Consider the following 55,169-nt stretch of genomic DNA (forward strand, 5'->3'; position numbering starts at 1 on the left):
TCGACGCGGTGCTGGAAGAAAACGGCAAGCAAAATCTGATCTCGAAGCAATCAGAATCGGATATATGGGATCGGCACATTGCCGATAGTATACAGTTGATCGAGCATGCCCCGGCTGGGGCCCAAACGTGGGTCGATATTGGAGCAGGCCCGGGTCTTCCGGGCATCGTTTTGACTATCGTTCGACCGGAACACCACTTCACTTTGGTGGAGCCACGTCCTCTCCGAACAGCGTTTCTCCACGACATGGTCAAACGCCTTCGTCTCGCTAATATTCGGATCGTCGAGTCGAAGGCAGAGGCGCTGTCCGGATCGTACGACATCATCACGGGGCGCGCGGTGGCTCCGCTCTCCAAGTTTCTCGCGCTTTCCCACCATCTATCCACAGAAAAGACACGGTGGGTGCTTCCGAAGGGACGAAAGGCCATGCGCGAACTGGAAGAAGCACGGCGTCTCTGGCACCTTGATGTGACGGTAGCGCCCAGCGTCACCGACGAGGAAGCGCGGATCCTCCTGATCGACCGGGCGAAACGAAAGGGCAGGGCATGATCACGATCGCGGTTGCCAACCAGAAAGGCGGAGTGGGGAAAACCACCACGGCCATCAACCTCGCCACCGCTTTGGCGGCGATCGGCTGGAAGGTTCTTCTGATCGACCTCGATCCGCAAGGGAATGCGAGCACCGGGCTCGGCGTGCCCGCTGGCGACCGTCGTTCGTCGAGCTACGAGTTGCTCGTCGACGGGGTGGATCTTCCCGATGCCGCCACCCAAACGAAGGTTCCGAGGCTCGATCTCGTGCCATCGACAGTCGACCTTTCCGGTGCGGAGATCGAACTCGTCGGCTCTTCCGATCGCGCGACCCGGCTTCAGGAGGCGCTCGATCGCCACGCGGATCGGTGGGATATCTGCCTGATCGACTGCCCGCCCTCGCTCGGCCTTTTGACCGTCAACGCCCTCGTCGCGGCGCGGCACCTGATCGTGCCGCTGCAGTGCGAGTTCTTCGCGCTCGAGGGCCTCTCTCAGCTGCTGAAGACCGTCGAGCGGGTAAAGGGAGGGTTCAACCCGCATCTTGAGATCCTCGGCATCGCGCTCACCATGTACGATCGCCGAAACAAGCTGTCGCTGCACGTTGCCGACGACGTACGCGCCTGTCTCGGCGACAAGGTGCTTTCGACCATCATCCCGAGGAATGTCCGGGTTTCCGAAGCGCCCAGCCACGGTCTGCCGGCCTTGGTCTATGATCTCAAATGTCCGGGCAGTGCCGCCTATCTTTCGCTGGCACGCGAGGTGATCGATCGTCTGCCAATGCCGGCGGAGGCCGCCTGATGGCACGTCCTTCGGGTCTCGGCCGCGGCCTGTCCGCATTGCTGGAAGACGGAGAGGACCGACGCTCCGACGGCGGGATCCGGGCCCTGCCGATCGATCGGATCGAACCCCATCCCGACCAGCCGCGGCGCCATTTCGACGCGGACGCCCTGGGCGAACTGGCTCAGTCAATCGCCGAACGGGGGGTCATCCAACCGATCCTGGTTCGCGCGAAGGGCGATCGGTTCGAAATCATCGCCGGCGAACGGCGCTGGCGCGCAGCGCAACAGGCGCAGCTTCATGAAATCCCGGCCATCATTCGCGAGAGCGACGACGGCAACACCGCCGAACTCGCGCTGATCGAAAATATCCAGCGGGAAGATCTCAACGCGCTTGAGGAAGCGCGCGCCTATCAGGCGCTCGCGGAAAAATACGAGCATAGTCAATCGGATATCGCCCGGATCGTCGGCAAATCCCGAAGCCATGTGGCCAATCTGATCCGACTGCTCGACCTGCCGGAAGACGTCCAGCGGATGCTGGCCGACGGCGACCTCTCGATGGGCCATGCGCGTTCGCTTCTGGGCGCCGATGATCCCAGTGCGCTCGCGAAGGAAGTCGTGGCGCAACAGCTGTCGGTGCGGGAAGTGGAAGCCCGCGTCCGGGACAAGGCTCCTGCAGGCGCAGGCGGGACTCGCACTGCCAAGTCCCGCGGTCCGTCCGATCCCGACATCGCCGCGCTCGAACGTCAACTCGGCGATATGCTGGGGCTCAACGTGAAGGTCCGCAACGGAAATTCCGGCGGAACGGTCACGCTGTCATATCGAACGCTCGACCAGCTCGATCTCATCTGTCAGCGCCTGAGCGGTGAACAAATCTGAACAGCGAACAGGGTTAACGGCGCCGGTTCGCGACGCGGGCGATGGCCAGCAATTCCTCGCCCAGCATGGCCCGACGCGCTCCCGGCTCGAGCATCGCGGCCCGTTCGGCGCGAGCGACGCGGTCGGCGAGGCGCGCCAGTTTGTCGGCAGGCCACAGCGACAGCAGCCGTGCCACGACGGGTTTATCCTTCCAGAACAGGACTCTACCCATCGACGCAAGCACCGCTTGCGCGCTCTCGCCTGCCGCGACGCGCGCGCTCAGCGGCGCGAGCATCTGGATACGCCGTTGAAGCGCCCGCAGCAGTGTGGTGGCCTCTGCAGCTTGGGGCGACAGGGCAGAAAGCGCCGCCTCGACGGCGTCGATGTCGCCCTGCATCGCCGCGTCACCGACCGCGAGCCATTCCGTATCGCCGTAATCGGCCCCGACAGCGTCGATCGCCTCATGCGTAAGCTGACGTTCCGAACCCAGGAAAACCGTCAGTTTTTCAATTTCCCGTTGGGCGATGTCGCGATTGAGATCGCTTGCCATCGCCAGCCGACCCGCCACGCCTTCCTCGGCGTGCAGGTCCGCGGCCTCGATCATCGCGTTGATCTCGCGAACCATGTCCCGCTGGTCGGGAGCATAGCTGACGACAGCAATCGCCCGCTCGTCGGCCTCGACCCGCTTCAGAAGTTTGCTTCCCCGCGTCAACGCCCCCGCAATGGCAACGACGGGAAATTCGATCGTCGGTGCGCCCAGCAAGGCGTCGGCGGCCCCCTCGAATTCATTCCCTACCGGCTCGACCCAGAGCAGCTTGGTGTCCGCAAACAATCCAGCGCCCGCAGCCTCGTCGACGAGCCTACCGGGGTCTGTCCTGAGCGCGGAAGGGTCGAGGCGGACGCGTTCGCCTCCCAAGGCGTTCGCCAGCCGCTCGCCGAGGCCGCGCGATCCCGCGTCGTCGACGCCATGAAAGAGATAGAGGCGCAGCGGGTCGCGCCGCGAGATGATCTTCGCGAACTCGGAAGACTTCGCCTTCATTCCTGCGGCCGGTTGCGAAAATAAAGTGCCAGCCGCGCGACGATGTCGTCCGCGACTTCCGAGGACAGCCGTTCGAGCGCGGTCTGCTCCGCCGCGACGGTGGCATAAGGGCTCGACGTGATGTCGATCCCCGCGTCGAACCCGGCGCTCGCATCGACGAGCGTCAGGCCGGTGGCGATCTCGACCAGCTGGTACCGGGCGCGCAAGGTTCGCCGCTCGCGCGTGGTGGCGGCATCCCTGCGCAGACCGAACCGGGTGATATCGTCGTCGATCACCACGTCGAGCCGATACAGCGGGTCGGGCGTTCCCGAAGGCCCCGCCAGCCGATCGACCAGTGCATTGCGAAGCAACCATCCCGACTGTTCGTCGATCGGCGCGACCGCGACGGCGCCCAGCGCCGTCTTCGTCGGATGCGAACCGCCCGTTCCATAAAGCGGCCGCAATCCGCATCCCGCGAGCAGCATCGCGGTGCCGACGAGGAAGAGCAGCCGCATCATCACGCGACGATGTTCACCAGCCGGTCCGGAACCACGATGACCTTTTTCGGCGCGGCGCCGTCCAGTTGGGCGGTGACCTTGTCGAGCGCCAAGGCGGCGCGTTCGACCCGATCCTTCTCCATTCCCCGCTCGACGACCATCTTGTCGCGCAGCTTCCCGTTGACCTGAACGACGATCGTTACCTCGTCCTCGACCAGCTTAGCCGGGTCAAACGCGGGCCAGGCGCTCGTCGCTACCAGACCCGAACCGCCGCGGGCGGCGTGCGATTCCTCGGCGAGGTGCGGGGCCATCGGCGCTACGAGCCTGATCAGGGTGTCGATGACGTAATCGCGCGTGGCGGATTTCGGCGCTTTCTCGACAGCCGCCACTAATTCGTAGAGCGCCGCGACGGCCTTGTTGAACTGCAACGCCTCGATCGCGTCGGTCACGGCCTTCGTGGCGACGTGCCGTTTGCGATCAAGATCCTTGTCCTCCCCCGAACCGTCGATCGGTTGTTTCGCAAGTTTCCAGACGCGCTGCACGAAACGATTGGCCCCCTCGATTCCGCCTTCGGACCATTCGAGATCGCGTTCGGGCGGACTGTCGGACAGCATGAACCAGCGCACCGCGTCGACACCATAGCGTTCGATCATCGGATCGGGATCGACGGTATTGCGCTTGGACTTGGACATCTTTTCCACGCGGCCGCGTTCGATGCCGCTGCCGGTCGCGCGTTCGATCATCGCGCCGTCTTCCCCGACCGCGATCTCGGTCGGGGCCAGCCAGCGCCCGTCGAGGCTCCGGTAGGTTTCGTGGGTCACCATGCCTTGCGTGAAGAGGCCCGCGAACGGCTCCTTCACCTTGACCTTGCCCACATGGCTCAGCGCGCGGCTGATGAACCGCGCGTAGAGCAGATGCAAGATCGCATGCTCCACCCCCCCGATATACTGATCGACCGGCAACCAGGCATCGACCTCGGCCGCGTCGAACAGCGCGCCGTCGGGCTGGCTGGCGAAGCGCATGTAATACCACGACGAATCGACGAAGGTGTCGAGCGTATCGGTCTCGCGTCGCGCCGCGCCGCCACAGCTCGGGCAATCGGCGCGCTGCCATTCGGCATGGCGATCGAGCGGGTTGCCCGGCGTGTCGAAGGATACGTCTTCGGGGAGAACGATCGGGAGCTGGTTCTTGGGAACGCCGACCGGACCGCACTTCTCGCAATGCACGATCGGGATGGGCGTGCCCCAATAGCGCTGCCGACTGACGCCCCAGTCGCGCAGGCGGAAGACGGTCTTCGCCTCGCCCCATCCATCCGCCTCGGCCCGCTCGATGATCGCGGCCTTGGCGGCGTCGGTCGTCATGCCGTCGAGAAACCGCGAATTGACCGCGACCCCGGGATCGGTGTCGGCCTCGTCGTCCACGGTCTTGTCCGCTTCGTCGACCGAGGGAGCCACGACGCGCTCGATCGGAAGATCGTATTTGGTGGCGAATTCGAAGTCGCGCTGGTCGTGGGCGGGCACCCCGAACACCGCGCCGGTGCCATAATCCATCAACACGAAGTTGGCGATGTAGACGGGCAGTTGCCATTCCGGATCGAGCGGATGAATCGCCTTCAGACCGGTATCGTATCCCCGCTTTTCCGCGGTTTCCACGTCGGCAGCGCTCGTCCCGCCCTTCTTGAGATCGGCAATGAAGGCGGCCGCGTCAGAATCGCGCTCTCCGACGGCTTGTGCCAGCGGATGATCCGCCGCGATCGCGACAAAGCTGGCGCCGAAGATCGTGTCGGGACGTGTGGTGAAGACGGTGACGTCATGCTGATCGCCCGCGCCCTCGGCCAGCCGGAACGCAAACTCCAGACCGACGCTCTTGCCGATCCAGTTTTCCTGCATCAGCCGCACCTTGTCGGGCCAGCGGTCGAGCGTCTCCAGCCCCTCCAGCAGTTCGTCCGCGAACGCCGTGATCTTCAGGAACCATTGCGACAGCTTCTTGCGCTCGACTTCCGCGCCGGAGCGCCATCCCTTGCCATCGATCACCTGCTCGTTGGCGAGCACCGTCATGTCGACCGGGTCCCAGTTGACTTCGCTCTCCTTGCGATAGACGAGGCCGGCATCGAGCAGATCGAGGAAAAGCGCCTGTTCGTGCCCGTAATATTCGGGCTCGCAGGTCGCCAGTTCGCGGCTCCAGTCGAGAGCGAAGCCAAGCCGCTTGAGCTGTGCCTTCATCGCCTCGATATTGTCGCGGGTCCAGGCGCCGGGATGGACCTTGCGCTCCATCGCGGCATTTTCCGCGGGCATTCCGAAGGCGTCCCAGCCCATCGGATGCAGCACCTCGAACCCGCGCATCGTCTTGTAGCGGGCCAGGACGTCACCCATCGCGTAATTGCGGACGTGTCCCATGTGGATGCGCCCCGACGGATAGGGGAACATCTCGAGAATGTAGGCCTTGGGCTTGTCCGAGCCCGAATCGGCGCGGAACGTCTCTTCGTCCTCCCAGCGCGCCTGCCAGCGGCGCTCGGCGGCGCCCGTGTCGAAGCGCTCGGTCATGAAGCCTTATCCCGAAGGAGCGATGGTCGTGCGGCGGATGTCGCGAGCGCGAGTGAGGATGATGTCCTCGAGCTTCTGCACCGTCGCGGCTTCGACGGGCGCAGAAACCCAGGCGCCATTCTCGTTGACCTGGCGAATGGCGGTGACGCGCACCGCGTCGGCGCGCAGGCCTGCATCGAGGATCGCGGCGGTGATCTTCATCCGTTCGCCAGGCGCCTGGGGTGCCGCAAACCAGTCGGTTAGAACCACACCGTTGGTGGCATCCGCCTGCAACAGCGGCGCGAAGCTCAGCGTGTCGACCGCGGCCTGATAGAGATAGCTGTTCACCCCGATCTGGGTCAGCTGTGACGGGGCGGTGCGAACCGGAGCGACGGTCGAACCGCCGCCGCACGCGCCGAGGGTCAGCGCAGCGAGCGCGGTGCCGAGGCCAAGCGAAATCTTCATCGAAACACCTTTTGCAAATAGATGAGGTCACCGGCGGGCCGGTGGTTCGTTCCCCCGATTAACCGCCGCCGCGCCGGAAGGGAAGGCGCATCGGCCTGTCCCGATCCTGAACATCGTTCGCCCGGGTTGTGGGCGCAAAGCCACAGACTCCCTGTAAACGTCCCAGTCAGCATGGAACCTTCATGCTCGTCGCGCTATATCCCATGGCGTGGCAGGAGACTCCGACGTGACAGGGGCAGAGACGCAAGTGACGGAAAAGCGAGGCGCTTTCGGGCGCCTTCTCGCCGTGCTTCCGCTCGGCGCCGCCGTGGTGCTTGCCGCCTTGCCGGCCTCGGCTCGCGATGACGTCGCTGCCTTCATGGTCGCTCCGCCCTCCACCGTATCGGGCAAGCCCGCGGGCTTCACTCCGGCCAAGGCCGACCCCCGCCTGTCTGCCAGTGTCGGGACGCCGCGATCGACCGAACGGCTGAGCTTTACGCGCACCGGGGTGGTGAAGAGCAAGGAAGACGATGTTCGCGTCGCGACTCGTGCCTCCGTCCCCACGCGCGAAGCGGGCGATCGGCGCGTCGCCTCGGTCGCACCGTCGCCGCGCCGCGTCGACGTAACACCCAGTGATTACAACCTCGGCGTCGATGTCGGCTGGAAACGGCTCGGCGTCAGCGGCGATGTAAGCGAACGGCGCGGAGCCACCAGTACCGGCCAGACGCTCGTCGACCGCGAAGGCGCTCGTGTCGGGGTCAGCTACGACCTTGGCGGCGTCACGCCGCGCGTGACGGTTTCGGCCGATCGCGAAACGAGCCGGATCGCTCCCGCGATCGCTCCCAAGGAGAATGTCGCGCTCGACGTCGGCACCGCGGTCAAGGTCACGCGCAACATCGCGATCACGGGTGGGGTCCGCTATCGCATCGATCGCGACCGGCTGACCGATCCTGAAAGCGAGAATTCCCGGGTCGACAGCCAGTCGGTCTACGTCGGGACCAAACTGCGCTTCTGATCCGCGCTGCTCAGCGTAGGAAGGCGTCGATCCCGGCCCATCCCGCGAACAGGTCTCTGTCCAGCATCTCGAACCGTTCGGCATTCATTCCGCCCAATGCGATTGCCGGCGCGTCGCACAGACGTGCCAGCGCGCCGGCCGCCTCTGCCCCCAGTCCCTTCGCATCGGCATGGGAACGGGTGGCGAAGATCGGCGAGACCAACACCATCACCGCCCCACGGGAATTCGCCCGCTCCGCTTCGGCTGCATTGTGGACGGGAAGGCTCACCGGGCGCCGCGTCTCTCCTTGCGGGCGGTGGACCATGTCGGCGTCGAGCGAATCGGCCAGCGCTACGTCACCCGCGACGGCCAGCGCTAGGCCGCATTCCCGCGCCTTCGTTGCCACGCGTTGCCCCAGTGCTGCGCGGTCGGGCGCTCCATCATGGCGGAACAGGACGCCGCCCCCCGCCGGCACCCGTTCGATCGCCGCAAACAATTCGTCGCCGAGTCGCTCGTCGGTCATTAGCCAGGGGGTATGGGGACGGGCCATAAGCCCCTATAGCGACGCGCATGACACGGCTCCAAGAGGTTCAAGAGCGCATCACCGCCGCGGCACGGCGGGCGGAACGGGCGGATCGCCCGGTCCTGATTGCCGTTTCGAAGCGGCACGATGCGGCGGCGATCCGGCCCTTGCTCGAGGCAGGGCATCGCGATTTCGGGGAAAACCGAGTCGAGGAAGCGGCCGAAAAATGGCCCGCACTAAAGGCGGATTTTCCCGACGTCCGGCTGCACATGGTCGGCCAGCTTCAGTCGAAAAAGACGTCCGATGCGATGGCCCTGTTCGACACGATCCACTCGCTCGATCGCGCCTCGCTCCTGAAAGCGCTCGTAAAGCAACGCGACAAGGGTGAGCGATGCCCCGACCTGTTCGTCCAGGTCGATCTGGGCGCGGAAGAACAGAAGGGCGGCCTCGGGCCTGCGGCGCTCGACGGCTTTCTTCGCGCGGTGCGCGGCCACTCGCTTCCCCTGGTCGGTCTCATGTGCCTTCCGCCGCAGGACAAGGAAGCCTCGCCCTATTTTGCGCTCCTCGCCGAACTTGCGCGACGTCATGGCGTCGACGGTCTGTCGATGGGCATGTCCGCCGATCTGGAGGAGGCCGTGATGCTGGGCGCCACCCATGTCCGTGTCGGCTCCGCACTGTTCGGCGAGCGGTCCTAGTCGAGGTGTCCTGACCGGTCCTTCTTGGTCGCGATATAGTCGGCATTGTGGGGATTGGTCGGCAGTTGGTGCGCGATCCGCTCGACCGAAATGCCCTCGCCCCGCAGTCCTTCGACCTTGCGCGGATTGTTCGTCAGCAACCGCACCGAGCGCACCCCCAGCGCCTCCAGCATCGCGGCGGCGATCCCGAAATCGCGCTCGTCGTCGGCGAAACCCAGGCGACGGTTCGCATCGACGGTGTCGAGACCGCGGTCCTGCAGCGCATAGGCACGCAGCTTGTTGGCGATCCCGATCCCCCGCCCCTCCTGCCGCAGATAGAGAAGGATGCCCGCTCCGGTGGCGTCGATCCGGTGCAGCGCTTCCTTCAATTGCGGTCCGCAATCGCACTTGAGGCTGCCGAACACATCGCCGGTCAGGCACTCGTCGTGGATCCGGACCAACGGCGGCTCCCCGCCGAAACCGTCGCCGATCAACAGGGCGACATGCACGTCCCCCGTCATCGCATCGCGAAACGCCACCATCTGGCTTCTTGCCACCCCGTCGACCGGGAGCTTCGCCCGCGCAACCTCGCGAAGGCTGTTCCGAGCGCTTGCCAGATCGTCGCGCGTCAGTTGGGCCGCCTCGACATCCAGAACCCACGCCGCCGGAAGCAGTCCTGCCAGGCGAAGCAACCGGATGGCGTCCGCATCCCCCGGTTGCGCTGTCACGGTTTCCAGCGGCCCCGTGGGACCGCGCGAAAAATCGTTGGCGGGATCCACCAGCCGCACCGCTTCGCGCGGTGTCAGCCATGCGGTCCGCGCAACCCGGACGGGCTGCATCTCGTCCGCCGCCTCCCGTCGGTTGCCGAGCCCCAGTGAGGCGGCACGTTGACCGCTCATCAGGATGGGGGCCCGGGCCTCCGGATCGAGTAGCGCCAGCATCGGCTCGGTCGCCGTTTCCAGCGACAGGAACGTCGGCCCCCCCTCGATCCCCAGAGGGCGTCCGGCGCGCAGGGCTGCTATGCCCCTCGCAACCGCCGCCTCGCCGGGCGCCTCTCTCACGAGCAGTCGACCTCGACCATCAACGGAACATGGTCCGACGGTTTCTCCCACCCCCGGATGGGTTCCAGGACCTCGTGCCGGGTCACGCGCTGCTCGAGCGCGGGGCTGCACCACATATGGTCGAGCCGACGACCGCGGTCGTTCTTGGTGTGATCGGGCGATCGGTAGCTCCACCAGGTGTAACAGCGGTTGGGCGCGGGGATGAACTTCCGTCCCAGGTCCACCCAGTCGTGACTGTCCTTGAACCGCTGCAACGTCTCGATCTCGATCGGCGTGTGGCTGACGACGTTGATCAGCGCCTTGTGGCTCCAGACGTCACATTCCAGCGGTGCCACATTGAAGTCGCCGACGATCAAAGTCGGCTCAGCCAACTTTTGACCCCACGCCGTCATGCGATCGAGAAAGTCGAGTTTCTGGCCGAACTTGGGATTGACGTCGCGATCCGGGACATCGCCCCCGGCGGGGACGTAGACATTCTCGAGCCGGAACAGCCCGGCAACCCGGACGCCGATATGGCGCGCCTCGCCATTGTCCTGCCAGTCGTGGCGCAAATCTTCTTCCAACGGCACCTTGGAGATCGTGGCGACACCGTGGTGCATCTTCTGCCCATTGAGCGCGATGTGCGGATAGCCGCGTTCCTCGAAGAACTTGCGCGGAAAGACATCGTTGTGCGCCTTGGTCTCCTGCAGGCAGAGGACGTCGGGATCCTGTTCGTCGAGGAACCGTCCGACGAGGTCGGGCCGCGCGCGCACCGAATTGATGTTCCAGCTGGCGATGGTCAGGCAGGTCAAAACGCATTGTCCGTCGTTTGAGAAGATCGTTGCGCGAGACTTAGCGCGAGCCTCGCCCCTGCGCCAACCCGATGCCATAAAAAAGGCCCCCGCTCCGGGGGCGTGGAGCGAGGGCCGACCTAGCGTTCGTCACGCAAGGCGACGGTGTCCTGCCCGGGTAACAGGGGGAAACCCCGGCGGTCACCTGTCTATGATTCGGTATAGTAAAGAGAGGCTTGCGCCAGCATGAACAGTTTCGTTTACGAACGAGTCCCTACTTGGGCTCGCGATACGCGAAACGACTGTCGGGTACCGAAACATTGTATTTCTGACCGGTCAGCTTGACCGCGGTGCGCTTGTTCTGCGCGTCGATCGCGGTCCAGCCTTCCAGACGCAGTCCGCCCGGCGAGCCGCTGCTCTTGGTGAAGGCCATGATCAGTGTGCCGAATTCGGGGCGCCGCGAATCGCGTGCCCGCACGATGACGACGCGATCGTCTTTCGACGGCACGATCCGTGCGATCCGATCAAGATCGGGATTGCGCTCGAGCAGCACGGACAGCGGCGAGTCCTTGATCTTCCAGCTCGACTTCTGCCCCACTTCGTAATCGATGAAATGCAGGTTCGAGCCGTCCGACACCATCAGCATGTTGGCATTCTTGCCATAATCGAATCGAACCTTGCCCGGACGCTTGAGGCTCAGGACGCCGTTGACGGACCGATTCTTGCCGTCGGTCTGCGTGAATTGCGCGGTCAGTGAACTGGTGCCGCGCAGGTGCGTCTCGACCTGGTCGATCGAAGGCTTCTTCTGCGCCGTCGCGGGCGCTGCGATCATCGCGCTGGCGGCGATCGCGGCAGGAACGGCAAGGGCAAACAGGGGCTTGGACATAAGATACTCCATCGAAATCTTGTCGCCGTGATAGGCTCTGAGGGTTGAATAGCCCTTGAACGTCGATGTTCCCCCGCGTTCAGGCCCTCGCGTCAGATCGGTTGCCCGTCGCGGTCGATCAGGACTTCGCGGCGGCCGACATGGTCGGGAGCGCCGACCAGCCCTTCTTCCTCCATTCGCTCGATCAGGCGTGCGGCCGTGTTGTAGCCGACGCGCAACTGGCGCTGGAGATAGCTGGTCGAAGCCTTCTGACTGGTGGCGACGATCTGGATCGCCTGGCGCAGCTGCGCGGTTTCGGGATCGTCGTCGGCAGGCGAACCGTCGAGCGCGAATCCGCCGTCTTCGGGCTCCTCGGTCACGGCCTGAACATAATCGGGCTGACCCTGTTCGCGCCAATGGTCGGCGACCTTTCGCACTTCCTCGTCGGACACGAAAGGCCCGTGAACGCGGATGATCTTTTTGCCGCCCGGCATGTAGAGCATGTCGCCCCTGCCCAGCAGCTGCTCGGCCCCCTGTTCGCCGAGGATCGTGCGCGAATCGATCTTGCTGGTCACCGCGAAGCTGATGCGGGTCGGAAGATTGGCCTTGATCACGCCGGTGATGACATCGACGCTCGGCCGCTGCGTCGCCATGATCAGGTGGATCCCCGCCGCGCGCGCCTTCTGCGCCAGCCGCTGGATCAGGAATTCCACCTCTTTGCCCGCGGTCATCATCAGGTCGGCCAGCTCGTCGACCACCACCACGATCTGCGGCAAGGGCGCATAGTCGAGTTCCTCGGTCTCGTAGGTCGGCTGCCCCGTCTCGGCATCGTATCCGGTCTGCACGCGCCGTCCCAGCGGCTTGCCCTTGGCTTTCGCTTCGACGACCTTCTTGTTGAACCCCGACAGCTGGCGCACGCCCACACTCGCCATCATGCGATAGCGTTCCTCCATCTGTTCGACCGTCCATTTGAGCGCGCGGATCGCCTTGGGCGGCTCGGTCACGACCGGACTGAGAAGGTGGGGGATGTCGTCGTAGATGCTGAGTTCGAGCATCTTGGGATCGATCATGATCAAGCGGCATTCGTTGGGCGACAGTTTGTAGAGCAGGCTCATGATCATCGCGTTCAGCCCGACCGACTTGCCCGACCCGGTGGTCCCCGCGACAAGCAGGTGCGGCATCGGCGCGAGATCGGCGATCACCGCCCCGCCCGAAATGTCCTTCCCCAGAATGATCGGAAGGCTCATGCCGCTGTCGTCGAACTCCTCCGAGCCCAGAAGCTCGCGCATGTTGACGAAATCGCGCTCGGCATTTGGAAGCTCGATCCCGATCACGCTCCGCCCCGGAATCGTTGCGACGCGCGCCGACAATGCGCTCATGTTGCGCGCGATATCGTCGGCCAGCTGGATGATCCGGCTCGCCTTGATCCCGGACGCGGGTTCCAGCTCGTACATCGTCACCACCGGACCCGGCTTCACCTCGACGATGTCGCCGCGCACCGAAAAGTCCTCGAGCACGCCCTCGAGCACGCGCGCATTCCGCTCGAGAGCGGCCTTGTCGACTTGCGCGTTCACCTCTTCGCCCGGCGGCGCGAGAAGTTCGAGGCTCGGAAGCTCGTAATCGTCTCCCAGCGCGAGGCTTTTCTGCTGCGCCTGCGCGCCGCGCCTCGGTTTCTTGGGATCGGCGGCGGCGATGCGCGGCCCCGGTTCGGCGACCGCGACGTCCCGGGGCGGTTTGGCCGTGTTCTTTTCGCGCTTGGAAGGTTTCTCGGCCCGCGGAGCACGCTCGCGCGGTTCGCGCTTGGGCAGTTTCACCGACGCGGGCGCGGTGACGATCTTGCCGAGACCCGCGCGCTCTTCCTCGCGCAGCGCCAGTGCCATCACGAACAGCGCCAGTCCGGCGATCAGCGCGATGGCGACGACCGAGAGGCGCACGGGTCCTTCGATTCCCGAATCGCCGATGAGGGCGATGCCGGCGTTGACCGCGCCGCTCCCCGCCAGACCCAGCAATCCGCCATAGCCCGCCGGAAGCCCCGCCGCTTCGGTCTCCGAAAACAACGCCGCCGCCGTCGCGACCAGCAGAACCGCCGCGAAGCCCAGTGCCAGCGTCCGCCGCGCGCTTCCCGGCTCGGCGAGGCGCAGGTGCCGCCATCCCGCGACCGCCAGCAACGGCAGGAACAGCAAACTGGCCAGACCGAACAGCTGGTAGAGAAAATCGCTGGTATAGGCGCCGGCGGACCCGAGCCAGTTGGACGCCGCGTCCCCGGCCGCCGTCGACAGGCTCGCGTCGGTCATGTCGTGCGTCGCGAGTGCCACCGCCAGCGCACCGGCCAGCACGAGCAATGCCACGCCGCCCAACCGTCGCAAGGTGCGCGCCAGCAGCGCCGACGCGCCCGCCGCCCAGCTCCCGACCGTTCCCGATGATGCCCGTGTCGCCATGTCCATACCCCTATCCCGTTCCCCTTTTGGCCCTTGGTGGACTCGCGGGTCAACGCTCTATCGACCGACGGGCAGATGGCTTAAGAGGGGCAGCATGAGCGATATCGTGATCATGGGCGGCGGCCTGGTCGGCCTCGCCTTCGCCGCAGCACTGGACCAGGCGGGTCTTGCCGCCACCGTCATCGACCCCGCCGATCCCGAGGTACGGCTCACCGGCGCCTATGACGGGCGGGCGAGCGCCTTGTCCTCCTCGTCGAAGCGCATGTTCGACACGATCGGCATCGGCGATCATTTTCCTGAACCGGGAAGCCCGATCGCGCAGATCAAGGTTTCGGACGGTCTCGATCCGGGTGGGCTGGTGTTCGATTCCGAGGACGAGGGCGAGCCGCTCGGCTGGATGTACGAGAATCGCCACCTGCGGCGCGCACTGCTCGATCGCGCGCGGGCAGGCACGAACCTCGATCTGCAGTTCGGACGCAAGGCGACGCAAATCGTCCGTGATGAAACGGGTGTGCGGGTCACGCTCGACGATGGCGAGGAGATCCGCGCACGACTGCTCGTCGGAGCGGAAGGACGCAATTCGCCCTCGCGCGAGGCGGCGGGCATCCGTGTCGCACGCTGGACCTATGATCACGCCGCGATCGTCTCGACGCTTCGGCACGAAAGACCGCATCGGAACATCGCCTACGAAATCTTCTATCCCGCCGGCCCCTTCGCGCTGCTGCCGATGACCGACGATGAGGGCGGCCATCGCTCGGCGATCGTCTGGTCGGTCGCTGCCAAGGATGCGCCGGGGATGCTCGCGCTGTCGGACGACGATTTCGCTGCCGAGGCGCAAGCGGCGATGGGCGGTTTTCTGGGCGAGATCTCGATGCTGGCGCCGCGGTCGTCCTACCCGCTGGGGTTCCATCATACGGTCCGCATCACCGACACCCGCCTCGCGCTGATCGGCGATGCGGCGCATGGCATCCATCCGATCGCGGGCCAGGGCGTCAACCTCGGCTATCGCGACGCGGCCGCCCTTGCGCAGGTGCTCGTCGAAGGTCGGCGCAAGGGCCTCGACCTTGGCGACGCGCAGCTGCTTGACCGCTACCAGCAATGGCGTAGCGTCGACACGCTCATGGTCGCGATGGCGACCGACGGATTGACGCGCCTCTACGGCCTCCCCGGCAAGCCGGCGTCCGCGGTGCGGCGGTTCGGCATGGCGATGATCGACCGCTTGGGGCCGGTGAAACAGAGGTTGATGGACGAAGCGCGCGGCACGGCGGGCGAGCTACCCTTGCTGCTCCGCGGGCTGCCCATCTGACGAGCGCCCGCGTCGAGCCTTCGACCTATTGCAAGGTCTGGTCCGCGTCGGGACCACCGGGGGCGATGCGCTGGAACTGCATCAGCTGGACGAGCAGATCCGCGCGCGGGGCAAGGTCGCGTTCCTCGAGCAGGGCCTGCTTTGACGAGATGTCGAACGGTGCGATCTGCGCGATCGCGTTGACGAGCGTCTCGTCGTCCAGTCGCTGCACCGCCTCCCAGTCGATTTCGAGTTGAAGCGCGGAACCGAACTTGCGGGCCTCGTCCTCAACCGACGACCGGCGCGCGGGGCCGAGCGGATCGGGGGTGCGCGCATCGTCGAAATCGGCGAGATCGACGTCGGCCTGCCGGTAGAGCGTATCGACTTCGGCCTCGCGGATCATCCGGAACCGGTCGGATCCTTCCAGCACGATGTTAAAACGCCCGTCGTCCAGTTCGTCGAGTGCCACGATCTCGCCGATACATCCGACCTTGTGCAGCGGCGCTCCTTCGCCGTCGCGCAGCGGTTGGATCATCGCGATCCGGCCTTCGCCTGCGACGACGTCGCGGATCATGTCGCGATAGCGCGCCTCGAAGATATGCAAGGGAAGCTGCGCTCGCGGAAACAGGATCGCGCCGGGCAGCGGAAAGATGGGAATGCGGATGGGCTCGGCTCCCATCATGTGAACAGCACCGCCGATAGACGCCGCCGCTGCTGGCGCGACCAGTCGTCCTCTAGGCCCGCGGCCTCGATCAGTTCGAGGAAGGTAGCCCGGGCCTTGCCGTCCTCCCAGTCCCGGTCGCGGGAGACGATCTCGAGCAGTTGATCGGCCGCGGCATCCCGTTCGCCCGCCGCCATGGCCCCTTCGGCCAGCCGGTATCGAGCCTCATGATCGTCGGCATCGGCCTCAAGCCGGGCGATGTAGGGCGACGTGTCGATCGCCTCGGTGCCCATCCCCGCCATCTTGAGCTGGGCACGGGCCTGCGCGATCGCGGGATCGGCGGCGGTCCTCTCGTCCAGTCCGTCGAGAAGGGCGGCGGCTTCGTCAATCTTGCCGGTGAGGATCATTGCTCGGGCCATGTCGGCGACAATTCGCGGATTGTCGGGATCCATCTCGCGCAGCTGGGAGAACAGAATCATCGCCCGTTCGCCGTCGCCGCTGTCCAGAACCTGCTCGCCCATCTCGACGAGCGGGCCGATTTCCTGCTCGGCCTCCTGCGCCTCGCCCTCGAGCGGAAGCTGACGGACGAGCTGGTCGAGCGCCTGGCTCAACTGACCCGGCGTTCGGTAGGGGGTGAGATCGGCGGCGGGCTGGCCCTGGAAGATCGCATAGACCGTCGGTACCGACTGGATGCGGAACTGCGCGGCGATGAACTTGTCCTCGTCGACGTCGAGCTTCTCGAGGACCACGCCCTTGTCGGCATAGTCCGCGGCGACCTTCTCGAGGATCGGGGACAATTGCTTGCACGGCCCGCACCAGCTCGCGGTGAACTGCAGGATCACCAGCTTGCTCATCGACGGCTGGATCACGCGCTGCTCGAAAGCCTGGAGCGCCGTGCGTTCGTCTTCGGTCATGCTGAGACTGGCCATGCTGTCGTCATTCTCCCGGTTCATCGACAGCACCTCATATGGGTGCCGCACGCGTGCCCCGCAACCGAGCCTTCCGAAAGGGGTTGCAGGCGATAGCCTTGCCCGCTATCTGCCCCTTCACCCGATCGGGGAGGCGGCGAGCCCGCGATTCCCGATCCGCCAGTGAGCGGGCGTAGCTCAGGGGTAGAGCATCACCTTGCCAAGGTGAGGGTCGGGCGTTCGAATCGCCTCGCCCGCTCCATTTCTCTCTTCATCGACGAAGCGCGCCTTACCCGCGGGCAAGAGCGCGCGGGTCGCCGAACTCGCCGCGCTGGTAGGCGCGCACGGCTTCCGCGATTTCCTCCTGACTGTTCATCACGAACGGGCCATGCGCCACGACGGGTTCGTCCAATGGCTCGGCATGGCCGAACAGGATCAGGCATCCGTCGGCGCTATGCACCGCGATCGTATCGCCATCGTCGGCGAAGCGGACCAGCTGATAGGGTTCGATGCGGCTGCCGTTCGCCTCGACCGATCCACGAACGGTATAGAACAACGGGTTGCGCCCGGCGGGAACGGACAGTTCGGCCGTGCTTCCGGCCGCCATGTCGATCAGCCCGACCGTCACTCCGGTCAGCGAGCGAACCGGCGCCGATTCCGTCCCCGACACCGCCCGGAAGGTCACGCCCTCCGCCAGCTCAAAGACCGATATTTCGCGCGCGGGGACCTCGTGATAGTCGGGATCGGTCATCTTGAGACGCGCGGGCAGGTTCACCCACAATTGCAGGATCTCGAGCGGCCCGCCGTCCTTCTTGAAGGCGTCGGGCGATAGTTCGGCATGGATCAGCCCGCGCCCGGCGGTCATCCATTGCACCCCGCCCGGTCCGACCACGCTCGTCCCTCCGCCCGTGTCGTGATGGGCAAGACTTCCCTCGATGACGAAGGTCACCGTTTCGAACCCTCGATGCGGATGCGGCCCGAACGGCAGCCCGCCGTTTCCGGGCGGATAGGTCTGGGGACCGTGGTGATTGAGGAAGAGGAACGGATCGATCTGCGGCAGGCCGGGTCCCGGAACGGGCCGGCGCGTGACGAGGTCGCCGATATCGTCGCGATGGGCGGAATGGACGGACTGGATCGATCGGCGGGTCATTGTGGTCATCGACCCTTCGCCGCTCCGATGGTTCCCGCTTTCAACTCCGCGACCAGATCGCGCACCGCGTCGACCGGCGTATCGGACGAGGCTGCCGCATCGACGATCGCGCTGCCGGAGATCACGCCCGCCGCGCCGGCTTTCAGACCCGCGCGAACCTGGTTCGCCGTGGAGATCCCGAATCCCAGTACCGGTGGCGGCGCGCCGTGGGCGCGCAGTGCCGCGAACAGGTCGCCATGATCGAGCGCCATGCCGCTGCTTTGCCCCGTGACCCCCATGCGCGCCACGCAATAGGTGTAGCCCGAGCCCAGCGCGCTGATCGTCTCGATGGTTGTCGCGCTCGCGTTGGGTGCCGCGATGAAGACGGGATCGATCCCCGCGGCCCGGCACGCCTCGGCATAGGGCGGCGCCTCCAATGAAGGCACATCGGCGACGAGCAGACTGTCCGCCCCCGCCTCCGCCGCCGCCTGCGCAAATCGCTCGCGTCCGCGCGCCGCGACCAGATTGGCATAGGTGAGGATCCCGATCGGAACGTCGCCGGCCGCCGCACGGACGCGGGCGATCAACTCGAAGCAGTCGTCGGTGCGCACCCCCGCTGCCAGAGCCCGTTGCGAGGCGGCCTGGATGACCGGCCCGTCGGCGACCGGATCGGAGAAGGGAATTCCCACTTCCAGCATGTCCGCGCCGCCCTCGACGCACGCCATCAGCAAGGCATAGCTCGTCTCGGGATCGGGGTCGCCGAGCGTCAGAAACGCACCGAAGGCTCCCTCGCCCTCGCGCTCGCACCGCGCGAACATGGCGCCGTATCGCTGCGTGCTCATGCCAGCAATTCCCGCGCCTGGCCCAGATCCTTGTCGCCGCGTCCGGACAGGTTGACCAGAATGACGCGCTCCTCGCCCGCGGCCTGCGCCGCTGCGACGCGCTTGAACGCTTCGGCCAGCGCATGCGCGGTCTCCAACGCGGGGATGATGCCCTCCTCGCGCGACAACCGCTGGAAGGCGGCCAGCGCCTCCGCGTCCGTCACGCCGACATAGGCGGCGCGCCCGCTTTCCATCAGAAACGCATGTTCGGGTCCCACCGCGGGATAGTCGAGCCCCGCCGAAACCGACCAGCTTTCGCCCACCTGTCCGTCGTCGTCCTGCATCAGGAAGGTCTCCGCCCCGTGCAGGATTCCGCGCCGTCCCTTCTGCAGCGTCGCTCCATGCTCGCCGCTGTCGAGTCCCTTGCCCGCCGCCTCGACCCCGACCAGTTCGACGTCCTGATCGCCGATGAAATCGTAGAAGATGCCGATCGCGTTCGATCCGCCGCCGACGCAGGCGATCACGCTGTCGGGCAATCTATTCTCGACCTCCAACAGCTGCTCGCGCGCTTCGCGACCGATCACGCGCTGGAAATCGCGGACCATCTGCGGGAACGGGTGCGGCCCCGCGACGGTCCCGAGCAAATAATGCGTGTCGACGAAGCTCGCCGTCCAGTCGCGCAGAGCCTCGTTGACCGCGTCCTTGAGCGTCCGGCTACCGATCTCCACCGGGATCACCTCGGCGCCCATCAATTCCATGCGGAACACGTTGGGCTTCTGCCGCTCGGCATCGAGCGCGCCCATGTAGATCTTGGTTTCCATCCCGAACAGAGCGCCCGCGATGGCGGTGGCCACGCCATGCTGCCCCGCGCCCGTCTCGGCGATCAGCCGCGTCTTGCCCATGCGCTTGGCGAGCAGCGCCTGCGCGATGACCTGGTTGGTCTTGTGCGCACCACCGTGCAGCAGATCCTCGCGCTTGAGATAGAGTCGTACTTTCTCGTCGCCGATATTGCGGCACCGCGTCAGGCTGGTGGGGCGGCCGGCATAGGTCTTGAGCAGATGATCGAGTTCGGAAAGGAATGCTTCGTCCTCGATCGCGTCGAGATAGGCGGCCTCCAGCTGTTCGATCGCGGGGACGAGGATCTCGGGAACATAGGCCCCGCCGAATTCACCGAATCGGCCTTTCTGTCTCATCGTGCCGTTCTCCGATCCGTATGCCGCAATTGCGCGAACAGGTCCGCGACTTTGTCGGAATCCTTCGTGCCGGGCTCCGCCTCGACGCCCGAACACAGATCCAGGCCGTAAGCGCCCACCTGCGCCGCCGCCGCGACATTGTCGGGTCCGATCCCGCCGGCCAGCATGGCATCGCCCAGGTCCGCTCGCTCGGCCAGCGCCGACCAGTCGAACGACACGCCCGTGCCTCCCGACGCGCCCGCGCGGCTGGTGTCGAAGATCGTCCGGTCCACGCCCTCGGGCGACGCGCCGATCGTGCCGTCCTCGACCGGGGCGAGACCCCACAGTTCGGTTCCTTCGCGCAACGCCTCGCGCAACGATCCCACCCGGTCGCGCGGTGCCGCTTCATGAATCTGCACCGCATCGAGCCGGAGGGTGCGCGCCGTCTCGGCAATGGTCTCGTCCGCAACGCCGCGGAACACCCCGACCGTCCGAAGCCCCGCATCCTTCGCCATCATCGTCAGGGTCCGAGCCCGTTCCACGCCGAGAAAGCGTGGCGTGCCCGGCGCGAAGATGAAGCCCACATGGGTCGCGCCCGCCCGCGCCGCCATCGCGACGTCGGCTACCCGCGTCATGCCGCACAACTTCGTCACGCCATGCACGAGCTCGCGTGCGGCGAAGGCGATGTCCGGCGCCGCCATCAGATGCGATCCGACGAGAAAGCCGTCCACGCAGCCCGCCAGCCGCGCGGCGTCGCGATGGCCCGCGATGCCGCTCTCGCTGATCAGCGTGACCGTGTCGGGTACCTTCGGCGCCCGTCGTTCGGTTACCGCCAGATCGGTCGTCAGCGTCTTGAGGTCGCGGTTGTTGATCCCGATTAACGCGGCGTCGAGCGCCAACGCCCGCTCCAGTTCGTTTTCGTCATGTACTTCGACCAGCGCATCCATCGCGAACCTCCGGGCCCGCTCCACCGTGGCCTTCGCCGTCGCATCGTCCAGCACCGACAGCATGACCAGCACCGCGTCCGCGCCCAGCGATCGCGCCTCGTCGACCTGCACCGGATCGACGATGAAATCCTTGGCCAGGATCGGGCCGCCGTAATTCCCGCGGATGTGCTGCAGCAATTCGGGCGATCCGCCGAAGTCGGGACCGTCGGTCAATACGCTCAGCGCATCGGCAACGTGCCGATAGGCGCTGACGGCTTCGTCGGGCGTATGACGCGCGACATGGCCCGACGGGCTCTTGGGTTTGACCTCCATGATGAAACGCGCGCCCGGGCGACGCAGCGCACCGATCAGGCTGCGGCGTGTCGGTTCCGCGCGTGGCACCTTGGATAGCCGCTCGGCGACCTCGCCGCGTTTGCGCGCCACGATCCGCGCCAGAACGTCAGCCATTGCTCGCCTCCACATAGGCGTCGAGCGTCTTTGCGGTGTCGCCGCCGTCGATGGCCGCGCCTGCCCGCGTCACGCCGTCCGCCAGACTGTCCGCCCGCCCCGCGACATACAGCAGCGCGCCGGCATTCAGCGCCACCATGTCCCGCTCGGCCCGTGCGCCGCTGCCCTCGAAAATCGCCCGCAGCCGCTTCGCATTCTCGGCGGCATCGCCCCCGCTCAGGACCTTGAGCGGTGCGGGATCGAGACCCGCGTCCTCGGGCGCGATCGTGATCTCCTCGAGCGTATCGTCGATCAGCCGGATCGCGCGGCTGTCGCCGTGCAACGCCAGTTCGTCCAGCCCCGCCCCGTGCACGACCAATGCCCGCTTCACTCCCGTCGCCTGCAACGTCTTCGCGATCCGGCGAAGCAGCTTGGGGTCCGCGACCCCCAGCAACTGCACCGGAGGCCGTGCCGGGTTCACGCACGGCCCAAGGAGGTTCATCACCGTCCGAACCCCCAGTTGCCGCCGGACCGGTCCCGCGTGTCGCATGCCGGGGTGATAGGCGGGAGCGTAGAGGAAACAGAATCCCGTCGCGTCCATCAGCGCGCGCGCTTCGGCAGGTGGCATGTCGATCCGCGCGCCCAATGCCTCCAGGACGTCCGCCGAGCCGCATTTCGAGCTGACCGACCGGTTGCCGTGCTTGGCGACCGGAAGCCCGCAGGCGGCGGCGACGAATGCAGCGGCGGTCGAGATGTTGATGATTCCAGAACTGTCGCCCCCCGTACCGCAGCAATCCGCGAACAACCCGTCGGGCGAAGGAAAGGCCTCGGCCGCATCGAACAATGCACGCGCCGCCCCGATCATTTCCTCGGGCGTTTCCCCCTTCATCCGCAGCGCGACGAGGACGCTGGCGATCTCGGCCTCCGACAAGCGTCCCAGAACCAGCCGTTCGAACAGGTGCTGCGCGTCCTCGGACGGCAGATCCTCGCCCGACAATAGCTTTGGCAGCGGGTTGGGAACGGGGCCCAGATCGTCGGGCAGGCTGGCGGGAGGGGTCATGGCAAAACAGATCCTGTCAGGCGGCGCGGCGGGGGGCGGACGCGGTGCGCGCCCAGCCAAGGAGGTTGGCGATAAGGAGATCGCCGCGCGGAGTGAGAATGGATTCGGGGTGGAATTGCAACCCGAGCTGAAGTCCGTGATCGTCGCGCACCGCCATCGCCAGCCCTTCATGGGCCGCATCGACGATGAAACGATCGGGAAGGTGCGACACCGGCGTAGAAAGCGAATGGTAGCGCCCGATCGACAACGGATCGGGCAGTCCCGCCAGCGCGCCGGCGCCGCCGTGGACAAGGGGCGTGACCTTGGCGTGGTGGGGTTGCGGGGCGCGGACGACCGCTCCTCCCGCCGCTTCGACCAGCGCCTGGTGGCCGAGGCAGATACCGATCAGCGGCACCCGCTCCCGCGCGCGTTCGCACAGTTCGAGACAACAGCCCGCCTCCGACGGACGTCCCGGCCCGGGGGAAAGCAGGATCGCGCCGCCGTCTGCCTGCGCCATCGCTTCGGCGGCGGAGATCGTGTTCCTGACGACGCGAACGGTCGCCCCCGCCTGCGCGAACGCATCGACGAGGTTGAAGGTGAAACTGTCCTTGTTGTCGATGATCAGCAGTCTCATGCCGCGGCGCCCAGTGCTTCGAGGACCGCACTTGCCTTGGCGCGCGTTTCGGCGGCCTCGGCGGCGGGGTCGCTGTCCGCAACGACCCCCGCTCCCGCCCGAACCTGTGCCACGCCATCGCGGACCCACGCCGACCGGATCACGACCGCGCTGTCGAACGCCCCCTCGCCCGTCAGCACGCCGATGGCCCCACCGTACGGACCGCGCGGCTCTCCCTCGACATGACGGATCAGCTCGATCGCCCGCAGCTTGGGTGCGCCCGATAGCGTCCCGACGTTGAGGCAGGACCGGATCGCGTGGATGGCGTCGAGCCCCTCGGCCAGATCGCCCTCGACGGTCGAGACCAGATGCATGACCCGTGCGAACCGTTCGACCCGCATCAGGCTCGTCACTCGACGTGTGCCCGGCACCGCGACCCGCGCGACGTCGTTGCGCGCCAGATCGACCAGCATCAGATGCTCCGACGTTTCCTTGGCATCGAGCCGCAGGTCCGCTTCCAGCCGGTCGTCCGCATCGTGCGTCGTCCCGCGCGGCCGCGTCCCCGCGATCGGGCTGACCGACACGCGGCACGCATCGCGTCCCGGCCGCACCTCTACCGCCGGTTCGGGGGAGGCGCCGAAGAGCGTGCCGAACCCGGTTTCGATGAAGAAATGATAGGCGCTCGGATCGACGGCGACGAGTCGTCGGAACGCCCCCATCGGATGGGCACAATCGACGCGGAAGCTGTGGCTCGGCACGACCTGAAACACGTCGCCCGCCGCCACATTCTCCTTCAACCGATGGACGATCGTGGCAAAGGCCGCATCGTCCATCTCCGATGTGGCCGCCTGCGGCAGAACCACCGGGACATCCGGCGCCCGCATCGGGGCGATGCGATTGGCGAGAAGCGCGATCCGTTCGCTGGCGAGATGCGACAGTCGGTGCGCGGTCGCCTCGTCCTTCGCTCCCGCCACCAGCGCGACGATCCGCGCCGACCCCGACGGTTCGACCACCACCAATGTCTCCGCGAGCGCCGCGATCAGATCGGGAAAATCGCCCTCGGGACGCGGTGGCAGCGTCTCCGCCATATCGACATGATCGAACCCCAGCAGCGCGAAGACCGCACTGGCGAAGGGCTCGTCGTCCTCGCGCGGACCCGCCGACGCCATCGTGCGCAGCAGGTCGAGCGGCGACGCGGCGCGAAGCCGCTCCGCATCGTCCATCGCGTCGACGCGCTCGAACGCGAACGTCATCGCATCGCCTTCGCATCGACCCGGCGCCGATTCGTCGTCCGTCGCGAGCGTTTTCAACATGGCCCGGCCATTCTCGCTGAGCGCCCGAAGGCGCGCCGTTCGCGCCCGCGCCTCCAGCTCCAGCGCCGCATCGACGAGGATCAGCGCCGTGCAGCCGGTCCGGCGAAACAACGCCCGTCCGCGTCCTTCGGACTGCAAGGCCGCGAACAGCGCCACCGGATCGTGCGCGCCGGGCAAGCGGCGCACGAGCACTCGGGGTGTATCGCTTCTCACAATTCGCGACCCAGCGCGTGCAGCAATCGCGACAGTTGCCCGCCCAATGCCTCCATCTGTTCGGGATAGAGCGACTGCGGCCCGTCGGACAAAGCCTGCGCGGGATCGTGATGCACTTCGACCATCACCCCGTCCGCGCCCGCCGCCGCTGCCGCCAGCGCCATCGGTGCGACCAGGCTGCGCTTGCCCGTTCCGTGGCTGGGATCGACGATCACCGGCAGGTGCGTCTTCTCCTTCAGCAAGGGGATCGCCGCGAGATCGAGGGTGTTGCGCGTCGCCGTTTCGAACGTGCGGATGCCGCGCTCGCACAATACCACCTCCTCGTTCCCACCCGCGAGGATATATTCCGCCGCCATCAGGAGATCGTCGATCCGCGCTGCCATGCCCCGCTTGAGCACGACCGGCTTTTTCACCTTGCCGACCGCTTTCAGCAGTTCGAAATTCTGCATGTTGCGGGTGCCGATCTGGATCGCGTCGGCATGGTCGCAGATCAGGTCGAGGTCGGCCGGATCGACCAGTTCGGTGAGGATCGGCATGTCCAGCTCGCCCCCGATCTGCTTCAGAAGCGCCAGCCCCTCGGGTCCCTTGCCCTGAAAACTGTAGGGGCTGGTGCGCGGCTTGTAGGCTCCGCCGCGCAGGATCCGCGCTCCCGCCGCCTTGGCCGCGGTCGCACTCTTGCGAAGCTGCTCCTCGCCCTCGACCGCGCATGGCCCCGCGATCAGCGCGAACCGCCCGCCGCCGATCACGGTCTTGCCGATCGCGACGCGCGTATCGTGCGGATGCAAATCGCGTGCCGCCAGCTTGTAGGGAGCGAGAATGGGCTTCACGCTCTCGACCGACGGTTCGGCCTCGAGGTTCAGTTCGGCGAGCACACGCTCGTCACCCAGCGCACCCAGAACCACGCGTTCCGCCCCGGGCATGTGAAGCGGTTTCAGCCCCTTCTTCTCGATCTTGTCGAGCAATCGGTCGATCGTCGCCTGGTCGGCGTCGGGCTTCATCACGATAATCATGGATCGGGTCTCTTTTCTCGGAAAGTCGGTAGAAAAAAGAGCGGGCCGGACGGCTGACACAAAAAAGCCCGCTCGATGGCGGGCTGTCGGTCACGATGAAGTGAGCGCGGGCGCCGCCGTCAGGACGAACGCCACCACCACTGCATCGCAGCGGGGGCGGAACGGACGAGGCGGGTCGTTTTCGACATGCCCCTAAGGATGGGCGCGCGATCCAACTTGTCAAGCGCTTCTGCATCTCAACGTCGATCGTCTTCATCGAAATGTCCGAAAGTCCGGGGTTGTCATCTGGGTCTCGCGCTACTACCTCCGTCGCATCGTTTTAACACGCTGGAACAAAGAATGATGGATACCGCAGAAATCCGCGAACTCGATGCAAGAGAGTCGCTCGCCGAGTCGATCGGGCGGCTCGCGGTGGCGCTCGCCTCACTGGACCGGGCGGAGGAGATCGCGGCCCTGCTCGACGATCTCACCACCCCCGCGGAACTGACCGCGATGGCCGAACGGTGGCACGTCGCACGGCTGCTGGCGGACGGCTCGCTGACCTACCGTCAGATTCACGACGTCACCGGCGTTTCCACCACCACCATCACCCGCGTCGCCCGCTTCCTCAAGGGCGGCGATGCAGGCGGCTATCGCCTGACGCTCGAACGACTGAACAACGGGAAAACACCATCGTGACCACCACCATGACCCGCCTTCGCATGGCGATCCAGAAATCGGGTCGTCTTGCCGAGGCCTCCAATGCGCTGCTTAAGGCGGCGGGAATCAAGGTCCGTTCTTCCAAGGGACAGCTGACCGCCCGCGCCACCAATTTCCCGCTCGATCTCATGCTCGTCCGCGACGACGATATTCCGACACTGGTCGGGGACGGCGTCTGCGATCTCGGCATCGTCGGGTTGAACGTGCTCGAGGAATATCGACGCGATCCGGCCAACGAGGATGTCGAGGTGCTGGCCAGGCTGGGCTTCGGCGGCTGTTCGTTGCGCATCGCCGTGCCCGACGACGAACAGTTCGAGATTGCCGATATCGCCGGCAAGCGGATCGCCACCAGCTATCCCCTCCTGACCCGCAAGTTCCTCGACGATCAGGGCCTCGATGCCGAAGTCGTGATGATGCATGGTGCGGTCGAACTGGCCCCGCGGCTCGGCATTGCCGACTATGTCTGCGACCTCGTCTCGACCGGCCAGACGCTGGAAGCCAACGGGCTGCGCCCCGTCCACACGATCCTCGAATCGGAATCCGTCCTCGTCCGTACCGGCGCCGATCTGCTGGGCGAAAAGGCCGATCGCGCCGATGCATTGACGACGCGGATCGACGGCGTGATCGCGACCAACGAAAGCAAGTATATCGTTCTCAACGCTCCCGAAGAGGCGCTGGCGGAGATCACCCGAATCCTCCCCGGCTCGGACGCGCCGACGGTCATGCCCTTGCTCGGCAGGGATGGTCAGGTCGCGGTGCAGGCCGTCTGTCAGGAATCGGTCTTCTGGGAAACGCTCGAGGCGCTGAAGAAGGCGGGCGCGCGCGACATCCTCGTCATGCCGATCGAAAAGATGATGCTGTGAGCGAGATCTTCGACTGGACCCGCGCCGAAGACGCCGCTCGCCGCACCGCGCTCGCCCGTCCGGCTCGCCGCGACGATGCCGATCTGCGAGCGCAGGTGGCCTCGATCGTCGAACGGGTGCGCAGCGGCGGATGGCAGGATCTGACCGACATCGCGCTCGACATCGATGGTCGCCGGCCCGAGCGGGTCGCGGTCGCTCCGCAACTCGACTCGGCGCGCGAGACTCTCGGCCGCGAAGCGATCGCGGCGATGGAAATGGCGTGCGATCACATCCAGCGCTTCCACGAGGCCAGCCGCCCCGCCGACGTTCGGGTCGAAACCACCGCCGGTTTGACGGTAGAGAAGCGCTGGACCCCGCTCCGCACCGCGGGACTCTACGTCCCCGGCGGAAGGGCGCCCTTGTTCTCGACCCTGATGATGCTCGCCATCCCCGCTCGCGTCGCCGGGGTCGGACAGTTGACGGTCGTGACGCCGCCGCGGTTCGACGGCGAACTCGATCCCGCGCTCGCCATTGCCGCCGATCTGTGCGGGATCGAGCATGTGTGGGCCGTCGGCGGAGCGCAGGCGATCGCCGCGCTGGCCTTCGGGGCCGGAGACATCGCGCCGGTCGCGCGCATCTGCGGACCCGGCAACGCCTGGGTCGCCGCCGCCAAGGCGCTCGTGTCTAGCTTGCCCGGTGGCCCGGGGATCGACCTTCCCGCCGGTCCCAGCGAACTGCTGGTCATCGCGGACGATGCCGCCGATCCCGAACGTGTCGCCGCCGACCTGCTCAGCCAGGCCGAACACGATCTCGATGCACAGGCACTGCTGGTCTCGCCGTCACGAACCCTGATCGATGACGTCATGGCGGCAGTCGACCGGCAGAAGGCGGCGATCGGTGGGGATTTCGCGCCCGTTCGTGCGATCCAGTGCGCCGATCTCGACCAGGCGGTCGCGATCGCCAATTCCTACGCTCCCGAACATCTATCGATCGCGTGCGACAATGCCGTCCAGCTATCCGCTGCAGTCTCCGATGCTGGCGCGGTGTTCGTCGGCGGCGCGGTTGCCGAGACCTTCGGCGATTATCTCGCCGGATCGAGCCACGTCCTGCCCACCGACGGTGCCGCGCGCTATACCGGCGGCGTGACCGTTCACAGCTTCCTGAAGGCCGTCAGCTTCCAGACGATGGACGAGGCAACCGCGGCGCGCCTCGCCCCCGTCGCCGCCACCCTCGCGCGGCTCGAGGGTCTCGAAGCCCATGCGCGCGCCGCCGATCTTCGCGCCGCAAAGGTAAAGGAGCCCGCAGAATGAGTGCCGCGACCGACCTCGCCGCGCGGCTCGTGCGCCCCGATCTCACCGATCTGCCCTCCGTCGACCTGGCGGGCGCCCCGGTCCCGGGAACGGTGCGGCTCGACGCCAACGAGAATCCCTTCGAACCGCTGGCGGGGGGCAAGACGATCAACCGCTATCCCGAACCGCAGCCCGCGGCGCTGCGCCGGCGGATGGCTGATCTGTATGGCGTCTCCACCGACCATCTCTGGGTCAGTCGCGGCAGCGACGACGCCATCGATCTTCTCAGTCGCGCCTTCCTGCGGCCCGGAACGGACCGGATCGTGGTGGTCCAGCCGACCTTCTCCGCCTACGCTCAGTTCGCCCGAATCCAGGGCGCACGGGTGGATGCGGCGCACCTCGGCGAAGACTTTGCCTTCGATCCCGAGGCGGTTCTTCGAGTGTGTCGTGACGGCGATGCGCCCAAGATCCTCTACCTCTGCACCCCGAACAACCCGACCGGTACGCCCGTCGATCCGCAGCAGGTCCGCGATCTGTGCGACGCGCTTCCGGACACGCTGGTCGTGGCGGACGAGGCGTACGGCGAGTTCGCCGACGCCCCGAGCCTCGCCGCCGAGACGGGCACCATTCCCAACCTCGTCGTCCTGCGCACCCTGTCGAAGGCCTACGGGTTGGCGGGTGCGCGGATCGGATGCGCCATCGCCGATCCCGCCATCGTCGACTGGCTCGCCCGGGTTTCCCCTCCCTATCCGCTGCCCCAGCCGTCGATCGAGGCGGCGATGGCGGCGCTCGCGCCCGAACGCATGCCGCTCCACCGCGCGCGCGTCGAGCGGCTGCTGACCGATCGTGCGACGGTGGCCGAGAAGCTCCGCACCGTGGACGAGGTCGAGGCACTCTACGAAGGCGGCAACTATCTCTTCCTGGTCGTCGCCGACCCCGGCGATCTGGCGAAACGCCTCGCCGCCGCGGCCGTGAAGGTCCGCTTTCGCCCCAATGCTGCGCCCGGCGGGGTCCGGGTGACGATCGGCACCGACGCCGAGAATGCGGCGCTCCTCGCGGTCTTCGGCGTCGAGGATCGACCCGCGACCGCACGCCGTGCCGCGCTCACCCGCGACACAAAGGAAACGCGCATCGCCGTCGAAGTCGATCTCGACGCCGCCGAACCGACCCGCCACATCGACACCGGGATCGGCTTCTTCGATCACATGCTCGACCAGGTCGCCAGTCACGGCGGGTTCGGGCTCCAACTCGCCTGTACCGGCGACACCCACATCGATCCTCATCACACGATCGAGGATGTCGCCCTCGCGCTTGGCGCCGCGCTCGACCGGGCGCTGGGCGATCGTGCCGGGATCGGCCGGTTCGGCTTCGCTCTTCCGATGGACGAAACGAGCGCCGAAGTGCTCGTCGACCTGTCCGGCCGCCCCTTCGCGAAGTTCACCGGCCAGTTCGAGGCCAGCCACCTGGGGGACTATCCGACCGAAATGACCCCGCACGTGTTCCGCAGCCTCGCCGACAGTATGCGCGCGGCGATCCACGTCCGGGTGGATGGCGACAATGACCATCACAAGACCGAGGCGGCCTTCAAGGCGTTCGGCCGCGCGCTCCGTCAGGGCCTCCGGACGGGCGGCGGCGGCGGCATCCCCTCGACCAAGGGCAGCCTGTGACCGCGCTCGCGCTGATCGACCTCGACTATGGCAACGTCGAATCGGTCCGGCTGGGCTTCGCGCGGCTGGGCGTGGAGGCGGAGCGAACACGCGATCCTTCCGTGGTCGCCAGCGCCGAGCGCGTGATTCTCCCCGGCGTCGGCAATGCGGCCTATGCGATGGAGAAACTGGTCGATGCGGGGCTCGACGACGTCCTTCGCAACCGCACGGGTCCCACGCTCGGTGTCTGCGTCGGCATGCAATTGATGTTCGAAAGCTCCGAGGAAGCGCAGCGTCCCCTGCTCGGCATTCTCCCCGGACGCGTCCGCGCGCTCGACGCCGCACCCGGGCGCCCCGTCCCGCACATGGGATGGACGCGGCTCGAGGACGTCCGGCCGGCGCTCGGCCTCGAAGACGACGACCATGTCTATTTCGCCCACAGTTTCGCCTGTCCCTCCAGCGCAGCCGATGCCGCCTGCGCGAGCTATGGGCGCCCTCTTCCGGCGATCGTGCGAGAGGCAGCCTTCTGGGGCGCGCAATTCCATCCCGAACGTTCGTCCACTCCGGGCGCCAACTTCCTGAAGGCCTTTCTCGCGCTATGAAACTGCTGCCCGCCCTCGACCTCATGGACAACCGGCCGGTACGGCTGAGCCAAGGAGATTTCGATCGCCGCACCGATTACGACCCCACCCCTGCCGAGGCGCTCGCCGCCTTCCGCGAGGCGGGGGCGACGATGGCGCACGTCGTCGATCTCGACGGAACGCGCGAAAAACTGCCCCGCCAGCATGATTTCATCGCCACGCTAACCGACGTTCTGCCGCTGCAGGTGGCGGGCGGCGTGCGCGGCGGCGCGCATGTGAAGCAATTGCTCGATGGCGGTGCGGCTCGGGTGGTGATCGGCAGCCTCGCGGTAAACGAGCCGGACCAGTTCGCGCAGATCCTCGATACCTACGGTCCCGACCGGATCACCCTCGCACTGGACGTCAATCTGAAGGACGGCGTGCCGATGGTGGCGCGTCACGGCTGGGCGGAGGACAGCGGCCAGTCGCTCACCGACGTCTTGAGCCGCTTCCCGACCGTCCGCCATCTGCTCGTCACGGACATCGCCAAGGATGGCATGATGGAAGGTCCCAACGTCGCCCTCTACCGTGAGCTGGCCGGCAATTGGCCCGACAAGCAGGTCCAGGCATCCGGAGGGGTCTCCCGTCTCGACGATCTCGATGCACTGCGCGAAACGGGCGTCACTGCGGCGATCGTCGGCAAGGCGATCTGGGAAACCGCGTTCACCGTCGCGGAAGGCGTCGCCCGTGCCCGCGGCTAGGATCATCCCCTGCCTCGACGTCGCCGACGGCAAGGTCGTGAAGGGCGTCCGGTTCCGCGATCACCGCGTGATCGGCGATATCGTCGAAAATGCGGAACGCTACGCCGCCGAGGGCGCCGACGAACTTGTCTTCTACGACATCACTGCCTCCGCCGACGGTCGCAGCGTCGATATCGAGTGGGTCCACAAGGTTGCCGCGGTCATCGACATTCCGTTCAGCGTCGCGGGCGGGATCACGAGCGTGGAGAAAGCAACCGCCGTGCTGGGCGCGGGCGCCGACAAGGTCAGCGTCAATTCGCCTGCGCTGCGCGATCCCGAACTCATCGGCCGCCTCGCCGATGCCTTCGGTCGACAATGCGTCGTGCTGGGCATCGACAGCTTCACCGACGATGACGGCGCGCTACGGGTGAAGGCGCTGACCGGACGTCCCGATCAGATGCAGGACGCCCAGCGCGAGACGCTCGCTTGGGCGCGCGAAGGGGTGGAGCGCGGCGCGGGCGAGGTCGTCCTCAACGCCATGAACCGCGACGGCGTTCGCGAAGGTTACGACCTCGAACAGCTCGAGGCGCTGTGCGCGGCGGTCGACGTGCCGGTAATCGCCTCAGGCGGTGCGGGTGAACCGGCACACTTCCAACAGGCGTTCGAGGTCGGCTGTTCGGGCGCGTTGGCGGCAAGCGTGTTTCACGACCGGCGGATCGCGATCGGCGATCTCAAGGACTATCTCGACGAGCAGGGATTGGAGGTGCGGCGATGACGTTCGACCCCGACATACTCGATTGGGCAAAGATGGACGGCCTCGTCCCCGCCATCGTGCAGGAAGCCGACGGCGGCCGCGTCCGTATGCTCGGCTACATGAATCGCGACGCACTCGAGGCGACCGTCCAGACCGGCAGGGTCACCTTTTTCTCGCGCTCGAAACAGCGCCTCTGGGTGAAGGGCGAGACCAGCGGCAACACCCTCCATGTCCGGTCGGTTCATGCCGATTGCGACCACGATGCCGTGCTTGTCCTGACGCACCCGCAAGGGCCGACCTGTCACACCGGGGACGACAGCTGCTTCGGCATCGACACCGCCCCGCATTTCCTGGCGCAACTGGAGGCCGTCATCGCCGACCGCGCCGCGGCCGATCCCGACGACAGCTACACCGCGCGCCTTCTTGCCAAGGGCGTCAAGCGCATTGCGCAGAAGGTCGGCGAAGAAGGCGTGGAGGCCGCTTTGGCCGCGACAGCGGGCGACCAGGACGAGTTGAAGAACGAGGCGGCCGACCTCCTCTATCACCTGCTCGTACTGCTGAAGGCGAGCGATCTCACCCTTCGCGACGTCACCGACGAGTTGAAGCGACGCCACGGCTGACCTAGGGCCCTCCGATGGAACGGTTCGACGTCATCGTGATGGGAGCAGGCGCCGCGGGATTGATGACGGCGATGGTCGCAGGTCAGCGCGGTCGGCGGGTGCTGCTGATCGACCATAACGACGCGCCGGGCCGCAAGATTCTGATCTCGGGCGGCGGTCGCTGCAATTTCACCAACCTGCACACCGATCCGCGCAATTATCTCAGCCAGAACCCGCATTTCGCCAAGTCGGCGCTGCGCCGCTACACGCCGACCGACTTCATCGCGCTGGTCGATCGGCACGGCATCGCCTGGCACGAAAAGACGCTCGGGCAATTGTTCTGCGACGGCTCGGCGAAGCAGATCGTGGGGATGCTGATGGACGAATGCCGCGCGGGCGGCGTCACCTTCGCGTTCGGCGAGACCGCGACGATCGAACGCGACCGCGACGCCTTCATCGCCGACATGGGTGCACGGCGCGCGATGGCGGACAGCTTGGTGCTGGCGACGGGAGGGCTGTCCATTCCGAAGCTCGGCGCGAGCGCCTTCGCCTACGACCTCGCCCGCTCGTGCGGTCTCAAGATCATCGAACCGCGGCCCGCGCTCGTCCCGCTGACGCTGTCGGGTGACGAGGCCTTGTTCCGCGAATTGTCGGGTGTCGCCGCACCGGTCGAGATGCGCGCCGAGAGCGGGCCGACGTTCGCCGAGGCCGCGCTCTTCACCCACAAGGGCCTATCGGGGCCGGCGGTGCTGCAGGCATCCAGCTACTGGCGAAACGGACAGGCAGTGTTCGTCGATTTCTTCCCCGACCGCCGTTCTGGCTGGCTGCGCGATGCCAAGCGCGAAACGCCCAACCGTCCGGTGGCGCATGTGCTCGGCGAAGAGCTGCCCGAACGACTGGCGAAGGCTTTCGAAGAGCGGATGAGACTCTGGGGCCCGTTGCAGGGGCACGGCGATGCAGCCCTCGAAACGGCGGAGCGGCAGCTGTCGGAGTTTCGCTTCGTGCCGTCGGGCAGCGAAGGGTTCGCCAAGGCCGAAGTGACGGTCGGCGGCATCTCGACCGACGAACTGTCGTCCAAAACGATGGAGTCGAAGCGCGTGCCCGGCCTGTTCTGCATCGGCGAGGCGGTCGACGTCACCGGCTGGCTCGGCGGCTACAATTTCCAGTGGGCCTGGGCGTCGGGATGGGCGGCAGGGCAGGCCGTTTGGGATAGCGCTTCCACCGCCTGTTCGTAGAGGGCCTCGCTTGCGGCGGCGATGACGTCACCCCCCGACAGATCGTCGCCCCCCGACCAGTTTCCGACATGCCCCCCCGCGCCGCGCACCACTGCGACCAGCGCGTCGTAGTCGTGGCGTTTCAGGCCCGTGTCGGTGGCGAGATCGAGTTCGCCCGAAGCGACCTTGGCAAAGGCCATCGCATCCATCCCGAATCGCGTCAGCCGCGCTGCATCGCGCAACCGCTCGAACCGCGATCGCTCGTCGGCGTCGAACAGATAGGGATCGGTCGTCGCGACCTTCGCCGAGGCAAGATCGGTGCAATCGCTCGTTCGGATCGGGTTCCCGTTCAACGTGGCTTCGTCCGCGTCCCCGACATAGAGCGCGTCGATGTCGGGCAGATCGATCATGCCCGCCACGTGCGCGCCGTCGTCGATCACCCCCGCGAGCACCGCCCAGCTGGGGAGGCCGCAGATGAAGGCGCGGGTGCCGTCGATCGGATCGAGGCTCCAGACGCGCGTCGCGCCCTCGCGCGACCAGCCATATTCCTCGCCCCAGATGGCGTCATCGGGATGATGGACTTCGATGAGGTCGCGCATCGCCCGTTCGGCGGCGCGATCGGCCTCGGTGACGGGATCGAAACCCGCCTTGTCCTTGTTGTCGGGCACTAGGTCGGCCACGTTCGCGATGGCACGGCGCGCGGCGGCGCTCAATTTTTCGAAGAAAGCGCGGTCCATTACCGGCCCCGCACTTCGCGATACCATTTGGTGATGATGTATTTGGTGCCCCTGCGCACCTTCATCCCCTGATGGAGCGTGAAGTCGTTCGGCTGACCGTCGGGCTTGAGATTGTTCCAGACGAGCAGCTTGCCCCGCTCGGGCGGGATCGTCTTGTTCAACGATTTGAACCGCGTCGCGCCGCCCGCCTCCGGTTCGTTCAGGAACAGCATGGCCGTATAGGTTCGCTGTCCCTTGTCGGCGGTATGGACATAATAATCCGCGCTCCCCGGATTGAACGTGTCGGTGTGCGGCTTGAATTCCTGCCCCACGGCATAGCGCTGACCCTGGATTTCCTCGCCGTGCACATCGTCGATGCCGAGCAGGTCGGAAAGACGGCGATTGATGGCCGCCACGAGCGCGTCGCTCTCGTCGAGATCGCAGGTCTCGCTCGTGCGGTAGGCATCGTCCTTGCCGTCATGGTCGGCCATGCTCGAGGGACGGCGCTTGGCGTCGATCAATTCGCAGATCGCCGCACATTCCGCCGCGTCCATGAAGTCCCGGACGACGAAAATTTCCGCCTTCGTGGTGGGAATTTTCTGGACACCGTCGCGGCCCATCAGCCGCTCGGCAACGGGACTAGGTTGTCTGGCGGCCGTACTGCTCATGATGCTGGATCACCATCCGTGTGACGTCGCGCATCAGTTCCTGCGCGCTGCCATCCGTAGCATTGGGACAGGTCATAAAGGCAAGCGCATAACGCGATCCGTCGGGCGCGGTCAGGATGCCGACATCGTTCAGCCCCCCGACCCGGCCGCGGAAATTCTGTCCCGTGCCGGTCTTGTGGGCCCATTCCCAACCGCGCTGGAGTCCGCCTTGGACTCGCAGACGTCCGGTGGACGTCAGACCCATCGTGGTCAGGAACTTGGCGGTCGAAGCGGGCGAGAGGAGTTCGCCGCGGTCGAGCCGCGCCAGCGCCCTGGCGATCGCCATCGGGGCGGCACCGTCGTACGGATTTTCGATATAGCGATCCATGGCCGCTTGGCGCGCCGAGGCGGGGAGCGAAGAGCGCGCACGGTTGAAGCCGTTGTTGTAGGCGTAGCTCTGGTTCCAGCTCAGCCCCGCGATCTGCGCCTGCATCTCGCGTTCGCCATCGCCGAAGCGGATCGCGCCCAGCGACTTGTCCCGGATCAGGCGGCGAACCGCATCGGGTCCGCCGACGGTGCGAAGGATCTTGTCGTTGGCGTGGTTGTCCGACTTGGTCAGCGCATCGAACATCAGATTGTCGAGCGTGCGCGAATATCCGCCCGCAAGGATCTTGGAAGCGGTGGCCGCGGACCACAGCGTGACGTCGTCACGCCCGAACGTGACGCGGCGATTGAGGTCGATCTGCCCGCGATCGACATAGTCGAGCATCGTCATCGTCACCCACAGCTTGCTCACCGACTGCTGCGGGAATAGACGTTCGGTCTGCCAGCCCGCTTCCCAGTCGCCGTCGATCGACTTGACCGCGATGCCGCTCGCGCCGTTGAAGCTGCGAACGCGCTCGAGGATCTTGGCATTGAGTTGGGCGACATGGGCCGGGGTCTGGGCCGTGGTGCGCGGCGGAAGGGTGACTTCGAAAGAAGAAACATTGGGCCGAGCGATGTTGGCATCGTTGTCGGCCTCTGTGGGATCGACGCGGACCGGTGCGGGTTGCGGTTGGACATCGACGCGCTCGTCCTGGATCAGCTGCGCGCTTGCGACCGAAGAAATGATGAGGGCGCCGCCAAGCGCCAGTTTTGCAACCACTTTTGTCATACCTGAGAGTCTTCCCCTATCCCCCTAATTTCGCTTGTGTTTTAACTAGCAAACCAAGCCTTAACAGCGCCTGTCCGGACGATGAATCGATTAGCTTCTCGGTTGGGCGTATTTCTCTCACCGTTCATCGGCAAATAGGGAAATTAGGCGGCCTAGCGGTCCGATCTGGCCAGGCTGCGGGCCAGCCCCAGCAGCTCGCGATCGTTCGGAGCGGCGGCGACATCGACCGCTTCCCAGCCCTCGCCGATCGACGCTGCCACCTCGTCGCTCAGCGCCACGACGTGAATGGCGCCCCGGTCCATGGCGCGTTCGTCGACCATTTCGGCGAACCGCTTCCCGGCACGCGGCGAATGGAGGCAGACGACCGCGCCGCGGACCGAATCGAAGCCCGCCGGTTCCTTGCGGGCCACGCTGGTATAGACCGTCAGGGGCACGATGGTCTGCGACACGTTCGACGGCGCACGGCGATGCGCCCCAGCGAGGTGGAGGAGGCGGCTGTCGGGCGGGACGAGTTCGAGCAGCTCGTCGATCCCGCCTGATCCGACCAGATCGACCATCAGTCCCGCCGCCCGCGCCGCCGCGGCGGTCGATTGGCCCACCGCGTGCACCGGTAATGTACGCAGCGCCTCCAGTTCATCGCCGCCCTGCCGCGCCGCATTGGCGCTTGTCATCAAAATGGCGTCGAACCGGTCGGGGTCGGGGGCGGTCCAGTCGGCGGGCCGCACCTTGAACAGCGGAATCTTCAGGATGGGGTCGATCCCCAATTCCTCCGCGCGGGAGACCGACAGGCTGGCACCCGGCTCGGGGCGCAGGATGGCGACCGGCCGGCTCATGCCGCGAACAGGCTGGCAATGGAGGGAGGCGCGTCGTCGAGCATTTCCGCGGCAAGCGCCGCCGCGCCTTCCTCGTCGCCGGCCTCGAACCGTCGTTCTGCCTCGACCATTTCGCTTCCTTCCTCCGAATAGAGTTTTGCGCGAAACCGGTACGGCCCCTCCGCCGTCGGCACCGCCAGTGCCGCGACCGGTGAATGGCAATCGCCGCCCAGCCGCCGCACGAACGCCCGTTCCAGCGCGACCGCGCCATGCGTCGGACCATGGTCGATCGCTTCCAGCATCTCCCGCGTTTCCGCATCGTCCGATCGTGCGTCGACCCCGATCGCTCCTTGCGCGGGCGCGGGGAGCAAGGTGTCGATATCGACCGGGGTGCCGACGCCGGTCTGGCCGAGCCGGTTCAGCCCCGCCATCGCCAGCAGCGTCGCGTCGAACCGTCCCTCGCTCACTGCGGCGATGCGGGTCGCGACATTGCCGCGCAAAAGGTCGGTGACGATGTCGGGACGCAGAGCGCGCATCTGCGCCGCGCGTCGCGGGCTAGCGGTCCCGATCCGCGCCCCTTGGGGGAGGCTTTCGATCCGGTCCGCGCCGATCAGGCAGTCGCGCACGTCCTCGCGCGGCAGCAATGCGGCGATTCCGACGCCCTCGGGCCGCTCGCTCTCCACGTCCTTCATGCTGTGCACCGACAGATCGGTTTCCCTCGCCATCAGCGCGCGGTCGAGTTCCTTGGTCCACACCGCCTTGCCGCCCATTTCGGTGAGCGGGGCAGTGCGGTTGCGGTCGCCCTTCGTGCTGATCGTGACGATCTTGACCCGCTCTCGTGGCCAGCCATGGGCGGCAAGCAAAGCGGAGCGGACCATTTCGGCCTGGATCAGGGCGAGCGGCGAGCCGCGTGTGCCGAGGCGAAGTGTCATGGGCGTGGGATGACAGCCGACAAGCCCGCGCACAAGTGCTGGCCTTTGGCCCCCCGGTGCCGCTAGGGAACGCGGGCATGGCCCTGATCCTCGCCCTTGAATCATCGTGCGACGACAGCGCGGCGGCGATCGTCTCGTCGGACCGCCAAATTCTCGCGCAGACCGTCGTCGGACAGGCCGAACGCCATCGCCCTTTCGGCGGCGTCGTCCCCGAAATCGCCGCACGCGCGCACGTCGAGGTACTGCCGGGCTTGGTGCGCCAGGTGTTGCAGGAGGCGGCGATCACCGTTGCCGACGTCGACGCCGTCGCCGCGACCGCCGGGCCGGGGCTGGTCGGGGGCGTCATGGTCGGCCTGCTGGCGGGGAAGGGGCTGGCGCTGAGCGCAGGCAAGCCGTTCGTGGCGGTCAACCATCTCGAAGGCCACGCGCTCAGCCCGCGCCTGACCGATCCCGACCTCGCTTTCCCCTATCTCCTGCTGCTGACCAGCGGTGGGCATTGCCAGTTGCTCGAAGTTCGCGGGGTCGACGATTACCGCCGCCTCGCCACGACCATCGACGATGCCGCGGGCGAGGCGTTCGACAAATCCGCCAAGCTCTTGGGTCTCGGCTATCCCGGCGGCCCCGCGATCGAGATGCTGGCGAAGGAGGGCGATCCGCAGGCGATCCGCTTTCCCCGCCCGCTCGTGGGATCGGGAGAGCCGCACTTTTCCTTCGCCGGACTCAAGAGCGCGGTGCAGCGGGCGGTGGAGGCGGGCGATCATCGCCCCGCCGACATCGCCGCCGGTTTCCAGGCCGCCGTGGTCGACTGCCTCGTCGACCGCACCCGGATCGCGCTCGAGGACAGCGACGCGCCCAGCCTCGTCGTTGCGGGCGGGGTTGCGGCCAACCAGTCGGTCCGAAGCGCGCTCCAGACCCTGGCCGACGAACAGGGCCGCCGCTTTTCGGTGCCGCCCGGCTGGCTGTGCACGGACAATGCGGCGATGATCGGCTGGGCGGGGGCGGAACGATTTGCGGCCGGGCGGGTCGATCCGCTCGATACGCCGGCCCGCGCCCGCTGGCCGCTCGACACGGCGGCGGAAAAGGTTCGCGGCGCAGGAGTGAAGGCATGATCGACAAGATCGCGGTAGTAGGGGGCGGCGCCTGGGGCACGGCCTTGGCCCAGATGGCGGCCGCCGACGGCAAGGAAGTGTTGCTGTGGGCGCGCGAGGACGATGTCGTGGTCGCGATCAACCGCATCCACCAGAACCCCGTCTATCTGAAGGATATTCCGCTTTCGCCGAGCATTCGCGCCACCGCGAACTTCAGCGACCTGTCGAGCGCGGATGCCTGGCTGGTGGTCACCCCCGCGCAGCACATGCGCGCCGTCCTCGGCCGGGCGCCCTGTCCGGGCATGCCGCTGGTCCTGTGTTCGAAGGGGATCGAGGAGAAATCCGGGCAGTTGCTGCATCATGTCGCGAACGACGTCTGCGGCGACTCGCCCATCGCGGTGCTCTCGGGCCCCTGTTTCGCGCACGAGGTCGCACAGGGCCTGCCGACCGCGGCGACGCTGGCGTGCGAGGACGAAACGCTCGGCAAGGCCCTGCACGACCGGCTGGTCCGCCCCGAATTCCGCCTCTACTGGACCGACGACGTGGCGGGGGCGGAGGTCGGCGGCGCGATCAAGAACGTGCTCGCGATCGCCTGCGGCATCGTCGACGGCAAGCAACTGGGTCAGAATGCGCGGGCCGCGCTGATCGCGCGCGGGTTCGCCGAAATGAAACGCTTCGGTGCGGCCGTCGGCGCGCGCGAGGAAACGCTCGCGGGTCTGTCGGGTCTTGGTGATCTGGTCCTGACCTGCACCTCGACGTCGAGCCGCAATTTCTCGCTCGGCAAGGCGATCGGAGAGGGTCGAGATGCGGCGGCGCTGATGGCCGATCGCACCACCGTCGCGGAGGGCGCGCATACCGCCCCGGTCCTGGCCCGGATCGCCGAAGAGCGCGACATCGACATGCCGATCGTATCGATCGTCGCGGCGTTGCTCTCAGGGGAATTCGGGATCGACGAGGCGCTCGAGAACATGCTGTCGCGCCCGCCGCGGGCCGAAACGGTCTAGCTTCTAGAAATCCCAGGCGATGCCCTTGCGCTCCCAGTCGCCGTAACGCGTGGGGTCGGGCTTGTCCTTCTCCCCCTCGGGCCCGTCGGGCGTTTCCACCGGTTCGGGCTCCGGCACGGGCGGCGAGGGAGACAGATGCTCCGGCGGATCGAGTTTTTTGGGGCGTTTCATAGGACCAAGATGGGCGCTAGGAGGGGGCATGCCAAGACCTTCCAATGACGGTAGCGGCGAGGGCACCGTCGCGCGCGCCGCTGCCCTCAAGCTGCTCGACGCCGTCCTTCGCCGCGACGAGACGCTCGATCATGCCGCGCATCATGCGACGCGCGGGCTGCCGCCATCCGACGCCGGGCTGGCGCTGGCGATCGCGGGCGAAACGCTGCGGCGGCTGTCCGATCTCGATGCACTCATCGATTCGGTCATGGACCGGCCGTTGCCCGACGATGCGAAGGCACGGATGGTCCTGCGCATGGCCCTGGCGCAGCGGATCGCTCTCGGAACGCCCGACCATGCAGTGGTGGCAACCGCGCTGCCGCAGGTGGCGGGCGGACCGCGGCGGCTGGTCCACGGGGTCCTGTCGCGTCTGCTGAAGTCCGACCTACCCCCGCTCAATACGCCCCGCCTTCCCGCGGCGATCGAAGAACGGTGGGCGCACTGGGGCGATGACGTCATCACTGCGGCGCGCATGATGGTGGGCCAGCGCCCTCCGCTCGACATCAGCCTCAAGCACGCCGATGCGGCAGCGCCCGAGGGTCCGTCCCTCGCCCCCCTCCACCGCCGGGTCACGAGCGGCGACGCCGTCACCGGCCTGCCCGGTTTCGACGCGGGCGGCTGGTGGGTACAGGATCTCGCCGCCAGCCTACCGGCGCGACTGATCCCTTCTTCCGCTCGCCGCGTGCTCGATGCCTGCGCCGCGCCCGGCGGCAAGACGATGCAGCTCGCCGCGGCCGGGCATGACGTCACCGCGCTCGACCTGTCGGCGAAGCGACTGCGCGTGGTGGAGGAAAATCTCGCGCGCACCGACCTGTCGGCACGGATCGTGGCGCACGACCTTCGCCATCACCGCGACGATCCGTTCGATGCCGTGCTGCTCGACGCGCCGTGCAGCGCCACCGGCACCTTCCGGCGTCATCCCGAGGTGCTCTACCGCGCCCGTCCGGGGATCGTGTCCGAGATGGCGGCGCTTCAATCCTCGCTCCTCGACGCCTCGGCGCGGCTGACGGGTCCGGGAGGAAGTCTCGTCTACGCCACCTGCTCGCTCGAACCCGAAGAAGGGGAAGAGCAGATGGTCGCCTTTCTGGACCGCACGCCCGGCTGGCGGATCGAACCGGCCCACGTGCCCGTCGACGCGGTCGCTCCGACCGAGGAGGGATGGCTCCGTATCCTCCCCGGCGCGCTCGCCGATGCCGGCAGTCTCGACGGCTTCTTCATCGCGCACCTTGTTCGCGCTGGCGATTGAAGGCAGACATCGACCCCATGACCATCATCTCCCCCAGCATCCTGTCCGCCGACTTTGCGAAGCTCGGCGAAGAGGTCCGCGCCATCGATGCCGCCGGCGCGGACTGGATCCATGTCGACGTGATGGACGGCCATTTCGTGCCCAACATCACCATCGGTCCCGCGGTGGTGAAGGCGCTCCGCCCGCACACCGAAAAACCGTTCGACGTCCATCTGATGATCGCGCCGGTCGACCCCTATCTCGAAGCCTTTGCCGAGGCGGGCGCCGATATCATCACCGTCCATCCCGAGGCGGGCGCGCATACCCACCGCACCCTCCAGCAGATCCGCAGCCTCGGAAAGAAAGCGGGGATCGTCATCAACCCCGGTACCGGGGTCGAGGCGATCGACTATCTTCTCGAACTGGCCGACCTCGTCCTGGTGATGAGCGTCAATCCCGGGTTCGGCGGGCAGAAGTTCATCGAGGGGCAGTTGCGCAAGGTCGACGCCATCGCGCAGCTCAAGCAGCAACGCGGTCTCGATTTCCACATCGAGGTCGACGGCGGGGTCGATCCCGATACCGCGCCGCGCTGCATCGATGCGGGGGCGACCGCGCTCGTCGCCGGGACCGCGGTATTCCGCGGCGGGCCGGATGCCTATGCCGACAATATCGCCGCCCTGAAACGCTCGGGATGAGTGGCGAAGGCGGTATGCTGTCGTGGCTTATCGGCAAGGGGCGCCGACCGCTGCGCCTTGCCGCCGTGCCGCGCGATCATGTCGAAGGCGACCGCGACATCGGGGCGGCCCTCATGCGGGGACGTCTTCATCACCGCGGCGAGACGCTCGAACTGAAGGGCCTCGACTTCGCCGATCACTCGCTCGACCGCCCGATCGTTCGGCTGCTTCATTCGTTCGCATGGCTCCGCGATCTTGCGGCTGCGACAGGCCGCGAAGAAGGGGCGAAGCTGGGCGAGGCGGTGGCGCGACGCTGGCTGATGCGTCACGGCGATCGCCCCGACGCCGCGTGGGCGCCCGCGCTGCTCGGGGAACGATTGCTCTTCTGGACGGCCTATGCGCCCTTCGTCCTCTCGGGACAGGATGCGACCTATCGCCGCTCCATGCTCAATACGATGGCGCGCGGCGCGCGGCATCTGGAGCAAGAGGCCGACAAGGCCGCTCAGGGCCTTCCCCGCATCACCGCCTGGGCGGGACTGACGGCTGCGAGCCTCACAATGGATGGCAAGGTTCCGCGGGTCGCCCGCTGCGAGGCGGGGCTGATGCGTGCATTGGCACAGGGCCAGCATGACGACGGCGGACTGAAGAGCCGCCGCCCGTGGGAACAGGCGCTGCTGGTTGATCGGCTGGGACTGACCCGCGCGGCCTATTTCGCGGCCAAGCAATCGCTCCCCGACGCGCTGGAGGAAGCGGCCGCTGCCGCACTCGCGGCGCTGCACGGGGTACGGCACGGAGACGGCGGCCTCGCCAGCTGGCAGGGCGGCAACCCCGGCGATCCGCAGACCCTGAACGCCATCGTCGATGGCTGCGGAATGCGCGCCCGCCCGCTCCGCGAGTCGCGGGGGTGGGGGTATCATCGTCTCTCCGCGCTCGGGACCACGGTGCAGATGGACGCCGCGCCGCCGCCCGAAGCGCCCTATGCCAGCGGCGCGCACGCCTCGACGCTCGCTATCGAACTGTCCGACGGCGAACAGCGCCTTGTGATGAGCTGCGGCGGCGGTGCGGACGAGCCGGGACGTCTGCCGCCGATCCTTGCCGCCGGTCTGCGGGGATCGGCAGCCCACTCGACACTGATCATCGCGGAGGCGGACAGCAGCCCGATCACCGACACCGGCACGCTTCAGCCCGTGATCCGCGAGGTTCCGGTCGATCGGCGCGAAGGCGACGGCAAGAGCGCGATGTCGGCCGAGCATATGGGCTATGTCAGACGCTTCGGCCTGTCGCACCGGCGCGACGTGACGCTGGAAGATACCGGAAAGCTCGTCACCGGCGCCGACACGCTCGAACCGCAGGGCCGTCGCCTGCGTCGCCCGTCGCGCGACTTCGCGATCCGCTTCCATCTCGCGCCGGGGATCGAGGCGAGCCCGACCGCCGACGGCAAGGGCGCGCTCCTGCGCCCCGCCCAGTCACCGCCGTGGCAGTTCCGCTGTGACGGCGGCACGCTCGGGATCGAGGACAGCCTCGTCATCAATGCCGCGGGGCGGCCTTTGAAATGCTTGCAGCTTGTCATTCGGGCGGCAGCGGGCAAGGAGGGCGCGACCGTCCACTGGCAATTCCGCCGTTCCAGCTAGGAGCCGTTCCCATCGCCGACCATCAGCCCATCCGCCGCGTCCTTCTTTCCGTTTCCGACAAGGAAGGTCTGGGGCCGCTCGCCGCGGCGCTGGCCGATCATGGCGCCGAACTGGTGTCGACCGGCGGGACGGCCAAGGCACTGCGCGACATGGGGCACGAGGTGCGCGACGTTTCCGACCTGACGGGTTTTCCTGAAATGATGGACGGGCGCGTGAAGACGCTTCACCCCAAGGTACACGGCGGCATTCTCGCGCGGCGGAACAAGGACGATCATCTCGCGGCGATGGAGGCGCACGACATCGGCCCCATCGATATGGTCGTCATCAACCTCTATCCCTTCGAACGGACGGTGGCGTCGGGCGCTGACCGCGACACGATCATCGAGAATATCGACATCGGCGGGCCCGCGATGGTGCGATCGGCGGCGAAGAACCATGCCAGCGTCGCGGTGGTCACCGACCCTGCCGATTATGACGCGGTGGCGGGCGAATTGTCAGGCCACGGCGGGCTGACGCAGGAATTCCGCACCATGCTCGCGGCCAAGGCCTACGCGCTGACGGCGAGCTACGATGCGGCGATTGCGGGCTGGTTCGCGCACGCCGATCTGGGCGAAGCCTACCCCGAGCGCCGGACCCTCGCGATGACCAAGGCCGACGAACTACGCTATGGCGAAAACCCGCATCAGGCGGCGGCGCTCTACCTTCCGCAGGGCGCGCCCGACGGCCTCGCGGCGGCGGAACAGGTCCAGGGCAAGGCGTTGTCCTACAACAATCTCAACGATGCCGATGCCGCCTATCGGCTGATCAGCGAATTTCGCGACGGCGATCCGGCCTGCGTGATCGTCAAGCACGCCAATCCCTGCGGCGTCGCGCGAGCCGACAGCCTGGAGCGGGCGTGGACCGATGCGCTGCAATGCGACAGCGTCAGCGCGTTCGGCGGTATCGTCGCGGTGAACCGCACCCTCGACGGAGCGACCGCGCGCGCGATCGCCGACATCTTCACCGAGGTCGTGGTGGCACCCGACGCCGACGATGCCGCGAAGGCGGTGTTCGCCAAGAAGAAGAATTTGCGGTTGCTGCTGACGGGCGATCTGCCCGACCCCACGCGACCCGGCCAGGTGATGAAGCCGATCGCGGGCGGCATCCTGGTCCAGGACCGCGACGTCGGACAGGTCACGGAGGACGATCTTACCGTCGTCACCCAGCGCGCACCGACGGACCGCGAACTGGCCGACTGCCTGTTCGCCTGGACGGTCGCCAAGCACGTCAAATCGAACGCCATCGTCTACGCGAGGGACGGCGCGACCGCGGGGATCGGCGCGGGGCAGATGAACCGTCGCGATTCCGCGCGTATCGCGGCCATCAAAGCGCGCGAGGCGGCCGAAACGCACGGCTTCGACGAGCCACGGACGATCGGAAGCGCCGTTGCCTCCGACGCCTTCTTCCCCTTCGCCGACGGTCTGCTGTCCGCCGCCGAGGCGGGGGCCACGGCCGTGATCCAACCGGGCGGCTCGATCCGCGACGATGAAGTCATCAAGGCCGCCGACGATGCCGGGCTGGCGATGGTGTTCACGGGAATGCGCCACTTCAACCACTAGGGCGGTCGGCCAGGCGGATCAGGTCGGGGTCGATCCCCCCGTGCCCGGGGCGGGGAGTTCTGGCTCTTCGCCCTTGCCCATCTTGAACAGCTCGCGATCCTCGGGGCCGAAGCCCCAGCGCCAGATCACGAGACCGAAGACCAGGAGGATCGCCGGCACGCCGATCGCAAGCTGGCCGGCGTCGCGCAGGAACGTGACGAGATAGCCCAGCGGCACCGTCGCCAGCGCCGCCCAGACGAGCGGCCAGCGCCAGCCCGACACGGGCGCATTCACGATCCCCGACAGAAGCCACGCCTTGGCCAGCGCCGCGAAGGCGAGCGCGATGCCGAGCCCGATGGCGGCCCCCGCGGCCTGCACCTCGGGCGGGTAACCCAGCGACCGCAGGACGAAGATGGCGGCGACGCCCGCGCCGACCTGGATCGCCAGCATGATGAAGCCGATGATCATGTTGCGGTGGCGCGCCAGATAGATGAGCGCGGCGTCCGACACCGCCGCCATCGCAGCGACGACCTCGGCCGCGAGCAGAACCGACAGGATGACGTAGCCCGACCCGAATTCCTCGCCGACCAGGTTCATCACGGCCATCGCCGGAAGGCCGAGCGCGAGCCCGATGCCTGCCTGCGCGGCGATGATCCAGAAGCCGACCTGACGCACCTGCTGCGCGACGGCGGTGTAGTTCTTGGCTTCGACGTTCTGGCTGATGACGGGTCCCATGATGGGTTCGAAACTGGTCTTCAGCTTGCTGGGAAGCGAGGCGACCTGCTGTGCGGCCCAGTAGATGCCGTAGATCGCCTCGGAGAAGAAGAAGCCCAGCAGAAACAGGTCGAGACGGCGGCTGGCCCATTCGGTCGCGTCGGCGGCGGCGACAGGCAGGTTGCGATAGGCCATTTTCGACAGCTTCGTCGGATGCGGGCGCCATTGCGGGCGCGGCAGGCCGTAGCTGCGAACGAAAGGCCAGAGCGCGGTCAGCAGCGCGCCGCCCATCGAGGCGACATAGGCGACGATCAGCCCGTCGTCGGTGTTCACGAACGCCCAGCCGAACGCCACGATCGAGATGGTCCAGGGCTCCACGATCGCGCGGCTGCGCACCGTGGCGGCGATATTGTGGCGATAATTGCAGGCGGCGAGCGAGATTTCGGTCCACGCGAGTGCCAGAACCGTCAGCGGCAGCCATTTCTCAAGCCCGCGGGGCGCATCGCCGCGAAACATGATTTCGGGAAAGACGAACAAGAGGCTCATCGCGACAAGGCTGCCCATCATCGCCACGACCAGCCCGTCCCAGACGATGTCGGCATGATCGTCGGGGTCCTTGGCGGCGCTGAGCTGCTGCGCGAGGCCGCGCTTGAGGCCGAGGGTCGACAATTGTGCGGCGAACTCGACCACGATCAGCGCGAAGGCGAAACGCCCCATCGCCTCGGCACCGTAGAAGCGGCCCGCGATGAACAGGAAGGGGATCCGCGCGAGCAGCCGCAGCACGAAGCCAAAGAAATTGATCCGCCCGCCCCGCGCCAGCGCGGCGAGGTCGCCCTTGCCGCCGTCGGCTGGCCGGTGGCCCGCGCTAGTCAACGATCCTGCCCCCCGCCACGATCAATGCGCCGCGCCCCAGTTCGCGCCCCAACCGACCTCGACGTCGAGCGGCACGTCCAGCGTCAGGGCAGGGCTCGCCGCCTGCTCCATGATCGGCTTGATGACCGCGGCTGCGGCTTCCTCCTTGCCCTGGGGGACTTCGAACAGCAGTTCGTCGTGGACCTGGAGCAGCATCCGCACGTCGGACAGGCCCGCATCGGCGAGCGCCTTGTCCATGCGCGCCATCGCGCGCTTGATAAGATCGGCGCTGGTGCCCTGGATGGGGGCGTTGACCGCCGCACGTTCCGCCCCCGCGCGCACGTTCTGCATCTTCGACCGTATGTTTGGGAAGTGCGTCTTTCGTCCGAACAAAGTGGTCGTGAACCCGCGCTCCTTCGCGTCCGCCAGCGTGCGGGCGATGAAATTCTGGATTTCGGGGAAGCTCGCGAAATAGGCGTCGATGATCGACTTGGCCTCGTCGCGCTCGATGTCGAGGCGGTTGGCGAGCCCGAAGGCGCTGATGCCGTAGAGGATCGCGAAATTGACCGTCTTGGCCTTGCCGCGCGTGTCCTTGTTGACCTCGCCGAACAGCTCGGTCGCCGTGCGGTCGTGAATGTCCTCGCCTTTCTGGAAGGCATCCTTCAGCGCGGGAACGTCGGCCATCTCCGCGGCGAGGCGCAGTTCGATCTGGCTATAGTCGGCGGACAGCAGGACATGGCCCGGTTCGGCGATGAAGCAGTCGCGGATCTTGGCGCCGATGGGCGTACGGATCGGAATGTTCTGAAGGTTGGGGTCATTCGACGACAGCCGCCCGGTCTGCGCGCCCGACAGGCTGTAGGTCGTGTGGACGCGGCCCGTCGTATCGTTGATCTGCGCCTGCAGCGCGTCGGTATAGGTATTCTTGAGCTTCGTCAGCTGGCGCCATTCGAGGACCTGCGTCGCGACGTCGAAGCCTTCGCGGTCGAGCCGTTCCAGCTCGTTCTGATCGGTCGAATAGTTGCCGCTCTTGCCCTTGCGCCCGCCGGTCGCGCCCAATTTCTCGAACAGGATGCTGCCAAGCTGCTGCGGGGAGCCGATCGTGAACTCTTCGCCGGCCTTCGCGAAAATCTCTTTCTCCAACCCCGCAATGTCCTGCGCGAACTGCTTTGACAGCGCCGCCAGCGCTTCGCGGTCGACCTTGATCCCGCGTCGCTCCATCCGCGACAGGACGGCGGGCATCGGGCGGTCGACGCGCTCGTAGACCTGCGTCGCCCGCTCGGGCGCGAGGCGCGGCTTGAGGCGCTTCCACAGCCGCAGCGCGATGTCGGCATCCTCGGCGGCATATTCGGTCGCCTTGTCGAGCGGCACTTCGTTGAAACCGATCTGCTTCCTGCCGGTGCCGCAAATCTCCTTGAAGCTGATGCAGGTGTGACCGAGCGCGGACTTGGCCTGTGCGTCCAAGCCGTGCGCCGCGAGCCCGCGACCCGCGTCGAGGTCGAAGCTCATCACCAGCGTGTCGTCATAAGGTGCGACGACGATGTCCTCGCGCGCCATCATGGCGAGATCGTATTTGATGTTATGCCCGATCTTGAGGATGGCATCGTCCTCGAGCACTGGCTTCAACGCGGCGAGCACGACGTCCTTCGACAATTGGTCGGGTCGCTCGCCGAGCAGATCCTCGCTGCCGTGGCCGATCGGGATGTAGCAGGCCACGTCGTCGCCCACCGCAAGACTCAATCCGACCAGATTGCCGGTGATGCAGTCGAGGCAGTCGGTCTCGGTATCGAACCCGCAATAGCCGACGTGGCGGATCGCCTGGACCCACCGTTCGAGGTCGGTGGCGTCGGTGATCGTTTCGTATTTCGAGCGGTCGACCGTGATCTCGACGGGTTCGGGCGGATCGGCGGGCGCGGCGCTTCCGCCGCTGATGCCCACTTCGCCCGCGACCCCCCGTTCCGCCGAGGTCTTCGATCCGCCGCCCATCCGCTCGAGCAGCCGCTTGAACCCCTGCGCCTCGAGGAAATCGCGCAAGGGGTCGGCGGGGATGCCGTCGAGCTTGAGTTCGTCGAGCGGCTGGGGAAGATCGACGTCGCACTTCAATTCGACCAGCTGTCGCGACAGGCGCGCTGCTTCCTCATGCTCGGTTAGGTTCCGCTTCAGTGCCGGCTTCGTGATCTTGTCGAGATTCGACAGGATGCCTTCCAGATCGCCATATTCCTCGAGCAGCGTCGCGGCGGTCTTGGGCCCGACGCCCGGAACGCCCGGGACGTTGTCGATCTTGTCGCCCATCAGCGCCAGCATGTCCCCGACCTTTTCGGGCCCGACGCCGAACTTCTCGACGACCTGCTCGGCGCGAATGCGCTTGTCCTTCATCGTGTCGAGCATGTCGACGTCGGCGCCGTTGTCGCGGGTCTCGATCAGCTGCATCAGGTCCTTGTCGGAACTGACGATCGTGACTTTCCAGCCCTCATCCGCCGCGGCCTTGGTATAGCAGCCGATGATGTCGTCGGCCTCCAGCCCCTCTTCCTCGATGCACGGGAGCGAGAAGGCGCGCGTCGCTTCTCGGACCAGCGGAAACTGCGGCACGAGATCCTCGGGCGGGGGCGGCCGATTGGCCTTGTAATCGGCGTACATCTCGTTGCGGAACGTCTTGCTCGACGCATCGAAGATCACCGCCAGATGGCTGGGTCCGTCATCCTGGTTGAGCTGGTCGGCGAGCTTCCACAGCATCGCTGTGTAGCCATAGACCGCGCCCGCGGGCGTGCCCTCCTTGTTCGTGATCGGGGGAAGGACGTGATAGGCGCGAAAGATATAGCTCGAGCCGTCGACGAGATAGAGATGGGGCTGGTCGGCCATCGGAGGGTCTTAGCAGCAAGCGCGGCGCTTGCCATGCCCGTTCACCGCGCGTTCGTCGAAGCGGTCTAAAGCGCTTCGTAGCGCATCGTGTAGGTCAGTCCGTCGCAACCGGTCGACAGCCAGCTGCCGTCCACCTGCCGCGCGCCGTCCGCGTAACAGACTGCCGCCGCCAGTTCGTCCGACGGATCGAAGCACTTGTTGCCATTCTCGAGGTTCCAGGTGCCGGTCGCAACCTGCTCGGCGCCCAGATATTCGACATAGCTGCCGTCGGCGCGCGCAACGAAGCGCCCCTCGTTCCCCGCATCATCCACATAGTAATAGGTGCCCGGCGCGGTCGTATCGATGTCGACGAGCATCGGCATCGGCGACGATGCGGGCGTGGTCGCACAAGCGGAAACCGCGAGCGCGAGGGCGGGGAGAAGGACCGAGATACGCATGGCGGCAGAATTACCTCCAAAATGGATAAAAGCAAGGCATGTGGTCCCGCCCTCCGTCCCGAACATGCGGCGGCGGACGGTTGCGTTGGCCGCGCGGGGGGTGGATAGCCTGTCGCCATGATCGATCCCGCCATCCTTCTCGCCGCTGGTCTCGAAGGCGGGCATGCGCCGGTGGATTTCACGACGCTTGGCCTTGTCATCTTTGTCGCCACGCTGGTGGCGATCGCGACGCGGCGGTTGGGGCTGCCCTATTCGGTCGGGCTGGTGATCGCGGGGTTCGGAATCGCGCTGACTCCGATCGGCGTCGATCTTCAGCTCACCCCCGCGCTGGTGTTCGAACTGCTGTTGCCCCCGCTCCTGTTCGAAGCGGCAATCCAGATCCCATGGAAGAACCTGCGCCGCGAACTGCCGCTCCTCTTGAGCCTGGTGACCGTCGGGGTGATGGCGGCCGCGACGCTGGTCGCCGTCGGCATGCACTTTCTCGTCGGCTGGGGCTGGCTCGGCGCGGCCTTCTTCGGCGTGCTGATCGCCGCGACCGATCCCGTCAGCGTCATCGCGACGTTCAAGGAGAACAAGGTCGACCATCGCCTGCACCTGCTCGTGGAAAGCGAAAGCCTGCTCAACGACGGGGTGGCGGCGGTCATTTTCGCGCTGCTCGTCGGCGTGGCGCTGGCGGGCGGGACCGAGGGGATCGGCGCGGGAACGGTCGCTCTCGACGTGGCGCGGATCGCCGGCGGCGGCGTCATCGTCGGGCTGCTGGTCGGGGGCGGATTGCTGCTGATCGCGGGGCGGACCGAGGACAAGTTGGTCGAGATATCGCTGACCGTGCTGGCCGCCTACGGCAGCTTTCTCGCGGCCGAGCATCTCGGCATGTCGGGCGTGCTGGCGACGGTCGCGGCGGGGATCCTGGTCGGCAATGTCGGCTGGGTGGGGTCGATCAGCGACGAGGGGCGCGAGGCGGTCCTCAGCTTCTGGGACTATGCCGCCTTTCTCGCCAACAGCTTCGTGTTCATTCTGATCGGCGATGGCGAGGCGAGCCCGACCCTGATCGCCGCCATTCCGGTGGCCGTGGTGGCGACCTTGCTCTCGCTCGCCGGGCGCGCGGTGGCGATCTATCCGCTGACCCTCGGCTGGGCGAAGACAAAGCTCGCGATGCCGTGGAAATACAAGCATGTGATGTTCTGGGGCGGCCTTCGCGGCGCCCTCAGCCTCGCGCTGGCCCTGTCGATCCCTGCGGTCGTGCCCGAACGGGCGGAGATCATCTCGGCGGCGTTCCTCGTCGTCGCGTTCAGCATCTTTGTGCAGGGGATCACCATGCCGATGCTGCTGAACCGTCTCGACCTCATCCGCGAAGAGGAAGAAGGCGACGATTGTGAACGGACCGAGGACGCCGGCGCACGGGAGAACTGGTGAGGCGCACCGCTGGGCGTAAATGCGCCTGATATTCATCAAGCCGTCGCAACCCGTCGCTATGTCTGCGGATTATCCGAACAGTGATGGGCGTGGCGAGACGATGAACGAATTTCACCTTTTCTATTTCAAGGGCAGCGAACTGATCGACGGCAAGACGATCGCGTCGAACGATCTGCTCGAAGCCATCGACCGCGCCCACGACGAACGCGGCGACCTGCGCGTCGAAATTCGCGCGCCGAGCGGCTGGACGGGCACGATGGGCCTACCGCCGATGCACGACGCGGTGGATTGAGGGTCGAATTTTCGCAGCGATTTTGACCGCGCTCAAAGTCGCTGGCGACCTTCCATGCAAAATCATGGGCATCACCAAGGAGATGCCCAATGTCCGAACCGATCAAGCAACATGACCTCGCGGTGGCCGAACGGGTAGCCGCACCCCACCTCAAGTCCAACCTGCGTCCCGATATCGAGGATCGCAACTTCGGCCTGCCGGTCGCGATCCACGCGACCTATTTCGGCCTGTTCCTCGCCTATCTCGGTGTCATGTTCGTCGGCTTCTACGAGCCGCAGATGATCCTTCCGATGGCGATCTTCGTCATTTTCACCGTCGGTTTCTACGTCGTTCCGATGCTGTGGACCGGAATGAAGCCGGGCAACGACAGCCGCGCCCTTCGGATGGACGAACTGATGGCACACGGGATCGCCACCCACACCGGTCTGTGCAAGGGCCGGGATGCGCTGGTGCAGGCGCTCATTCTCCCCGTCCTCATCCTCGGCTGGGGCATCGCCGTGGTGAGCATCGCTGCGATCGTGTGAGGGGCTAGGCCCCGGCCAACGCGGTGAGCCGCGCGGGATCCTTCACCAGGATTCCGCGCGCGCCGCTTTTCTCGATCATTCCGTCCTTCTCGAACCGGGTCAGCTGGCGGCTGACAGTTTCGATCGTAAGGCCGAGGAGTTGTCCCATCTCGCCGCGCGTCAGCGGAAGCTCGAAGCGGGCCGCGGCGTGGCAAGGCGAATGACTGGCCGCCTTCGCCAGCGCGACGAGCAGGTTGGCGACCTTGGCGCCGGCACCCCTCTTCGCATCGAGTGCGATCTGGGTACGCGCATCGTAGAGGTCTCGCGCGGAACGACGAAGCAGCGCATTCGTCAGCGCGGGGTGGCGCTCCATCGCGGCTTCGTAATCGCTTCGCCGAAACAGGCACAAACGGCTGTCGGTCAGCGCGACCACGTCGTGGTTGAGGATAGGTGCGAACATTTCGCCCGCAAACCCGGCCGGATGAACGAGGCTGAGGATGCGCTCGGAGCCATTCGCGTCGACCTGCGCAATCTTGAGCAGTCCCGACGTCAGCGTGGCACATTGGTCGTTCCCGTCGCCTGCGCGAAAGATTGTCTCGCCGCGGGCGAACGTTCGGTGACGGCCGAGGCGCGACAGTTCCTCCCGCTCCGCATCCGACAGGGCCGAACAGGCGGCGCTGTCGCGAACGGGGCAGTGGGCACAATCGAGTTTCACGGAACCAGAACCGTGTCCTTCGCCTCGTCCGCCGTCTCCGGATAATCGAGCGTGTAGTGGAGCCCGCGGCTTTCGTGGCGTTTCAGCGCGCTGAGGACGATCAGGTCCGCGACTTCGACGAGGTTGCGCAGTTCGATCAGGTCGGGGGTGACGCGGAAGCTGCCGTAATATTCCTCGACCTCCTCGCGCAGCAGGTCAATGCGGTTCTTCGCGCGTTCCAGACGCTTGGTGGTGCGCACGATCCCGACGAAATTCCACATGAAGCGGCGGATTTCGCCCCAGACCTGCTGGATCACCACTTCCTCGTCGCTGTCGGTAACGCGGCTTTCGTCCCATGGGCGGACGGCGATCGGTTGGGGCAGGTCGTCCCAGCTCTGCTTAATGTGCTCGGCCGCCGCATCGCCGAACACGAAACATTCGAGCAGGCTGTTGCTGGCGAGACGGTTGGCGCCGTGCAGCCCGCTCATCGTGACTTCGCCCGCGGCGTAGAGGCCGGGCGCGTCGGTGCGGCCGTGGGCATCCACCAGGACGCCGCCACAGGTATAATGCTGCGCGGGGACGACGGGGATCGGCTCCTTGGTGATGTCGATGCCGAGGCCGAGCAGCTTCTCGTGGATGGTCGGGAAATGCTCTGTCACGAACGCCTCGCCGCGGTGCGCGATGTCGAGGTGGACATAATCGAGCCCGTCGCGCTTGATCTCCGCATCGATGGCGCGGGCGACGATGTCGCGGGGGGCGAGCTCCAGTCGCTCGTCGTAATATTTCATGAAGCGCTTGCCGGTCTGCGGATTGGTCAGGATGCCCCCCTCGCCGCGCACCGCCTCGGTGATCAGGAAATTCTTGACCTCGAGATTGTAGAGGCAGGTAGGGTGGAACTGCATGAATTCCATGTTGGAAATCCTGCACCCGGCGCGCCACGCCATCGCGATGCCGTCGCCCGTTGCACCGCGCGGCGCGGTGCTGAACTGATAGGCGCGCCCCGCCCCGCCCGCCGCCAGGACGGTGGCACGCGCGGTCAGCGTCTCGACCTCTCCCGCCGCGCGATCGAGCGCGTAGACCCCGTGGACCGACCCGCTGGTCGAGAAGTCCTCGGCATGCCGTCCCTGAATGAAATCGATCGCCGCCATGCCGGGAAGAAGCGTGATGTTGGGGCTCTGCACCGCCGCCTTTTCCAAGGCCTCGGCCACCGCCCATCCGGTGGCGTCGTGGACATGGACGATGCGGCGGTGACTGTGCCCGCCCTCGCGCGTCAAATGCCAGTCGCCGTCGTCGGCAAGGTTGAACGGCACGCCCAGATCGGCCAGCCGCGCGATCGCGGCGGGCGCACTCTGAACCACCATCTCGACGATGTCGGGGTTGTTCAGTCCCGCGCCCGCGACGATGGTATCGCGGATATGGTTGTCGAAGCTGTCCTCGTCCTCGAGCACCGCGGCGATCCCACCCTGCGCCCATTCGGTCGCTCCGCCGCCCAACGCGCCCTTCGCCAGCACCCCGACCTTGAACCGTTCGGCGAGGTTGAGCGCGGCGGTGAGACCCGCTGCGCCCGTGCCGATCACGAGAACGTCGAAATGGCGGCTCATCCCGCGGCGTCTCGCGTCAGGCTCAGGAACACGTCCTCCAGATCGGGTTCGCGGGTCCGCACGTCGATGATGTCGAACCCGTCGCGGTTCAGCAGCCGCAGGACGTCGCCAGCGTGGATCCTGTCCTTCGAGTAGGTGATGGCGAGCGCGTCCTCGCCGATCCGTTCGACCTTCTCGAACCGCTCGTCGACCGGAAGAATGTCGAGCGGCTTGTCGAAGGTGACGACCACTTCCTTGTCCTGCGCCTTGGCGAGCAGGTCGGGGGTGGCCTCGTCGGCGATGAGCTTGCCGT

Annotated in this window: 55 protein-coding genes and 1 tRNA gene (2 of these 56 cut by a window edge); 25 read left to right on the plus strand and 31 right to left on the minus strand. The window is 66.6% G+C overall.

Annotated features, from left to right (window positions below; genetic code table 11):
* The 3 genes in view from rsmG to WJT74_RS10775 are tightly spaced (each overlapping or abutting the next) and all read left to right on the plus strand, a layout consistent with a single transcriptional unit that may run on beyond the window.
* Positions 1-548, plus strand: the 3' portion of a protein-coding gene (gene rsmG / locus WJT74_RS10765) for a 16S rRNA (guanine(527)-N(7))-methyltransferase RsmG (protein WP_343344693.1). The gene continues 58 nt to the left of window position 1, outside the view; 548 of the gene's 606 nt are visible here — the last part of the coding sequence; its start codon lies beyond the left edge, outside the window; it ends in the stop codon at positions 546-548.
* Positions 545-1,324: a ParA family protein gene (locus tag WJT74_RS10770; protein ID WP_343344696.1), complete on the plus strand. Its 780-nt coding sequence runs from the start codon at positions 545-547 to the stop codon at positions 1,322-1,324. Before rsmG ends, WJT74_RS10770 begins: the two co-directional genes overlap by 4 nt.
* Positions 1,324-2,181, plus strand: coding sequence for a ParB/RepB/Spo0J family partition protein (locus WJT74_RS10775; RefSeq protein ID WP_343344699.1), 858 nt, complete (start codon positions 1,324-1,326; stop codon positions 2,179-2,181). Before WJT74_RS10770 ends, WJT74_RS10775 begins: the two co-directional genes overlap by 1 nt.
* 13 nt (positions 2,182-2,194) lie before the next feature.
* Here WJT74_RS10775 and holA read toward each other — a convergent pair whose 3' ends face one another.
* Genes holA through WJT74_RS10795 form a run of 4 tightly spaced genes read right to left on the minus strand, consistent with a single transcriptional unit; the run spans position 2,195 to position 6,662 of the window.
* Positions 2,195-3,199, minus strand: a complete 1,005-nt coding sequence (gene holA / locus WJT74_RS10780) for a DNA polymerase III subunit delta (RefSeq protein ID WP_343344702.1) — start codon at positions 3,197-3,199, stop codon at positions 2,195-2,197.
* On the minus strand, positions 3,196-3,696 hold the full coding sequence (gene lptE, locus WJT74_RS10785; protein WP_343344705.1) for an LPS assembly lipoprotein LptE: 501 nt from the start codon (positions 3,694-3,696) through the stop codon (positions 3,196-3,198). The genes holA and lptE overlap by 4 nt, the downstream gene beginning before the upstream one ends.
* A complete protein-coding gene (gene leuS / locus WJT74_RS10790) occupies positions 3,696-6,218 on the minus strand; it encodes a leucine--tRNA ligase (RefSeq protein ID WP_343344707.1) in 2,523 nt (840 codons plus the stop codon). The genes lptE and leuS overlap by 1 nt, the downstream gene beginning before the upstream one ends.
* 6 nt (positions 6,219-6,224) lie before the next feature.
* Positions 6,225-6,662, minus strand: a complete 438-nt coding sequence (locus WJT74_RS10795; protein WP_343344710.1) for a DUF3576 domain-containing protein — start codon at positions 6,660-6,662, stop codon at positions 6,225-6,227.
* Positions 6,663-6,888: 226 nt separating this feature from the next.
* Here WJT74_RS10795 and WJT74_RS10800 point away from each other — a divergent pair, with 226 nt between their 5' ends.
* Positions 6,889-7,656 (plus strand): hypothetical protein, encoded by a 768-nt coding sequence (locus tag WJT74_RS10800; RefSeq protein WP_343344712.1) that lies wholly within the window; start codon positions 6,889-6,891, stop codon positions 7,654-7,656.
* 10 nt (positions 7,657-7,666) lie between these two features.
* On the opposite strand, the gene WJT74_RS10805 is transcribed toward WJT74_RS10800, so the two are convergent.
* Positions 7,667-8,158, minus strand: a complete 492-nt coding sequence (locus tag WJT74_RS10805) for a thiamine phosphate synthase (RefSeq protein ID WP_343344714.1) — start codon at positions 8,156-8,158, stop codon at positions 7,667-7,669.
* Positions 8,159-8,205: 47 nt separating this feature from the next.
* On the opposite strand from WJT74_RS10805, the gene WJT74_RS10810 reads away from it, so the two are divergent.
* Entirely contained in the window at positions 8,206-8,853 is a 648-nt protein-coding gene (locus WJT74_RS10810) for a YggS family pyridoxal phosphate-dependent enzyme (protein WP_343344717.1), read from the plus strand.
* Here the strand turns inward: WJT74_RS10810 and ribA are convergent.
* The 4 genes from ribA to WJT74_RS10830 all read right to left on the minus strand — a co-directional run bounded on the left by ribA (position 8,850) and on the right by WJT74_RS10830 (position 13,966).
* Positions 8,850-9,893 (minus strand): GTP cyclohydrolase II, encoded by a 1,044-nt coding sequence (gene ribA, locus WJT74_RS10815; protein ID WP_343344719.1) that lies wholly within the window; start codon positions 9,891-9,893, stop codon positions 8,850-8,852. The genes WJT74_RS10810 and ribA overlap by 4 nt on opposite strands.
* Positions 9,890-10,684 carry an exodeoxyribonuclease III gene (xth, locus tag WJT74_RS10820; RefSeq protein ID WP_343344722.1) on the minus strand — a complete coding sequence of 265 codons (795 nt, stop codon included), beginning with the start codon at positions 10,682-10,684 and terminating at the stop codon, positions 9,890-9,892. Before xth ends, ribA begins: the two co-directional genes overlap by 4 nt.
* A 253-nt stretch (positions 10,685-10,937) precedes the next feature.
* A complete protein-coding gene (locus WJT74_RS10825) occupies positions 10,938-11,549 on the minus strand; it encodes a LolA family protein (protein WP_343344725.1) in 612 nt (203 codons plus the stop codon).
* Between the two features lie 92 nt (positions 11,550-11,641).
* The gene (locus WJT74_RS10830) at positions 11,642-13,966 is read right to left on the minus strand and encodes an FtsK/SpoIIIE family DNA translocase (RefSeq protein ID WP_343344728.1); all 2,325 of its coding nucleotides are present in this window, start codon (positions 13,964-13,966) and stop codon (positions 11,642-11,644) included.
* Positions 13,967-14,060: 94 nt separating this feature from the next.
* Here WJT74_RS10830 and WJT74_RS10835 point away from each other — a divergent pair, with 94 nt between their 5' ends.
* Positions 14,061-15,272 carry a UbiH/UbiF/VisC/COQ6 family ubiquinone biosynthesis hydroxylase gene (locus WJT74_RS10835; protein ID WP_343344731.1) on the plus strand — a complete coding sequence of 404 codons (1,212 nt, stop codon included), beginning with the start codon at positions 14,061-14,063 and terminating at the stop codon, positions 15,270-15,272.
* A 25-nt stretch (positions 15,273-15,297) separates the two neighbouring features.
* Here the strand turns inward: WJT74_RS10835 and WJT74_RS10840 are convergent, their stop codons facing one another.
* Together WJT74_RS10840 and WJT74_RS10845 are read right to left on the minus strand one after the other, a co-directional pair.
* Complete coding sequence (locus WJT74_RS10840) at positions 15,298-15,933, minus strand: LON peptidase substrate-binding domain-containing protein (RefSeq protein WP_343344734.1); 636 nt, start codon at positions 15,931-15,933, stop codon at positions 15,298-15,300.
* Positions 15,930-16,841 (minus strand): tetratricopeptide repeat protein, encoded by a 912-nt coding sequence (locus WJT74_RS10845; RefSeq protein WP_343348177.1) that lies wholly within the window; start codon positions 16,839-16,841, stop codon positions 15,930-15,932. The genes WJT74_RS10840 and WJT74_RS10845 overlap by 4 nt, the downstream gene beginning before the upstream one ends.
* Positions 16,842-17,007: 166 nt before the next feature.
* Between WJT74_RS10845 and WJT74_RS10850 the strand changes: the two genes are divergently transcribed.
* Positions 17,008-17,082, plus strand: a tRNA-Gly gene (locus WJT74_RS10850).
* Positions 17,083-17,109: 27 nt separating this feature from the next.
* Here the strand turns inward: WJT74_RS10850 and WJT74_RS10855 are convergent.
* The 8 genes from WJT74_RS10855 to aroF are packed head-to-tail and all read right to left on the minus strand — an operon-like array spanning position 17,110 to position 25,503.
* Entirely contained in the window at positions 17,110-17,979 is an 870-nt protein-coding gene (locus tag WJT74_RS10855) for a pirin family protein (protein WP_343344737.1), read from the minus strand.
* Positions 17,976-18,791, minus strand: coding sequence for a tryptophan synthase subunit alpha (gene trpA / locus WJT74_RS10860; protein WP_343344740.1), 816 nt, complete (start codon positions 18,789-18,791; stop codon positions 17,976-17,978). Before trpA ends, WJT74_RS10855 begins: the two co-directional genes overlap by 4 nt.
* Entirely contained in the window at positions 18,788-19,963 is a 1,176-nt protein-coding gene (gene trpB / locus WJT74_RS10865; protein ID WP_343344743.1) for a tryptophan synthase subunit beta, read from the minus strand. The genes trpA and trpB overlap by 4 nt, the downstream gene beginning before the upstream one ends.
* Complete coding sequence (trpCF, locus tag WJT74_RS10870; RefSeq protein ID WP_343344746.1) at positions 19,960-21,336, minus strand: bifunctional indole-3-glycerol-phosphate synthase TrpC/phosphoribosylanthranilate isomerase TrpF; 1,377 nt, start codon at positions 21,334-21,336, stop codon at positions 19,960-19,962. The genes trpB and trpCF overlap by 4 nt, the downstream gene beginning before the upstream one ends.
* On the minus strand, positions 21,329-22,375 hold the full coding sequence (gene trpD / locus WJT74_RS10875; protein WP_343344748.1) for an anthranilate phosphoribosyltransferase: 1,047 nt from the start codon (positions 22,373-22,375) through the stop codon (positions 21,329-21,331). The genes trpCF and trpD overlap by 8 nt, the downstream gene beginning before the upstream one ends.
* A gap of 16 nt (positions 22,376-22,391) precedes the next feature.
* Entirely contained in the window at positions 22,392-22,988 is a 597-nt protein-coding gene (locus WJT74_RS10880; protein ID WP_343344750.1) for an anthranilate synthase component II, read from the minus strand.
* Positions 22,985-24,466, minus strand: a complete 1,482-nt coding sequence (locus tag WJT74_RS10885; protein ID WP_343344753.1) for a chorismate-binding protein — start codon at positions 24,464-24,466, stop codon at positions 22,985-22,987. The genes WJT74_RS10880 and WJT74_RS10885 overlap by 4 nt, the downstream gene beginning before the upstream one ends.
* 23 nt (positions 24,467-24,489) lie before the next feature.
* On the minus strand, positions 24,490-25,503 hold the full coding sequence (gene aroF / locus WJT74_RS10890; RefSeq protein WP_343344755.1) for a 3-deoxy-7-phosphoheptulonate synthase: 1,014 nt from the start codon (positions 25,501-25,503) through the stop codon (positions 24,490-24,492).
* 339 nt (positions 25,504-25,842) lie between these two features.
* Between aroF and WJT74_RS10895 the strand changes: the two genes are divergently transcribed.
* From WJT74_RS10895 to WJT74_RS10935, 9 genes are read left to right on the plus strand one after another with little or no spacing between them, the layout of a single operon-like run.
* Complete coding sequence (locus WJT74_RS10895) at positions 25,843-26,181, plus strand: YerC/YecD family TrpR-related protein (RefSeq protein WP_343344757.1); 339 nt, start codon at positions 25,843-25,845, stop codon at positions 26,179-26,181.
* Positions 26,178-27,065 carry an ATP phosphoribosyltransferase gene (hisG, locus tag WJT74_RS10900; protein WP_343344760.1) on the plus strand — a complete coding sequence of 296 codons (888 nt, stop codon included), beginning with the start codon at positions 26,178-26,180 and terminating at the stop codon, positions 27,063-27,065. Before WJT74_RS10895 ends, hisG begins: the two co-directional genes overlap by 4 nt.
* Positions 27,062-28,354 carry a histidinol dehydrogenase gene (gene hisD, locus WJT74_RS10905; protein ID WP_343344762.1) on the plus strand — a complete coding sequence of 431 codons (1,293 nt, stop codon included), beginning with the start codon at positions 27,062-27,064 and terminating at the stop codon, positions 28,352-28,354. Before hisG ends, hisD begins: the two co-directional genes overlap by 4 nt.
* Positions 28,351-30,000, plus strand: coding sequence for a histidinol-phosphate transaminase (gene hisC / locus WJT74_RS10910; protein ID WP_343344764.1), 1,650 nt, complete (start codon positions 28,351-28,353; stop codon positions 29,998-30,000). The genes hisD and hisC overlap by 4 nt, the downstream gene beginning before the upstream one ends.
* A complete protein-coding gene (gene hisH / locus WJT74_RS10915; RefSeq protein ID WP_343344767.1) occupies positions 29,997-30,581 on the plus strand; it encodes an imidazole glycerol phosphate synthase subunit HisH in 585 nt (194 codons plus the stop codon). Before hisC ends, hisH begins: the two co-directional genes overlap by 4 nt.
* The gene (locus WJT74_RS10920) at positions 30,578-31,300 is read left to right on the plus strand and encodes a HisA/HisF-related TIM barrel protein (RefSeq protein WP_343344769.1); all 723 of its coding nucleotides are present in this window, start codon (positions 30,578-30,580) and stop codon (positions 31,298-31,300) included. Before hisH ends, WJT74_RS10920 begins: the two co-directional genes overlap by 4 nt.
* Positions 31,287-32,054 carry an imidazole glycerol phosphate synthase subunit HisF gene (gene hisF / locus WJT74_RS10925; RefSeq protein ID WP_343344772.1) on the plus strand — a complete coding sequence of 256 codons (768 nt, stop codon included), beginning with the start codon at positions 31,287-31,289 and terminating at the stop codon, positions 32,052-32,054. Before WJT74_RS10920 ends, hisF begins: the two co-directional genes overlap by 14 nt.
* Positions 32,051-32,653 (plus strand): bifunctional phosphoribosyl-AMP cyclohydrolase/phosphoribosyl-ATP diphosphatase HisIE, encoded by a 603-nt coding sequence (gene hisIE / locus WJT74_RS10930; RefSeq protein ID WP_343344775.1) that lies wholly within the window; start codon positions 32,051-32,053, stop codon positions 32,651-32,653. Before hisF ends, hisIE begins: the two co-directional genes overlap by 4 nt.
* Positions 32,654-32,667: 14 nt before the next feature.
* Positions 32,668-33,867 carry an NAD(P)/FAD-dependent oxidoreductase gene (locus WJT74_RS10935; RefSeq protein WP_343344778.1) on the plus strand — a complete coding sequence of 400 codons (1,200 nt, stop codon included), beginning with the start codon at positions 32,668-32,670 and terminating at the stop codon, positions 33,865-33,867.
* On the opposite strand, the gene WJT74_RS10940 is transcribed toward WJT74_RS10935, so the two are convergent.
* From WJT74_RS10940 to hemC, 5 genes are all read right to left on the minus strand, one after another.
* The gene (locus WJT74_RS10940; protein WP_343344781.1) at positions 33,786-34,583 is read right to left on the minus strand and encodes an inositol monophosphatase family protein; all 798 of its coding nucleotides are present in this window, start codon (positions 34,581-34,583) and stop codon (positions 33,786-33,788) included. The two genes, WJT74_RS10935 and WJT74_RS10940, sit on opposite strands and share 82 nt — an antisense overlap.
* Positions 34,583-35,230 carry a prolyl hydroxylase family protein gene (locus WJT74_RS10945; protein WP_343344783.1) on the minus strand — a complete coding sequence of 216 codons (648 nt, stop codon included), beginning with the start codon at positions 35,228-35,230 and terminating at the stop codon, positions 34,583-34,585. Before WJT74_RS10945 ends, WJT74_RS10940 begins: the two co-directional genes overlap by 1 nt.
* The gene (locus WJT74_RS10950) at positions 35,202-36,362 is read right to left on the minus strand and encodes a serine hydrolase (protein ID WP_343344785.1); all 1,161 of its coding nucleotides are present in this window, start codon (positions 36,360-36,362) and stop codon (positions 35,202-35,204) included. Before WJT74_RS10950 ends, WJT74_RS10945 begins: the two co-directional genes overlap by 29 nt.
* 152 nt (positions 36,363-36,514) lie before the next feature.
* Positions 36,515-37,195 carry a uroporphyrinogen-III synthase gene (locus WJT74_RS10955; RefSeq protein WP_343344788.1) on the minus strand — a complete coding sequence of 227 codons (681 nt, stop codon included), beginning with the start codon at positions 37,193-37,195 and terminating at the stop codon, positions 36,515-36,517.
* The gene (gene hemC, locus WJT74_RS10960; protein WP_343344791.1) at positions 37,192-38,106 is read right to left on the minus strand and encodes a hydroxymethylbilane synthase; all 915 of its coding nucleotides are present in this window, start codon (positions 38,104-38,106) and stop codon (positions 37,192-37,194) included. The genes WJT74_RS10955 and hemC overlap by 4 nt, the downstream gene beginning before the upstream one ends.
* A 77-nt stretch (positions 38,107-38,183) precedes the next feature.
* Between hemC and tsaD the strand changes: the two genes are divergently transcribed.
* Both tsaD and WJT74_RS10970 read left to right on the plus strand, forming a co-directional pair.
* Positions 38,184-39,215 (plus strand): tRNA (adenosine(37)-N6)-threonylcarbamoyltransferase complex transferase subunit TsaD, encoded by a 1,032-nt coding sequence (tsaD, locus tag WJT74_RS10965; RefSeq protein ID WP_343344794.1) that lies wholly within the window; start codon positions 38,184-38,186, stop codon positions 39,213-39,215.
* Positions 39,212-40,198, plus strand: a complete 987-nt coding sequence (locus tag WJT74_RS10970; protein ID WP_343344797.1) for an NAD(P)H-dependent glycerol-3-phosphate dehydrogenase — start codon at positions 39,212-39,214, stop codon at positions 40,196-40,198. The genes tsaD and WJT74_RS10970 overlap by 4 nt, the downstream gene beginning before the upstream one ends.
* Positions 40,199-40,201: 3 nt before the next feature.
* On the opposite strand, the gene WJT74_RS10975 is transcribed toward WJT74_RS10970, so the two are convergent.
* Positions 40,202-40,369: a DUF1674 domain-containing protein gene (locus WJT74_RS10975; RefSeq protein WP_343344800.1), complete on the minus strand. Its 168-nt coding sequence runs from the start codon at positions 40,367-40,369 to the stop codon at positions 40,202-40,204.
* Positions 40,370-40,397: 28 nt separating this feature from the next.
* Between WJT74_RS10975 and WJT74_RS10980 the strand changes: the two genes are divergently transcribed.
* The 4 genes from WJT74_RS10980 to purH are packed head-to-tail and all read left to right on the plus strand — an operon-like array spanning position 40,398 to position 45,536.
* A complete protein-coding gene (locus WJT74_RS10980; protein ID WP_343344802.1) occupies positions 40,398-41,654 on the plus strand; it encodes an RsmB/NOP family class I SAM-dependent RNA methyltransferase in 1,257 nt (418 codons plus the stop codon).
* A gap of 17 nt (positions 41,655-41,671) precedes the next feature.
* Positions 41,672-42,328, plus strand: a complete 657-nt coding sequence (rpe, locus tag WJT74_RS10985; protein WP_343344805.1) for a ribulose-phosphate 3-epimerase — start codon at positions 41,672-41,674, stop codon at positions 42,326-42,328.
* Positions 42,329-42,342: 14 nt separating this feature from the next.
* Positions 42,343-43,938: a heparinase II/III family protein gene (locus tag WJT74_RS10990; RefSeq protein WP_343344808.1), complete on the plus strand. Its 1,596-nt coding sequence runs from the start codon at positions 42,343-42,345 to the stop codon at positions 43,936-43,938.
* An 11-nt stretch (positions 43,939-43,949) separates the two neighbouring features.
* Entirely contained in the window at positions 43,950-45,536 is a 1,587-nt protein-coding gene (gene purH, locus WJT74_RS10995; protein ID WP_343348179.1) for a bifunctional phosphoribosylaminoimidazolecarboxamide formyltransferase/IMP cyclohydrolase, read from the plus strand.
* A gap of 18 nt (positions 45,537-45,554) precedes the next feature.
* Here purH and WJT74_RS11000 read toward each other — a convergent pair whose 3' ends face one another.
* The 3 genes from WJT74_RS11000 to WJT74_RS11010 all read right to left on the minus strand — a co-directional run bounded on the left by WJT74_RS11000 (position 45,555) and on the right by WJT74_RS11010 (position 50,374).
* Positions 45,555-47,102, minus strand: a complete 1,548-nt coding sequence (locus WJT74_RS11000; protein ID WP_343344811.1) for a lipopolysaccharide biosynthesis protein — start codon at positions 47,100-47,102, stop codon at positions 45,555-45,557.
* A gap of 21 nt (positions 47,103-47,123) precedes the next feature.
* Positions 47,124-49,937: a DNA polymerase I gene (gene polA / locus WJT74_RS11005; protein ID WP_343344813.1), complete on the minus strand. Its 2,814-nt coding sequence runs from the start codon at positions 49,935-49,937 to the stop codon at positions 47,124-47,126.
* A gap of 65 nt (positions 49,938-50,002) precedes the next feature.
* On the minus strand, positions 50,003-50,374 hold the full coding sequence (locus WJT74_RS11010; protein ID WP_343344814.1) for a hypothetical protein: 372 nt from the start codon (positions 50,372-50,374) through the stop codon (positions 50,003-50,005).
* A gap of 117 nt (positions 50,375-50,491) precedes the next feature.
* Here WJT74_RS11010 and WJT74_RS11015 point away from each other — a divergent pair, with 117 nt between their 5' ends.
* The 3 genes from WJT74_RS11015 to WJT74_RS11025 all read left to right on the plus strand — a co-directional run bounded on the left by WJT74_RS11015 (position 50,492) and on the right by WJT74_RS11025 (position 52,603).
* Positions 50,492-51,787, plus strand: a complete 1,296-nt coding sequence (locus tag WJT74_RS11015; RefSeq protein ID WP_343344816.1) for a cation:proton antiporter — start codon at positions 50,492-50,494, stop codon at positions 51,785-51,787.
* 100 nt (positions 51,788-51,887) lie between these two features.
* The gene (locus WJT74_RS11020) at positions 51,888-52,079 is read left to right on the plus strand and encodes a hypothetical protein (RefSeq protein WP_343344819.1); all 192 of its coding nucleotides are present in this window, start codon (positions 51,888-51,890) and stop codon (positions 52,077-52,079) included.
* Between the two features lie 89 nt (positions 52,080-52,168).
* On the plus strand, positions 52,169-52,603 hold the full coding sequence (locus WJT74_RS11025; RefSeq protein WP_343344822.1) for a hypothetical protein: 435 nt from the start codon (positions 52,169-52,171) through the stop codon (positions 52,601-52,603).
* A 4-nt stretch (positions 52,604-52,607) separates the two neighbouring features.
* On the opposite strand, the gene WJT74_RS11030 is transcribed toward WJT74_RS11025, so the two are convergent.
* The 3 genes in view from WJT74_RS11030 to WJT74_RS11040 are tightly spaced (each overlapping or abutting the next) and all read right to left on the minus strand, a layout consistent with a single transcriptional unit that may run on beyond the window.
* The gene (locus tag WJT74_RS11030) at positions 52,608-53,297 is read right to left on the minus strand and encodes a Crp/Fnr family transcriptional regulator (protein ID WP_343344824.1); all 690 of its coding nucleotides are present in this window, start codon (positions 53,295-53,297) and stop codon (positions 52,608-52,610) included.
* Positions 53,294-54,877 (minus strand): L-aspartate oxidase, encoded by a 1,584-nt coding sequence (gene nadB, locus WJT74_RS11035; protein WP_343344826.1) that lies wholly within the window; start codon positions 54,875-54,877, stop codon positions 53,294-53,296. The genes WJT74_RS11030 and nadB overlap by 4 nt, the downstream gene beginning before the upstream one ends.
* Positions 54,874-55,169: the 3' portion of an ABC transporter ATP-binding protein gene (locus WJT74_RS11040; RefSeq protein ID WP_343344828.1), read on the minus strand. 631 nt of this gene lie beyond the right edge of the window; 296 of the gene's 927 nt are visible here — the last part of the coding sequence; the start codon falls outside the window, past its right edge — the gene reads right to left on this strand; the stop codon is at positions 54,874-54,876. The genes nadB and WJT74_RS11040 overlap by 4 nt, the downstream gene beginning before the upstream one ends.

It is taken from the genome of Sphingomicrobium sp. XHP0239, from assembly GCF_039555325.1.
In the GTDB taxonomy this organism is placed as follows: Bacteria; Pseudomonadota; Alphaproteobacteria; order Sphingomonadales; family Sphingomonadaceae; genus Sphingomicrobium; species Sphingomicrobium maritimum.

Bases quoted from the DNA above. Each gene is read 5' to 3' on its own strand.
- WJT74_RS10880 (WP_343344750.1), bottom strand. From the start codon at position 22,988: ATGAGACTGCTGATCATCGACAACAAGGACAGTTTCACCTTCAACCTC.
- leuS (WP_343344707.1), bottom strand. From the start codon at position 6,218: ATGACCGAGCGCTTCGACACGGGCGCCGCCGAGCGCCGCTGGCAGGCG.
- WJT74_RS10950 (WP_343344785.1), bottom strand. From the start codon at position 36,362: ATGACAAAAGTGGTTGCAAAACTGGCGCTTGGCGGCGCCCTCATCATT.
- holA (WP_343344702.1), bottom strand. From the start codon at position 3,199: ATGAAGGCGAAGTCTTCCGAGTTCGCGAAGATCATCTCGCGGCGCGAC.
- WJT74_RS10825 (WP_343344725.1), bottom strand. From the start codon at position 11,549: ATGTCCAAGCCCCTGTTTGCCCTTGCCGTTCCTGCCGCGATCGCCGCC.
- trpD (WP_343344748.1), bottom strand. From the start codon at position 22,375: ATGACCCCTCCCGCCAGCCTGCCCGACGATCTGGGCCCCGTTCCCAAC.
- WJT74_RS10855 (WP_343344737.1), bottom strand. From the start codon at position 17,979: ATGACCACAATGACCCGCCGATCGATCCAGTCCGTCCATTCCGCCCAT.
- hisC (WP_343344764.1), top strand. From the start codon at position 28,351: ATGAGTGCCGCGACCGACCTCGCCGCGCGGCTCGTGCGCCCCGATCTC.
- WJT74_RS10835 (WP_343344731.1), top strand. From the start codon at position 14,061: ATGAGCGATATCGTGATCATGGGCGGCGGCCTGGTCGGCCTCGCCTTC.
- WJT74_RS10975 (WP_343344800.1), bottom strand. From the start codon at position 40,369: ATGAAACGCCCCAAAAAACTCGATCCGCCGGAGCATCTGTCTCCCTCG.
- hemC (WP_343344791.1), bottom strand. From the start codon at position 38,106: ATGACACTTCGCCTCGGCACACGCGGCTCGCCGCTCGCCCTGATCCAG.
- WJT74_RS10990 (WP_343344808.1), top strand. From the start codon at position 42,343: ATGCTGTCGTGGCTTATCGGCAAGGGGCGCCGACCGCTGCGCCTTGCC.
- WJT74_RS10980 (WP_343344802.1), top strand. From the start codon at position 40,398: ATGCCAAGACCTTCCAATGACGGTAGCGGCGAGGGCACCGTCGCGCGC.
- trpB (WP_343344743.1), bottom strand. From the start codon at position 19,963: ATGAGACAGAAAGGCCGATTCGGTGAATTCGGCGGGGCCTATGTTCCC.
- WJT74_RS10845 (WP_343348177.1), bottom strand. From the start codon at position 16,841: ATGGCCAGTCTCAGCATGACCGAAGACGAACGCACGGCGCTCCAGGCT.
- rpe (WP_343344805.1), top strand. From the start codon at position 41,672: ATGACCATCATCTCCCCCAGCATCCTGTCCGCCGACTTTGCGAAGCTC.
- WJT74_RS10895 (WP_343344757.1), top strand. From the start codon at position 25,843: ATGATGGATACCGCAGAAATCCGCGAACTCGATGCAAGAGAGTCGCTC.
- WJT74_RS10805 (WP_343344714.1), bottom strand. From the start codon at position 8,158: ATGACCGACGAGCGACTCGGCGACGAATTGTTTGCGGCGATCGAACGG.
- nadB (WP_343344826.1), bottom strand. From the start codon at position 54,877: ATGAGCCGCCATTTCGACGTTCTCGTGATCGGCACGGGCGCAGCGGGT.
- WJT74_RS10935 (WP_343344778.1), top strand. From the start codon at position 32,668: ATGGAACGGTTCGACGTCATCGTGATGGGAGCAGGCGCCGCGGGATTG.
- WJT74_RS10955 (WP_343344788.1), bottom strand. From the start codon at position 37,195: ATGAGCCGGCCGGTCGCCATCCTGCGCCCCGAGCCGGGTGCCAGCCTG.
- trpCF (WP_343344746.1), bottom strand. From the start codon at position 21,336: ATGGCTGACGTTCTGGCGCGGATCGTGGCGCGCAAACGCGGCGAGGTC.
- tsaD (WP_343344794.1), top strand. From the start codon at position 38,184: ATGGCCCTGATCCTCGCCCTTGAATCATCGTGCGACGACAGCGCGGCG.
- aroF (WP_343344755.1), bottom strand. From the start codon at position 25,503: ATGATTATCGTGATGAAGCCCGACGCCGACCAGGCGACGATCGACCGA.
- WJT74_RS11025 (WP_343344822.1), top strand. From the start codon at position 52,169: ATGTCCGAACCGATCAAGCAACATGACCTCGCGGTGGCCGAACGGGTA.
- WJT74_RS10775 (WP_343344699.1), top strand. From the start codon at position 1,324: ATGGCACGTCCTTCGGGTCTCGGCCGCGGCCTGTCCGCATTGCTGGAA.
- WJT74_RS11010 (WP_343344814.1), bottom strand. From the start codon at position 50,374: ATGCGTATCTCGGTCCTTCTCCCCGCCCTCGCGCTCGCGGTTTCCGCT.
- trpA (WP_343344740.1), bottom strand. From the start codon at position 18,791: ATGAGCACGCAGCGATACGGCGCCATGTTCGCGCGGTGCGAGCGCGAG.
- WJT74_RS10945 (WP_343344783.1), bottom strand. From the start codon at position 35,230: ATGAGCAGTACGGCCGCCAGACAACCTAGTCCCGTTGCCGAGCGGCTG.
- WJT74_RS11015 (WP_343344816.1), top strand. From the start codon at position 50,492: ATGATCGATCCCGCCATCCTTCTCGCCGCTGGTCTCGAAGGCGGGCAT.
- WJT74_RS10940 (WP_343344781.1), bottom strand. From the start codon at position 34,583: ATGGACCGCGCTTTCTTCGAAAAATTGAGCGCCGCCGCGCGCCGTGCC.
- WJT74_RS10810 (WP_343344717.1), top strand. From the start codon at position 8,206: ATGACACGGCTCCAAGAGGTTCAAGAGCGCATCACCGCCGCGGCACGG.
- WJT74_RS10970 (WP_343344797.1), top strand. From the start codon at position 39,212: ATGATCGACAAGATCGCGGTAGTAGGGGGCGGCGCCTGGGGCACGGCC.
- WJT74_RS10920 (WP_343344769.1), top strand. From the start codon at position 30,578: ATGAAACTGCTGCCCGCCCTCGACCTCATGGACAACCGGCCGGTACGG.
- WJT74_RS10840 (WP_343344734.1), bottom strand. From the start codon at position 15,933: ATGATGGGAGCCGAGCCCATCCGCATTCCCATCTTTCCGCTGCCCGGC.
- WJT74_RS11020 (WP_343344819.1), top strand. From the start codon at position 51,888: ATGAACGAATTTCACCTTTTCTATTTCAAGGGCAGCGAACTGATCGAC.
- polA (WP_343344813.1), bottom strand. From the start codon at position 49,937: ATGGCCGACCAGCCCCATCTCTATCTCGTCGACGGCTCGAGCTATATC.
- WJT74_RS10795 (WP_343344710.1), bottom strand. From the start codon at position 6,662: ATGAAGATTTCGCTTGGCCTCGGCACCGCGCTCGCTGCGCTGACCCTC.
- WJT74_RS10830 (WP_343344728.1), bottom strand. From the start codon at position 13,966: ATGGCGACACGGGCATCATCGGGAACGGTCGGGAGCTGGGCGGCGGGC.
- hisIE (WP_343344775.1), top strand. From the start codon at position 32,051: ATGACGTTCGACCCCGACATACTCGATTGGGCAAAGATGGACGGCCTC.
- WJT74_RS10770 (WP_343344696.1), top strand. From the start codon at position 545: ATGATCACGATCGCGGTTGCCAACCAGAAAGGCGGAGTGGGGAAAACC.
- lptE (WP_343344705.1), bottom strand. From the start codon at position 3,696: ATGATGCGGCTGCTCTTCCTCGTCGGCACCGCGATGCTGCTCGCGGGA.